We start from the raw sequence: 57,671 nt of genomic DNA, 5'->3' as shown, positions 1-57,671 counted from the left end.
ACGGACAGGTGTGCGCGGTCCGGCTTAGCGATGATTTGAAGCAGGCGCAGGGTGATCCTGTCCTGCTGTTCAGCGCTTCGGAAGCTCCCTGGACGACACCGCTTGCGTCCGACAAGGTACTGGTGGGCGACAATTATGTGACAGATGGCCCGTACCTGTTCAAAGGCGAAGACGGCAGGCTCATTATGCTGTGGGCGAGCTTTATCCATCGCAGCTACGCGCTCGGGATCGCCGTTTCGGCTTCCGGCAAGGTGACAGGACCATGGATGAACGAACCGGAGCCTCTCTACAGCAATGACGGCGGACACGGCATGCTTTTCCGCACCTTCGAAGGCAAGCTGATGCTGACGATCCATACCCCGAACAAAACGCCTCTTGAGAGGCCGATTTTCATCGAGGTTGAAGAGAGTAATGGCAAGCTCAGGGTAATAGGCAGCTAGCGTTAAGCACCTTCGGCTCCCCACATCAATAGTGGTTCTGAAGGTGCTCTATTTGTTTTTCGGGATCCCATTGATTGCCTCATTCTTTGGACCCCTTTTTAGGATGGGAAAGACATATCATTCCAGCGTGTGACTTCATCTACTGACAATCGAATCGATGGAATTCCTTCTTTCGCAGCTTTCCCGATCGCAATCAGCAAGACAGAAACGTAACGCTCGCCAATTCCGAAAGCTTCTTTGAATTTATCCAGATCATAACCAGCCATTGGCACAGTATCGTAGCCCCTCGCTTTGGCAGCAAGCATTAATTGCATGGATACGAGGCCTCCGTCAATATAGGCATATTTGCTTTTGAGTTCGTAAGAAAACCCCTCATACATGTTTAATGTATTTCTGACCTTCCTTTCTTTTGCGCTCTCCGTCATATATCCGGCTTGAACCGTACGATCATAAATCGTATCCGTGTATTTAAAGTTCTCCAGATCACCCAGTACGGCAATGACAGCGGCAGCTTCGACAACCTGTTTCTGATTTAAGGCAATCGGAAGCAGCTTCTCTTTCAACGGTTGTGAGTCGATGACCAGAAAACGCCAGGATTGCAAATTAGTACCGGATGGAGCTTGAATGGCTTCTCCTAATAGTTCCTTGATCTCATCCCTTGAAATTTTGATTGTCGGGTCAAAAGTTCGGACGGCACGTCGTTCGCGCATTACCGTAGACAAAGGAATACTTTGCGAAGCAGATGTTGTTGACATTTAAAATTGATGCCTCCCTTTATGCAAGTGATTAATTCTGTAACGTTCACTAAATATATAGGACGCAGAATGAAATGTCAAACATTCATCCAAGCAAAATATTTCCAAGCTCGTTTCAGCCCGCCACTGCGTTCATCATTAATCGCAAATGAGGGACATTAGCCGCAATAAGTCAAGATACATCCGCCAAAGAAAGCAAATAAGGCCAGCCATGGTTACTGGCTGACCTTATTTATTGTAATTGGGCTTCAATGTAATCGTCCCATGCTTGGCATTCGTCCCGTTTAAGATGGCCAAAGACGTAGCGCATTTGCTGTAATTCTCTGCAATTTTTCATGGCTTGCCCCGGCACCGGCCTGAACGGCCATTCCCTGGAATACTGTTGCATAGAAGCTGGCCAGTTCCTCAGCGTCAACTTCGACTGGGATTTCACCATTCTTTTTCGCCTGTTCAAAGCGCTCGCGAAGCGCATTTTCGCCGCCCGCACGGCGAGCGTTTAATTCCTGCCGGACCGCGTCGCCAGTCTCTCCAGAGGAAAGCGCACCCTGTACGGTTAAGCAGCCCAGAGGTGTAGCAGGGTTCGTAGTTGCTTTTGCGGCTCCATACAGCAGACTTTCCACAACCTGGCGTGCTGTCGGCTGTTCGAAAGCTTCACGCATATAAGCTGCCGGGCCTTCGGCATACCGGTCAAGAATTTTAAGAAACAATTCCTCTTTGTTGCCAAAAGCAGCATATAAGCTTGGGGTGTTAATCCCCATAGCTTCTGTCAAATCTGCTACAGACGTTCCTTCATACCCTTTTTGCCAAAACAAATGAAGTGCACAATCCAGAGCAGTTTCGGTATCGAAGGAACGGGGACGTCCTCTTGCCATAGATGTTCCCCTCCGTTTCTTTTTCTTATCGGTATAGTACCAAAAATCATTCCAAGAGTTCATTCTCTATATTGAATGGTTAGGCCACAGGAGTCAAGAATGTATAATTCGTACCCGTTATGCTCAACCTAACTTTTAAATCCTCCCCCTTGTGAGTGGATATATTTCCAGTTTGACAAAACCAAACCTCATGCTATATATTTAGCGAGCACTACAAAATTAGATTGAGGGAGTGGTTATGGATGTCAAACAAACTTACGGGTAAAGTTGCTATCGTTACAGGGGGTACTCGCGGTATTGGAGCAGCAGCAGCTCGGGCGCTGGCTGATCAAGGCGCAGATGTGGCAATCAGCTACGGTAAATCAGCTGAACAAGCTGAAGCTGTTGTACGTGAACTGCAAGCGAAAGGGGTTCGGGCGGCCGCGTTTAAAGCGGATCAAGCTGATCCATCTTCTGCTGAAGAGCTAGTGAAGGCAGTTGTCGAAAGATTCGGCAGACTCGATATCCTTGTCAACAACGCCGGGGTTACCGTATTCGCTCCGATCGATAATCCGGAGAATAATGTGGCGGACTTCGATCGTCAATTGAACATTAACTTCAACAGTCCAGTTGCCGCAATCCGCGCCGCGATTAAAGTGATGGGTGAAGGCGGCCGTATTATCAGCATGGGTTCAGGCGTCGGTACACGTACAGGTTTCTCCGGTCTTGCCGACTACACGGCCACGAAATCCGCAATTGCCGGTTACAGCCGAGGCGCTGCCCGCGACTTGGCAGCGAAAGGCATTACAATAAATATTCTGCAGGCCGGTTTTGTCGATACGGAGATGAATCCTGCCGACGGCCCGTTTGCTTCCCATTTCAATGCGACTACAGCTCTTGGCCGTTTTGCACGGCCGGAAGAAATCGCGGCCGGCATTGTATTCCTGGCTAGCCCGGAAGCTTCTTACGTTACGGGTACGGTATTGAACATCGATGGCGGTTACGGAGCGTAATCTGCAGGAAATGCCAGTCTATTAATCACAACAAAGCCAACCGGTTAACACCCGGGTGGCTTTGTTATGTTTATCCAAAATTCAATTGTCTATTCATGAAAAGTTTAAGCAGAAGTCATTTCAGGCTGCCAATGCGCCTGATCAAAAGACGCGTTTGTCCTTTGCGGCTATCATAAGACGTTTCCGCATGAGCTGCCCGATTTTTTTCACCGGACATTTAGCATGTGAATGATTAACCTTATTTAAGACCTTTATCCGCCAGAAACGTTTCCCACTGTTTATCGGTTTCCTGATCGATTTTTTCCTGGCCCGATGCTTTCAGCTTATTGATATATTCCGGCACTTCCTTGGCCGGGTCGACCGCTCCGGTTTCGATGGCGACCTGGTATTCGTTATTGACCGCGACCGTATTGGCAACCTCTGATTTGATGGCATCTTCATTGCGGGAGAATCCGTAGGAGGCAGGCACCAGCGCGCTTTCGTTCAGAGCGATTGTTTTCTCCCACACGTCCGGAGCCTGGGGCGCTTTAAGGTAAGCGTTGAATTGATTGCCGAACACCCAATCGACATTGGGCGCATAGCCGGAGTCCTTAATCGGCTCAATGTAAGCATCGTCCTTCTTGGTATAGTGCGTGCCCTCGATACCGTTGCAGATCAGATTATAGAGATATTTATCGGTATTAAGCAAATTGATCAGCATCAAGGCGCGTTCCGGATTTTTGGAGGTTTTGCTGACAATATGCATGGCGCTGGCCACTCCCGTAAAGTAGGATTCGGAGAGCGGGACGCGGATGACCTCATTGCCGCCGTTATTGTTCATCTCATCGACTTCCCCGCCGGGCTTCGTCACGAAATCGAGAACAGCCGCAACATTGCCTTTTTTCTTCAAATCATTGATATTCCCGAGAATCGGGGCATCCTCGTTGATGTAGCCGGCCTGGTACCAGGCGTGCATGGTCGCATAGAAATCTTTCTTGTCCTCAATGGATTGCAGCGTCGGAATTGCTTTATAGGTCGCATCGTCTTTTGCGTACATGACTCCCAGACCATCGCTGAACACAACATTGGGATCCACGTACAGGCCCCATGAGTTTTGAGCCATGCCCATCGGGATGACATCCGGCTCATTTTCCTTCACGGCCTTGAAGAAGGGCTCGAAATCCTTGTAGGAATGAATGGTGTTTACATCAAGGTCCAGATATTTATCGGCGTAATGCTTCTGGATGACGAGACTTTTTTGCTTAGCGGCAATTTGGTAGATGGGAAATCCATATACCTTGCCGTCATTCGCCTTCAGATCCGGCCAGAATTTATCCGGGATGTTGGCGCGGGCTTCCGGTGCATATTTGGAGATCATGTCATCGGTCAGCTCCAGGAAGGCACCTTTATCAATATTCGGCTGGTAATTCAGGAGCCAGCCTCTTGCGCTCCAGGCAATATCGAATTCTTCGCCCGCTGCCATGATGGCGTTGAGCTTGGGCTCGTATTCGTCAAAAGTGAGCGGTTTCAACTCGACGGTCGCGTTGATTTTCTCTTTGAGATATTTGTTGATTTCATCGTTGACCAGCTTCTGGTCCTTGCCCGGGGCGCTGGATACCGGATAGTAGAAGGTCAGCTTGGCTTCATCAAGCGCAGGGGCCGCGGGTTCTTCATCCTTCTCCGCTGTCGTGCCCGCGTTATTGGGAGTATTGGCGCTGTTCTTTGGCGTATCCGGCGTATTGGCACCATTTGTCCCGCCGGAATTGTTGTTATTTCCGCATGCGGCCAGAACGGTGAAGCATAGAAGCAATGCGACGAGCTGCGCAGTCATTGATCTTTTTTTATTTTTCATGTATTAACCCTCCATTTGTTATCGTTCGCCTATAGGAAAGAGTGCTTTTTCCCGCTTTCTCTATAGCTCCGGGGGGAGCGTTTCTCCTTGGAGCATAGCAGAAAGCAACCGCTTGCTGCTACAGAAATATTACCTGCCATTGCTTGCCCCGATCACCCCCTTCAAGTACCGGATTCACCGCGCCGACAGCGGTATTGTCCTTATCTCGCGCCGCTTGCAGCTCCCGGCGTGCGGTGTGGCGCTGCTGACGACTGTACGAGCCACATTCGGCATTCTGTGTCCTAACCCTTAAGCGAACCGACCGCAATTCCTTTCACAAAATACTTCTGGAAGAACGGGAAGATTACCAGCATCGGCCCGCCTGCGAGAATCGCCATCGCCATCCTCACGGACAAGGTCGGGAAGTTGGCATACTGCAGCTTGCTGGCCGCCTCCGCGAGCGGGGAATTTGCCAGAAACTCGATCTGCGACAGGATGCGGACGAGCAGCAGCTGCAGCGGGATATACGTATCGTTGTCGATGAACAGCAGGGCGTAATACCAGTCATTCCAATAAGCAAAAGCAATGAATAGGCCCAGGGTGGCAAGCGCCGGCGTCGACAGCGGAAGGATGATCCGGAAGAAAATCCGGTATTCGCCGGCGCCGTCCACCTTGGCCGATTCGATGATCTCCTTGGAGATCTTATCCAGGAAGCCCTTCATAATGAGAATGTTGAAGGGATTCAGCAGCAGGGGAATAATCAGGGAACCCAGTGTATTCTTGAGATGGAGATACTGGGTAATCAGGATGTAGTACGGAATGAGTCCGCCGCTGAATAGCATGGTGAAGAAGATGTAGAAGGTCATCGGACGGTTGTAGCGGAAATCGCGGCGTGACATGGGATAGGCGGTCATGGCGGTCATCAGGAGCGATAATACCGTACCCACAACGGTTACCAGAATGGTCACGCCGTAGCCCTTGATCAGAACCTCCGGCTGCTCGAAGGAAATCCGGAAGGCTTCCAGGCTGAGCTGCCTGGGAATAAATTGATAGCCATGCTGGATAAGGCTTTGCTCGGAGGTGATCGATACGGCCACGACCAGAGCGAACGGCACCGCAATGAGGAAGCAGACCACGATGAAAAAGCTGTTGATGACGACGTTGGGCAGGTTAATGGTTTTTGAATTTGTCATATCGGTCGATGCTCCTTCTAAAACAACGCATTGTCTTTATCGATGCGGCGGACAAAATAATTGGCGGTTACGACCGTAATAAGTCCCACCACCGATTGCAGGAAGCCGACGGCCGCCCCGGAGTTGATATCCCCCAGCTTGGTGAGCGCCCGGTAGACATAGGTGTCAATGACATCCGTGGTCGGAAAATTGGGTCCGGCGTTATTGGGCACGAAATAATGCAATCCGAAGTCGCCCCGGAAAATATTGCCCAGCCCCAAAATAAACAAAATAATAATGAGCGGCTTCAGCAGCGGCAGCGTAATGCGCAGCATCATCTGAACGCGGGATGCGCCATCCAGCCGGGCAGCCTCGTAATAGTCGGTGTTGATGCCGGTAATGCCCGCATAATACACCAGTGTCGAGAAGCCGACGCCCTTCCAGACGGCGACCAGCGGCAGGATGAAGATCCACGGCGTGGTTTCAAGGTACCAGTTATGCGTGGACAGTCCCAGGGATTCGAGTACCGTATTGAGGTAGCCATTCTTCGAATCCAGGAAGGCGTTGGCGATATAGCCCACCAGAACCATGGAGATGAAGAAGGGCAGGAACATCGTCGTCTGGTAAATCTTGATCATCCGCCCCGACAATTCATTAAGCAGCAGGGCGAAAAGGAGGGCGACCACCGTTCCCAGTATGATGTATGAAATGTTGTAGAGCAGAGTATTGCGGATAATCCTCCAGGCGTCCTGGGCTTTGAAGAGAAATTCGAAGTTTTTGAGCCCCACCCATTTGCTGCCGAATATCCCCTGGTCATACCTGTAAAATTTGAAGGCCAGAATCAGTCCGATCATGGGAATGTAAGCAATGACGAATTTGAACAAAATGCCAGGCAGCGCCAGCAGCAGGAGCTCCCGGTTCTTCTTCAGATGCTTCCACTCGTTTGTGAACCATCGCCATCTGGCGGGCGGCGTCTTCTCCATCGTAAATCTCCTCCATCTGTCGTTTAAGCTGTCGCTCATGCCGTTCATGCTCCCATCATGGCATGGCCGGGTATGGCGGATATATAATAAGATCTTCGAAAAGCTATACGGCGGCAGTGTACAATATTCGAATTCATGGATTTTCCTTGAAAATCAAGCTTTGGCCGAACTGCGGGTGCTCCGCGACCGGCAGTCCCCCTGAATAAATAAAGCCCTCTGCCTGCTGGAAGCGCAGGACAAGAGGGCGTTGGATTTAGGATAGTGAATCAGGAGATTGATTTTTTCATCCGGTATTCTTTGGGGGTACTGCCAAACTTCCCTTTGAACAAACGGAAGAAGTAGCTCTGGTTGGCGTAGCCGCATTTCTCCATCACTTCCGCGATTGTAAAGCTGTCGTTCTGCAGCAGTATCTGGGCATGCCGCAGCCGCACCTCATTCATGTATTCCGTGATGGATATTTTGAAGCTGTCCTTGAACAGCTTGCCGATATAGGCTGAGGTCAGCTTGACCGTGGAGGCGATGGACTGCTGGCTCAAATTGATATCGGCGTATTTCTGCTCGATTAATTCCTTGATGGTCTCAAGCACCATCTCATTTCGTTCCATATTAGAGGGCTTTTGGCCCTCGCATATTTTGGCGCATATGGACAGGAGGGAGATGTACATTTCCTCCAGTGTTTCACTCTCCTGCGGAATTTGTTGAATATAGTCCATATCCACATGAATCGCGGCAACGCGATTATTCATAATATCCGTAGTCGCATTCTTGATAATCCAGCCGAGATTGGACACAGCCCGGAGCATATCGTCATACGGGAAGGCCGCAATCAGAGAGAAGGCCTTCTCCAGCTCGTTGCCGACCGCGGTCATCTGTCCTTTCTTCAAGGCTTCGGACAGCTTCTTCTCGATCGTATCCGGCAGCGACCTCTGCGTTCCGGCAAGATTCTCGCGGACATCCCCGGAGGTGATGATGGAGCCGCTCCCCTTTACAATGCTGTATGAACTCAGCTGCAGCGCCTGGTTGTAAGCCGCCGAGATAAATGGGAACTGCGAGATAACTTCACTGATCCCGCAGGATAAGGAGAGATTATAGTACTGCTTGATCGTCTGCTGAATATCGCGGAGCAGCGGCGTGACGCGCTCGAAGATGGCTACAATCTCACTTTCGCTTCTGGACACGATCAGGACTACATGATCTCCCCGCACCTCCACGGCTTCGCAAGGATAAACCCCGGACATGATTTCCTGCGCAATGTTGACCATGGCGAAGCTGTAAAGCTTCTTGGATTCCCCTTTTGTATTCCGGTCATAAGCGGCGTACCGGTCAATTCTCAGCACGCAGACGAGGAGCTCATCCTTCAACGAGATATTCAGCTCATGCTTCTCGATCAGATGCTGCATATCGTTATGGGAGAACATCTGGGAGTCGGTCAGAAATTTGCGGATATAATATTTGCTCACAATCTGCTCGGAGCTGATCTCCTGAAGCTTCTCGGAAAGACGCAAATAATGGTCGCTCATCAAGTGGAATTCATCCCGGGAGCGGTGCTTGGACTGCCGCCCGGACGTGGTGTGAAGATGAATCCGCTGGAGCATATTCTCGATAGGATGATACAGCTTATAGGACAGCCAAATTGACAAGCCAATGGACAGGAGGAGAAAAATTCCGGCTATGACCAGCGATTTGACCCGGGTGCTCGTGACCTCCTCCATCAATTTGCCGTATGACTGCACATAGAGAATGGTCCAGCCGCGGATGCTGTCATCCAGATAGGTAACCATGCTCTTGCTCCCGCCGATATCTCCGATAACGAAACCGGACGATTGCCTGGAGATTTCCATGTCCCGGCTGAGCAGCTGTCCGATTTGCGTCTGATTCTCACCGGGGGAGGAGGTTTCGTTATGATTCGACGAATACAAGCGGCCATCCTGAGCCTTGATATAAATCTGGCCCTGCTCGCGGCTGCTCACGATGCTCATTTTCTTCAGACTATCGAATACCCAGTCGGATTTGATAAACAGGATAATCGCGGACTGGGAGCTTGCGAAGGGCTTCAGGGAATCGGTCACTATGAAGGCGAAGGTATCGATCTGGCCGTTCTCCGTCTCGAGGCTCATGGGAATCAACCGGGAGGTCGGGAGCGTATGGCTGGTATCGAGCAGCCAATTGCGGATTTTGGCTTTCATGATCCCGCCATCCAGCAGGAAGGTGCTTGTCGTGCCGTACAGCTCCGATTGCGAGTGGTTATAGACGACCATGGAATGCAGGAAGGAGGAGCTCTCCAGAATATTGGTCATCTGCCGGTAGCTGCGGATCATGTCCATCTTGGGCAGGCCATCGTTGAACATGAGGGAGATCAGCAGATTGTCGCGGTAAACAAAATTGGACAGATGGGTAATGATCTCATTCATATACGATAAATTATATTGGATTTGCGAGAGCACCTTCAGATTGGACTCCTCCTGGATGTTCTTCACCGATCGCTCCAGGATATACGTATTGGTCACGGACAGGGCCGTCAGTACGATCACCATCGAGATCATAATGGAGAACATGACCCGCTGAAGGTATTTTTTGGATCTGTAAAATTCAAATATCTTCATTAATTATCAGCCCCCTTACCGTACGAAATATATTGTAACCGCTTTCCAGCCGACTGTCATCGGAAGGATCAACAATATCGCGGGAAGACGGAAAATATGCAGGGATTCGAATATTGTACATGGGAATTGTACATCTTTTCGAAGATCGTATTCTATGATTGAACCGCTAAAACATGTCATGATGGCAGCAGCATGCATATATTCGGACGGTTGATGATAACGTGGAGCATGAGGGAGTCTGACTGGCAGCCAGGCGGCTTGCGGTGAAACCCGTTATGCAGTCCGCGTAAGGGAGAGGGGAGCAGCGATGACTGACGGAGCTAACGAGTTATATGTATCCGTACTTCATGGAGACGACGGCAATGCCGGCACGAAGGATAAGCCATTCCACAGCATTGAACGGGCCCGCGACGAGCTTCGTTCAAGAGCACAGGCTGGCAGCATAACGGGAAATGCCGTCGTGTGGATCGGCGGAGGCGATTACGAGCTTATACGCCCTCTTCATATTGATGAGCGGGATTCCGGCAGCGGCGGCAGCACCATTACTTACCGCAATGTTATTGGAGAGCATCCGGTTCTGGTCGGGGGCCGGATTTTAGCGGAAGGGTGGTCACGCTACAGGGAAGGAATCTACCGCATCCATCTGGGAACCGGACATTCCTTTCATACCTTGTTCGAGAACGGAGTCCGATCGCATAAGGCCCGAAGTCCCAAAACCGGCTATTATGCTGCAGCAGGCAATGGCAGGGGCAAGGGTGGAGGCGATTTCTCGTTTCACCCGGAGGATCTGCCTGAACGGATCGATTGCAGCAGCGCGCAGGTGCATATCTGGCCGGGAGAAGGGGAATGGAACTGGTTCACGGAGACGAAGTCCGTGGCGGCGGTGGACTGGGATGATGCCGTTATTTCACTGAAGGAGCCGGCGCCCTGGGGGATCGACCGCGGCTCCCGCTACCTGCTCCAGGGTGCGCTTGAGCTGCTGACCGAGCCGGGCGAATTCCACTTCGATGAACAGGCGGGGGAGCTATATTATTATCCCAGGAAGCTGCCGATTGAAGATCAGCGGATTGTTGTTCCATCGGTGAAGCGGGTCCTGGAGATTAAGGGAAGCTCCTGTCAAGCCCCTGCAAGGAACCTGATATTCGAAGGCTTGACGATTGAAGGGTCGGATTTTACGGATGAGTATCGTATGCCCCATAACAATTGCGAGCATCCGGAAGCGAGGGAAGGGCTTGTTTATATGGAAAATGCCGAGCATATCGCCGTTCTCGGCTGCCGTCTGCGGCATTCCGGCTTCAGCGGGGTTATGCTGAACGGAAGCTGCCGGAACAACCGCATCGAGGGGAATCTGATCGGGCATATCGGACATAATGGCATTTATCTGATTGGAGCCGAGCCGGGCGGCGGGCCGTTCAAGAATGCCGGAGAGTCGTACACGAACAAGCTTAACAGCATCCGGAACAACTGGATACGCAGCTGCGGAGAACTGGTCGGACACGGCTCGGGCATCCAGCTGTACCAGAGCGGAGACAACATTATTGTCCATAACCGCATCCATGACATGCCCCGCTACGGCATATCGGTCAAAGGGCTCCGTTATCAATTGATGGAGGGCAGTTACTACAACGAGGCAGTTACGTGGGACAATCATTGGGATTTCCTCCATGCCCGGAATAATCTCATTGCCTGGAACGACATCTCGGATGTGATGAAGGACAGCCAGGATGGCGGCATGCTCGAGTCATGGGGGGCCGGCAGAGGCAACCGGATAATCGGGAATCGGTTCCACCACAGCGGGATTTATTTTTCGTTCGGATTTTGCATCTATCTGGACGACGCCTCGGATGATTATTTGATCGCTCATAATGTCATACATGATCTCTTCAGCGCGGGCAGCGGCGTGCTGTGGTTTGTGATATTCGCCAAAGGCATCGGCAGCCGCATCGAGAATAACCTGCTTGTCCGCAACGATGCCAGGGCGGCGTTCGGCACTCAGGAGATGGCGGGGGAAGCGAACCGGGATATTGCCATAGTGCGCAACATCGCCTGTGATTCCGGGGAGCAGCTGTATCATTTTGTGAATTGGGACGACAGCCGCCTGCTGGAGGCGGATTATAATATCTTTTACAGGGGCGGTCAGGAGCCGACAGTTACGGGGATCTACGGCGACGACAAGATGGGCCGTTCACCGGTGCCCTGGGAGGCATGGCGGAAGGTGATGGGAGGCAAATTCGATGCCCATACGTTGGAAGCCGATCCTCAGCTGCTTGAAAGCGAAGACGGAATGGAATTCCGATTGTCTGCGGATTCGCCGGCCTATGCTCTGGGCTGGGAGACGATAGATATAACCCGTATCGGGCTCACGGATGAATTTCCATTCGAGGAGAAATAGCGGAGTCGTGGCGAATGACAGCATTCTCCGCATGCGGGCAGCTAAAAAAGATGAAAAACCTGAACCACCTGAAAACAGGTGGTTTTTAAAATGCAATTTAGTGTAAAGGAGACTTTACATTAGGTAAAGTTTGTTTTACAATAGGTAAAGCAAACTTAACTCGAAGAAAGGAGATGAGACTGGAAATGGGGGAACAAAGCCGGCAATTAACCAACCGGATTGCCGTTTTAAGATCCGAACGCAAAATGACCCAAAAAGATTTAGCTGAAAAGGCAGGGGTAAGCAGGCAGACCATCATATCGATTGAGAATAAAAAATATACCCCGTCCTTGACATTGGCTTTTGAAATCGCAAATGCGCTTGAGGCGGAAATAACCGATGTGTTCCAATATGCAAACTATAATGGAGGAGATTCATGATGGATACAATAATAACGCTGACCAACGGTTTGGCTGGAATTGCTTTTTTTGTATTTGTAGGGCTTATTATTTTAGTTGCCAGAGAGGGAAAGGATGAGCGTGCAGCACTTTTAGGATATAAGCTTTACAGCTTCTTATTTGTTTTCCTGCTTGGCGGTCTGTCCCTCATCATTTTGTATACAGGCTGGAGAACGTTGGATTATGAGATGCTGCGGGTTTGCATGACAACGTTAATGTCTTTAACGATCGTTGTTGGTTTTGTTTATTGGCTGATACTCCGCAGAAAATATTAACGGGACAGGAGAACGCAATAATTTTACTGCCGGGAGCATATAGCTTTAGCAGCTATCCGCCAATATAAAAGCTGAAGGGCTGCCACTTGGCAGCCCTCCGCGATTTGTCAGCAGCGCTTGCAGGCGCCAAACAACATCAGTATTTAAAATCTTCCTTTAACAGCCCCATGATAACGGTATCGTAGTATTTCCCATCAATATAGGCATCATTACGCAAACGCCCCTCGACAACAAAACCGCATTTTTCATAGGAGCGGATTGCACGCATATTTCCACTCCACGTATCGAGCTGCACACGATTGAGATTCATGGTCTGGAACAAATAGCGGATGAGCGCCTTCAAGGCATCCGATCCGTAGCCGTTGTTCCAATATTCTTTATCGCCTATTCCGATACCTATCGTACAGCGCCGGGAGATAATGTTCAATTCCCTGTAAACAATCAAGCCGATATGCTTCGGATGCTCCCCGCGTGTATAGATGCTGAATTTCCCCTCTTCGCGCTTGTCCAGATTTAGTATTGCTTTCTCATAAGAGCTTTCCAATTGCTCGGAGGGAATATGGCTAAAGCGAAACAGGCTGGTTCCTGACTCTAATTTCGCGGTTTCCTCGTCGTTGCGCCATTCGTATGTTCGTTTAAAGTCTTCCAGCGACACAGGTCGCAATTCAACTTTCGTTCCCGTAATCAAAGGGTGGGACACCGTCCTTCTATCTGTTTTGTTGAGTATTATAGCTTCATGCAATGCCGCCAGTCAATTTGAGCCAGTCCATAATCCGGTATTGGGAGATGCGTGGATAAAAATTCCTTTATCTCCGGATGATAACAGGAATTAACAAAATAAAAGCGAATGTATATTCGTATATTTACTGGTTATGACGATTAGGGCGATAAGCCATATTTTGACGGGCAGGGGGGCGGGAAATGAGAAAACCGGAATGGGTGCGCAGGGACGGGTTTCATTTGGTCGGGATTGAACGTTATACGAGTGCAGGTCCACAAGCGATTCGCTTGGCATGGGATGAATTCCTCGAACGGATAGGGGAAATTCGGCATGCCGCCGAGCCGCTGGTCTTGTACGGGTATGAAGATTATACAAGAGACTTCAAGATGATTCCGGAGTCGTTTCCGCAATATTATTATTTGGCGGGGCTGGAGGTGGGGAGGGCCGAAGATATTCCCGAAGGTATGGCAAGCAGGTACGTGCCTCCCGCGACGTATGCGCTGTTCCGTCACGAAGGTCCGCTTTCGGAGGTGGCAGGCGTGTTTCATTATATTTACCAGGAATGGCTGCCATCGTCCGGATTTGAAATGGATCCACGGGTGATGGGCGATTTCGAGCGTTACCCGATTCCTGTGACGGATCGGGAACAGGCGGTCGTGGACATTCATATTCCCGTCATTCCGGCTTCCTCGGAGGATAGCCGGCGGGTCGAGATCGTCGAGCAGCCGGAGCTGAGAGCGGCGGTCATTCGCTCGGAGTGTAGCGGGCACGGTGCGCGCCTGGCATGGGCAAAGCTCCGGGAGCTACTCGGGGATCATCCCGCATTGGAAGAAGCCGGGGAAGGAATCGTGTTCATACCCGAGTGGCAGCTGGCAACAGGAGTCCGGGAATTGTGGACGGGCGTAAAGGTCGATTCGTTCGACGGACTGCCCGGCAGCCTGGAGAGATTGGAGCTGCCGGCCCGCTTGTATGCGCGGATTGCCGTGAAGGGCGGGCGCAGCGATATGGATGACGCATACAGCCATTTGAACGATTGGTTCAACGTATCCGGCTATAAGCGGGATACGGCAGAGGGTATTTACGGCTTCGAGGCAAACCGTCTTGCGCCTGTCAATCCGTTCGACATTCCGGCCGATTCCATCCAATGGTTCGATTACGATATCTATGCGCCGATCGCAAGCCCGGGCATCGACGCGCTGCAGGATCCAGGGCGTCGAGAAGGTTGAAATTGAGGCGGCAGCCTCCTCACGCTTTTGCCGATAGGAGACCTTTTGGACTTGGACAATTACTCGGATGCGGCATCGTTCTGCTTAATCATGTACAATGGAAGATCGATGGAAGGCTGCCGCAAGGGGACGTCATGCATCACAATCTAATGGTTGAAGGGACAGGTTTGCAGTTTATGACTCAAGATGTGGAAGAGAACTGGGCAGCAGAAATCGCGGATCATCTTAAGAACCAGTTTGGACTATCGGTGAGGGAAGCGGCGCCGATCGATAAGGGCTGGCTCAACGTCAAGTGGAAGATGATGACGGACCAAGGACCGGTATTTGTCAAGTATTATCATCCGGAGCGCTACAAGCTGCATGCGCGTCCCGAGAGAAGAAGCGCAATCGAGAAGACGCTCCAGCTGCAGAACGGGCTGAGCGCCACCGGAATACCATGTCCAGGGGTTTACCTTTTCAACGGGCAGTTCATACAGGAAACGCCTTCGGGCTTGTTTTATACGGTACTGGATTGGGTGGACGGGTACACGGCTCAAGCCGGGTGCCTGAATGCCGCTCAAATGTTTGAATTAGGCGCGGCGGCCGGGCGAATGCATAAGTGGCTGCGGTCCGTACCGCCGTTGGACAAGCCTGCCTGGAAGCCGGACAAGGACGCCTATCAAAGAGAATGGCAGGACAACTGGGAAAAGGCGCTGGCGGCGGAAGATAAGATTGTGATGGAGTGGCTCAGGCGGTCACAGGCCATTGTATGGTCAATGGATTTTCGTATGTTTGAATCAAGCACGACGGGATGGCTGCATTGGGATTTGTGGGTGGATAACATGGTGCTGAATGAGCAGGGATTGGCCGGCATTGTCGATTTTGACCGCATGTCGATGGCGTACCAGGAAATCGATGTGGCCCGTGCAGTCCTGTCGGGGGCTTTGCTGGACGGCCGGATGCGGATGGAGGCAGCCCGGGCGTTTATGGACGGGTACCGTGAACAACTGGAAGTGCCGCAAGGCACGCTCACCCGGGGGATGCGCATGCTTTACCTGATCGAATCCCTCTGGTGGCTCCGTACGGAGGTTCGCGCGGAAAGCGAGCTGCGCGGGCTGCTTGGCCGGTTTATCGATGAAATACATTGGATCGAGAATAATTGGACATCGCTTTCGGAGCAATTGGATACGGTGTGAATAATGACAAAGTTTTTTATTAATCAAATCAGTCCCAGGAAGGAGGAAAACGGGCTGGAGAAACGTATAATTAGGGATGGGGAAAAAGTGAGCTGTAAATAACCATATGTGGAAAAATTCACAAGATCCCTGGATGAGTTTCCAATACATTTTAGGATATGAATGAAAGAGGAGGTTAATAAGTTTGGATACACAACAGAAAAGCGCTGCCGCGCCGAGTCTTCTCGGCAATCGTTTCCTGCAGACGATTCTATTATCCAATGTGCTGCTGCAGCTCGGCATTTGGGTGCGTAATTTCGCGATTCTCCTGTACGTTGCGGATAGAACGAACAACGATCCGTACGCGATATCGCTGATCAGCATAGCGGAGTTCGCGCCTATTTTCGTATTTTCGTTCATCGGAGGCACGTTCGCCGACCGCTGGAAGCCGAAGCTGACCATGATCTGGTGCGACACGTTGTCCGCGGTATCGGTGTTCGTCGTGCTGCTGACCATTCATTTCGGATCCTGGCAGTCCGTTTACCTGGTCGCATTTATCTCGGCCATTCTCTCGCAGTTCTCGCAGCCTTCAGGCATGCGGCTGTTCAAGCAGCATGTGCCGGAAGAGCAGCTGCAGCAAGGGATGGCATTGTTCCAGTCGCTGATGGCAATCTTCATGGTGCTTGGGCCGATGATTGGTACCTTTACTTACAGTACGTTTGGACTGGAAACGTCAATAGCGGTTATGGGCGTGGTCTTTTTGCTTTCCGCTCTCGTCCTGTTCCGCCTGCCCCAGGATAAGTCGGAGCCGCGGGCAGTGGCCGTAAAAGGTCAGTTCCGCAAAGAATTCGTCGAGGGCTTCCGTTATGTCTGGCAGAGTCAGGTGCTTCGGATGCTCGGACTGGCGTTCGTTCTGGCCGGTCTCGCCGTGGGCATTGCCCAGGCGCTCAATCTGTTCATCGTCACGGAGCGGCTCGGCAGGGATGAGGAATTTCTGCAATACCTGCTGATGGTCAATGGTGTCGCCATGCTGATCGGCGGCGGGATCGTAGCTGTCTTCGCGAAGCGTGTCGCACCGCAGCTCCTGCTTGCCATCGGGATGCTGGTTGGCGCCGTCTGCACGGTCGTTGTCGGGTATTCGACGAGCGTGCCAATCACGCTTGCCGTGCAGTTTCTGAACGGGCTCGTATTCCCATGCATTCATATCGGGATCAGCACGATGATCCTGAAATGGTCGCACGCCTCCATTGTCGGCAGGGTGAACGGGGTGCTGAATCCTATGTTCGTCGGCATGATGGTCGTCTCCATGTCATTTGCCGGCGTGTTGAAGGATGCGTTCTCGCTGGTATCGATCTATACCGGCTCAGGACTGCTGTTCCTTCTCGGCGCATTGGTCATGATGCCGATCATGAACCAGAAAGCACCGGAGCACGCGCAGGCGGGCCCGCCGGTCAAAGCCGAAATGGACATGGGAGCCGGTTGAGCAGTATATGGTGCATGTATGGAATGGAGGGGCTGCTTCGGAGCAGCTCCTCTTTTTTTATGTTCTGTTAAGGTTGCTTTAAGTTAGGGGTTGGATAATAAAGGAAAAGCAATCGGAGGACTTTATGACAATCCGCTTGAGGTTGACTTTATTATATTCATGCATCCTGGCTTCCACTTTGCTCCTGTTTGGCGTTGCTTTATACAGCTTCTTGCAGCTCTATATCTTTAACGATCTGAAGTCGTCGCTTAAGGCTCAAACCAATGCTTTTCAGGAAAATGTGAAATATATGGTGGAGGTTGACCCTTCAGGCTGGGACCTATCCATCCGATTGGACAAATTCGATACAGTACAGACAGGTATGTATATCCAGGCGGTCAATCTGATCAATGGCGCTCAAGAAAGGTCAATAAACCTGGGAACGGTCGAGCTGCCCTTTTCCCATAAGACGCTTGACGAGAAGAAGCAGGGCTATTATGTCACTACAAAAGTCCAGCATTCGCTCTTCCTTATATATAATGATCCATTGATGCTTGACGATCACGTAGTTGGGGTCATACAGTCGGCCTATAATATAGGCGTTATAAGCAAATTTTTATCGATTTTGCGGTTTCTTCTCGTTTCCCTCTCGCTCCTGGTTGTAATCCTGGCTTCGTACATCGGGTGGCTGTCAGCCAGGCGGTCCCTGAAACCCATCTACACTTTAATAGAAGAGACGCAGCAAATCCAAAGCAGCGAAGATTTGGGCAAAAGAGTGCAATTTCAGAACGCCGCAGATGAGGTCAGTCTGTTAAGCAAAACGATTAACGGAATGCTTGAACGCATTCAGACGAATTACGCCGAATTGGACAGATTATATGTGAATCAGCGCCGCTTTGTGGCAGATGCCTCCCATGAATTGAGAACTCCGCTCACGACGATTAGCGGAAATGCCGAGTTTCTTCAGAAAATATGGACGGCTTGCAATGGAACGCCAAACCGCCTGACGGACAAAAATGAGATGGAGCTGTCTGTGGAGGCGCTTAATGACATCGTAGATGAAGCCAACCGGATGAGGAGATTGGTTAATGATCTTCTGCTCCTTGCAAGAGCGGATGCGGGGCAGCAAATACAAAAAAACAGCTTTGAAGTCAAGCCAATTGTAGAAGCCGTCGTAAGAAAAGCGCAATTAATCCCCAAATCGGTTCATTTCAGGGTAGAAAACCTGGAGGTGCCGGAGGGTCTTTATCTTGCAGGCGATAAGGATTATCTTCAACAATTGCTGTTCCTGTTTCTTGACAATGCATTCAAATTCACCCTGAAAGGCTGGGTTGAGCTCCAATCCTCCGCGACAGCGGACCATATTGTCTTCACGATCAGCGATAGCGGCATCGGCATGGCAGCTCACGAGATTCCCCATGTATTCGAACGGTTTTATCGTGCCGATACCTCAAGAGGGGTTACGCCCGGTACGGGTCTTGGATTATCCATAGCCAAATGGATTCTCGATGAGCACGAAGGCAGCGTCGAGGTGCTGAGCAATCCCGGCAAAGGCACCTCCTTCGTTATCCGTCTGCCGATTCTCCAAGGGCAGGCGGATTAAAATAAAGCAAGGCCGCGGCGTTATGTCGCGGCCTTGCTTTTATTGGCGGCAGCATCGGCATCGGCGCTGCCGGGGATAACCGGCTTGAAGGAGAATGTTCGGTTCCTGACCAGTACGGCAATGACCAGCATGCAGGTGCCATTGATTAGAAAAACGGCAGGAATGGAGATCAAATTGGCTAATAATCCGCCGGTCACCGGACCTAGCATCAACCCCATCTGGGTAGCCGATTGATTCAGGCTGAAGGCGCGGCCGCGAAAGCCGGAATCCGTCGCACGGACGATGGATGCGCTGATCGCCGGGTAGACGGCGGCGAAAAAGAAGCCGTAGACGAAGCGTAAAACCCCGAAGCTGACCAGGTCATGAAACGCGATTTGCAGCAAATTGCCGATGCCTCCACCCGCCAATCCGATGAGGAGAACCTTCCCGTAGCCGATCCTTCCCCCGATTTTGCCCCATATCGGAGCGGCGATTAACGTCGCGATACCGACCGATGAGAAAATAATGCCTGAGCTGAGCGTGGCCGACCCTTCGGAGGCCCCCAGCTTCAGCACATACGCCGTCAACAGCGGCTCGATGATCATCACGGACGTGGAGACAGCCAGCGTGATGCCCAAAAGGACCATCAGTCCGCGGTTCGACGCGCCTTCCTTCAAGTCTGCGGATATTTTCCGCCGCGTGGTGGACGGCGTTATTTTAACCTCCTTCACCCAGATGATCGCGATGAAGAAGGCAATGAAGACAAGCCCGGACGAGACAATGAAAGCTTCGCGATTGCCGATCCACTGGCTGACCAGACCGCCGGCAAGAGGACCGATAATGCCTCCCGCAGCGGTAGAGGTGGACAAAATACCGAGCGCGTAGCCCGCATGATTTTCCGGCGTGTTGGTTGCGACCAGGGCGACGGTAGCCGGAATATATCCCGCCAACAGACCTTCCAGAATACGCACGGCGATCAGCTCGTAGGGATTCTGCACGAGAAAATAGAGCAGATAGGTGGCGGTCAGGCAGATGCCCGCACGGATCATCATCGGCTTCCGCCCATAGCGGTCGGCAAGCGATCCCCAGAAAGGGGCAATTAGCGCGGCGGCGAGAAAGGTGATGGCAAAGGTAATGCCGGTCCAGGTTTCAAGGTGATCCTGCACGCCCAACTGATCGTGCAGGAAAATGGGAAGGAAGGGGATCGAAACGGAGTAAGCGGTGCTGACGAAGAAGGAACCGACCCATAAGACCAACAGATTGCGCTTCCAGGAGAACGTCATGAGTGAACACTTCCGATCTGTAGCATTACTGTTATCTTATCATGTTAATACCCCGCGGCTGATAAAGTTCTGTTATCAAGGTGATCGAATTTTATTATGAATCAGCATTTTCGGGCTTGAAAATGGAATATATCCGGTGTTAGTCAGCCCAACTGCTGAGGGTGCGATAGCTGACCGCCAGGCTTTCGAAAGGGTCTCCCGGACATTTATCCTGTTCTACGACATACCACTCTACGCCCGTCTCCCGGCATGCCTCGATAACGGCTGGCCAGTCCATATTTCCTTGGCCAATCTCTGCAAACACCTGCGTGTCGTCCACGATCGCCATATCCTTCAAATGAACGACCTTCATCCGCCCCTCAACCTTGCGGACCCATTTCACGGGATCGGCTCCTCCTGCTTGAACCCAATACGTATCCAGCTCAAATCCGACATGCGCGGCATCCGATGCATCCAGCAGCCACTCCAGACCAGGCTTGCCTTCAAATTTCTCAAATTCGAACTTATGATTATGATAAATAAGCTTAAGTCCCGCCTCGGACAGCTTCGCGCCGATACCGGACAGAGTACGGGCCATTTCCTGATAGCCTGCCAGGCCGGTTCTGAATTCGGAAGGCATCGATCCAATTCCGACGTAGCGGCAGCCCCAGGATTGGTGAACCTTCATAACGGACTCCAGATCATGAAGCAGCCAGTCAAATGGAACATGCGTTGCGCAAATCGTCAAACCGTGCCGCTGGCACATTTCCCGGACAGCCTCCGGCTCAATGGGGCCAATACCGGATACCTGCACCGCCTCATACCCGATCTCCTTGATCTTTTTGAGGGAAGCATCCAGATCCTCGGCAGTTTTCGTGAAATTACGCACTGTATATAATTGGGCGGCTATTTGGCTTTTTTTCATAATGGAAAACACTCCTCGGTTTCAATTTGTCCATCGGGGCGGAAAGGAGCAGCACAATTAAACGACGATAGATGGTTAAACGTACCGCTAAAGACCGGCAGGCTTGTCTGCTGTCTCCGGGCTTGTCTGCTTCTGGAAGCTGGACCTCGCGATACGCTTATTCAGCTCGGACTCATGCAGATTCTCGTCAAATGGCAGATCGACCCAGCCGTCCAGCCAGGTGGACAGATGCATGGCATTGGAAATCGTCAGCCCGTCAATTCCTTCCTCGCCGGGGGCAACCAGCTGCGCTCCATGCAGCACCGCATCCGTGAAATTCTGGAGGATGCCGGCATGCTCCGGGCTCGGACCTTGAGCGGGGATTTCGAACTTCCAGACCTCCGGCGAACCGAAGGAGCTGGTATTGCGTTTATTGAATTCGGTCTCCGATTCACGAAGCCGCCAGAAGGTCATTTTTCCATCCTCGATGACGATTTTGCCGCGGTCGCCCGACACCTCCAGCCGATTGGTCCCCGGAGCCTCCGACGTTGAAGTAATAAAGACGCCTGTAGCGCCGTTCTCATATTCCGCGTAGGCGGTCACATCATTCTCCACCTCGATGTCGCGGTGCTTGCCCATCTGGCAGAATGCGCGAATCCTTGTCGGCATCATGCCGATGGTCCACTGCCACAGATCAAGCTGATGCGGGCATTGATTGATCAGAACGCCGCCGCCCTCGCCGCCCCAGGTCGCACGCCAGGTTCCGGAATCGTAATAAGCCTGCGAGCGGTACCAGTTCGTAATGATCCAGTTGGTCCGGCGGATTTCCCCGAGCTCTCCGGAGGAGATCAATTCGCGGAGCTTCTGATAGAGCGGATTCATCCGCTGGTTGTAGACGATACCGAACTTGGTGCCGCTCTTCGCGGCAGTTTCATTCATTTCGCGCACCTGCTTGACATAGACGCCTGCAGGCTTCTCGATCAGAACATGCATGCCTTTGCCAAAAGCCTTGATCGCTTCCGAAGGATGATCGTAATGCGGAGTGGCCACGATAACCGCATCCACGAGTCCGGAAGCGATCATCGCGGTAGAATTTTCAAACACTTTCACATCCGGCAGATGCTTTCGGGCCAATTCGCGTTTGGACTCGAACAAGTCGCATACGGCTGTCAGTATGGCGCCTTTAATTTTACCGGCCAGCAGCAGTTTGATATGACCGGATCCCATGTTGCCGATCCCGATAATTCCATAACGAAGCTTGCTCATCTCATTTCCTCCCTCTATCATTTCCTTGGAACCGTTACTTGCGGGGAGCCAGAAAAACAACGCCGACCTTGGCGGTCGTGATATCCGGCCGGTCCGGACCCGGAATGATTTCGCTTATGCGGACGTCGTACTTGTCGTCCAGGCGTTTCAACCCGTCGTAGGCGACAAGGGCTTCGCCCCGGATGGTGCCGTATAGAATCAGCTCTACGCCAAGCGGATCGTGAACCTTCTCGTTCTTATCCTTGATGGTGCCGCCCATATAGGCCTCATATTCGCCTGTGCATCCGCAATACGGGCATTCGTCGACATACGGATGGAACTTCTTGGGACGGTCAACCTCATAGTGAACGCTGGCAGCCACTTGATAATAGCGGCCCTCAGCAGTCTCGACCGGATTTCCGGCGTAAAGCGGGGAGTAATAAAACCGCAGATGCACGCAGTGATCGTGGCTTCTTGCGCCGTCCGGACCCAGATGAACGGGCTGAAGGCCCCGTCTGCGGGCAAACGCGTCGCAGCCTTCGCCTGTATGCGCATAGCCGAAATCATTATACATGTCGGTGCATTCTTCAAGCAGCTGCATAACCAGAGTAATCGCGGCCCTGTAATTGGCTGCCAGCGACTCATGCACCAGAACCCAGATGTTGGGGTAGCGCGGAGCGGAGCTGGGGAATATCGTTCCCGGCGGGAGCTCGTATTTGGATAAAATCGCATGATTGGTAGGGGTCATCATCGTTGTCGCATCTCCTTTTAATTGTTTTGTCAGGTACCCGGCCATCCATGCCCGGACGGCCAGGTAGACTCCGCAAAATCAATGACATCAAGCAGCGCCGATTTCTCGTTGCTGCGGGCAAGCACATGCGCGGCGGCGGCCTTGACGACGGGATTGGCGTTCGCAACGGCAAACCCGTTGCGGACCGATCCGATCATCTCCAGGTCGTTCAGATTATCTCCGACAGCGGCGAAGCCGTCCGCTTCCGCTCCGACCAGACGAATCATCGCCGACAAGGCAATGCTCTTGTTGATCCCGGAAGGCAGCACCTCAAGCAGCTGCCGCTCGGATTGAACGGTATTAAGGGGGATTGCGGATGCGGCTTTTTGAAAGCTGATAATTTCGGCTTCTGGCCCAAGCAGCATAAGCTTGGTGACTTTGCCGGAGATGGACTCCATCCACAGCGGCGATGCCTTCTCGATGACGACGCCGTCCTTGCGCATCTGCTGCTTTACCTGCTCCGATATAGCTGTAGTGAATATACCCTCCTGGTGAAACAGGAGCAGATCGAGGTGACCGGCGGTACCGGCCTCCTCGTACATGCGCATAACATGGCGGACTGCGGCCGGTTCCAGATAGTGCTCCGTCAGATAGGTGCCCGAGACCGGATCATAGATGCGGGCGCCGTTGAACAAAATAACGGGTGATGTCACCTGAAGCAACGAGATAAACGGCATGGCCGCGCTCAAGGTTCTTCCTGTAGCGAAAGTGAAGCGTCCGCCCGATTGGGTGAAGCGGGCGATGCGCCGGACAAGCTCGGGAGGAATCTGCTGTCTGGAATCAAGCAGCGTACCGTCCAGATCGGAGACGATCCAGCGGATCGGGATGCTTTGCCCGGTTTGTTGATTAGAGGGAATAGGCTGCTTGTTTAACAAAAGGCATGTCTCCCGTTTCACTTATTTTCGGCTGTCCGCCCGCGGCGGGCAGCCTGAGGTTCTCGCCCGATTCCCGGTCGAACAGGTAGTAATCGGCGTCCAGCCGAATGGCGATTTCCTGATGCTCATCAAGAGATTCGGCCATATCGGCATACACCTTTATGGCTGTATCGCCAATCCGGATATGAACGAGGCGCTCTCTTCCGGTAAATTCAACCGAAGCGACTCTGCCTCTTAAATCGGTTTCCCTGAATTGGTCGGTTGCCGTGATCAGCGAGACCTGATGGGGACGGAAGGCAAGCCGCATCTGTTGACCCTGATGCAGAGCGCTGAGCCCGGAGCCGCCATTGACGGGAATAGTCTGGCCTGTATCTGCTATCTGCAGGCAGCCGTCGGCGCTCCAGCTGCACATCAATTCATTCATTGCGGGCATGCCGAGAAAATTGGCGACGAACCAGTTTGCAGGAGCGTTGTACAGCTGAAGCGGAGTGCCGATCTGCTGCAGTTCCCCGGCGTTCATCACGGCAATTTTGTCGGACATGGAGAGAGCCTCCTCCTGATCATGCGTGACCATAATGGTTGTAATGCCCAGCTCCTTCTGCAGCCGCCTGATTTCTTCGCGCATATTTCCCCGCAGATTTGCGTCCAGGCTGGACAAGGGCTCATCGAGCAGCAGCAGCCCCGGCCGTTTCACAACCGCCCGGGCAATGGCAACCCGCTGGCGCTGTCCGCCGGAGAGCTGGCCCGGCTTGCGCCGCAAATAATCGCTCATCTGCACCATCCGCGCCGCCTCTTCGGAGCGCTGCACTCTTTCTCTGCGGGCAACGCCCATATTTTTCAGCGGGAATTCGATATTTTTCAGAACATTCATATTCGGATACAGGGCGGAATTCTGAAAAACCATGCCGATTCTCCGATCCTTCGGCAGCACGTTGTTCACCCGGTGCCCGTCGAACAGGATATCTCCCTGCGTAGGCGGGAAGATACCCGCAATCATCAGCAGCGTGGTGGACTTGCCGCAGCCGCTGGGGCCCAGAATCGTCATCAGCTCGCCGTCCTGCACCGACAGGCTCAGGTCCTTGACGGACGGCGCTTCCGCTTCGTAGCGTTTGGAAACATGCTGCAGTTCAATGCGCATGACGAAGCCTCCTTTACATTTTCATTCTCATCAGCGCGCGCTGGGAGAAGAAATACAGAATCAGGCATGGCAGCATATAGAAGCTGCCCACTGCCATCACGACGCCATAGCTTGCCGTGGACGTCTCCGAGAACAGACTCCGGACGATCAGCGAAAGCGTGTTGATATTGTCGTCAAACAAGAAAACCGAAACCATGATATATTCGCCCCAGCCGCTCAGAAAAGCGAACAGGGAGACCGCCACGATCCCCGGCCAGACGAGCGGCAGATAGACCGCCACGAACGTCTTGATCCGGCTGCTGCCGTCTACGCTGGAGGCCCATTCGAGCTCCTTGGGCACATCGTCGAAGAAGCCCTTGATAATCCAGGTCGACATGCCGAGTCCGGCAAAGCCCTTCAGCAGAATGATGCCGCCGAGCGTATTGATCAGCCCCAGCTCGTTGAGAATATAGAAGGAAGCGATCAGCGACGTCACGGCAGGGAAGGCATGAGTAAGCATCGTGGAGTGCAGCAGTCCGTTCTTCCCCGGGAAATTGGCGCGGGAAATGACATAGCCCGCCATCAGGCCGGCGGACACCTCCAGCACGGAGGAGCCGACGGCAATGATCAGCGTATTGGCAAAAATGCCCCAGATGCTCGGATAGACCATGCCGTCCACCTTAAGCTCCGACCAGAGGAAGCTCCAGTTCTGAAAGGTAAAGCCATGCGGCATGATGCCGTTGACCATCTCGCCGCCGAATGAAATCAGAATAAGCCATACATAAATAAACAGCAGCGGTACCGTCACAATGGTCAACAGGACGATCGATAATAGATTGGGCAGTCCCCTGATGCGTCCGATCCGGACCGGCGGCGTAAAGCTCTCCGATCGAACCGGACGAACCGGCAGTGTACCGGCTTCAACCGTTTTGCCTGGCATGATGTATAAAGCCTCCTTTCGTCGCCCGTCAGCGGGCGCCTCCCATTAATTTGCGGAAGCCGAACAACCGGTACGACACCACCATGGCAATGACAATGATGGGCAGTATGAACAGCGAGATTGCCGAGCCATAGCCAAAATCCAATGTGAAGAACGCCGTATGGAATGCGTAGAGCGCCCAGGTTTCCGAACGGTTGGCGGGCCCGCCGTCGGTCAGCAGCAGGATGGATTCGTAGCTGGTGAGCAGGCCGAGCCCCTGCCATACCGCAAGAAAGGTAAGCGGCCACCGGAGAAAAGGAACGATCAGCTTCCATAGAATGCTCCATTCGGTGGCTCCATCCACGCGGGCTACATAGAAATAGGATTTGTCCACGGCCTGCAGCGCAGAAGAGAATACGATCATGGACAGCGTAGATCCCATGACTCCCGACAGCAGAATATTGATCAGCATCGGGTATTTATCCAGCCAGGCTACAGGCTCCCAGCCGTACCAGGCATTCATGATCGTATTCAGCACACCGTACTTGCTGGGACTTAGAATCCATGTCCAGAGCAGCGCCTCGACCACGCCCGGCGATACGCGGGGAAGCAGCCAGATCGTTCTGAACAGGGAACCGACCGTCTGATTGCGCACATAATGGGTGGTCGTTACCGCAATGACAAATCCCCAGGCGATCTGTATGACCAGCGTCGATATGACGAAGAGGACCGTATTGGCGATAATGAGCCCGACCTTGGGGTCGATCAGCGCTTTGCGGAAATTCGTCAGCCCGCTGAAATCGAAGCGCAGCGCCGAGTCCATCGAGGTGAAGGCGATCAGGATGACGATGACAGCCGTCGCGGCAAACAGGACGAATTGATTAAACAAAAACGGACTCAGCATCATTCCCGAGATGCCGTATTCCCGCAGCTTGCCCCGCAATCCCCCAGCTTCCTGCTGGGGGAATTGCGGTTTGGTATCGTTATGCATAGCGTTCATGCCGACCACATCACTTTACCGTAAATTTGTCAAGATTCAGCTTCATTTGCTCTTCCATCCATTTCACCGTTTCTTCGGGGCTTTTGCCTGAAGTGATGTTTTTGATGGCATCCGTATAAATTTTTGCGAATTTGGGCTGGTCGGGATCATTCGGAATAAATTTCGAATAGTTGATCAAATAGCTGTTGGCATTCAGCCATACATTGTCCTTGATCTGCTCCTGACCCTCCTTCGTGAACGGAAGATGCGAGCTTTGCTCATCATGCTCCTTCTGCAGCTCCGGCGCGCTGACATAGGTCAGCAGGCGTTTGGCCAGCTCCGGGTACTTCGTTTGCTTGCTGACGACGTATGTCCACGGTCCGGATACGGTGACGGGCTTGCCGCCTTTCTCCGTAGGAGGCATCAGCATGACGCCGATATTTTGCATAATGAAGTCCGTCGAAACGTTCCCCTGCGTTTTCTCCATGCCGCGCGTTCTCCATTTCGCTTCATCCCAGACGCCGGCGACCATGAACATCGTTTCTCCGTTGATCATTGCCTTCAGGTTGTCGTCCTTGGGAGCTGCGAGTGCAGCTGCAGGCAGCACCTTGGAATCGAGCAGCTGTTTGATCCACTGCAGCGTATCGGTCATATGGGCTTTATCCAGCACATATTCAGCCTTCTCCTGATCATACATCTCCACATTGTGACTGTAGAAGAGGAGAGCCAGGTCGCTCTGGCCGGTAGTCGGCACAAACCCGTTCTGGACAATCTTCTGGTCGACGGCGTCCTTGGCGATCTTGTCCATGTCGTCCATCGTGAATTCGCCCTTCTCGACCTTGCCCGGCAGCTCCGTGATCTCTTCATCCGTCCAGCCAAGCTTCTTCAGCGCAGGCTTCCAGAAATAGACCGGGCGGGCTTCCGTATCCTGAATGACGCCCCAGACGCTCTTATCCCAGGTCACCGCATCCCAGTAGCCGGCAATCTGGTTTTTGAAGACGTCTTCTTTCTCAATTCCGTCGAGATTCAGCAGATAATCCCCGTCCGCCATCCAGCCGATATTGGAAAAGGTGGTCGCATAGATATCGGAGGCATTGCCCGATTTGGAGGCAAAGATGAAATTTTGCTTGAAATCCTCGTCCGCCAGCGGCTTAACGACGGCGTTGACCTTGACCCGCTGCTTGGCGTTTTCCTTTTCCAGCTGGGCATTGAGCATATCGGCAGCTTTAATGAAATTGTTCGCCCGGGCCGGAGCGGAGGAGTCGGGTGTCATGACTTCGATCGGCACGATTTCCACATCTCCGGTCGTCTGAACGATGTTCTCCTTCGTGCCGCCTGTATCGATATCCGAGGCCGTATTGGGGTTCTGGCCGCTTTCCACCTGTTTCGTATTGTTGGCTGTTTCCTGAACGGCCTGTCCGCATCCGGAAAGCAGCAGAGTCAGTACGGCAATAATTGCGGCAGTGTACTTCCAGTGAAGCATGGGCTGGATTTTCACGTAGCATTCTCCTCGACAAATGAATTTTGGACAATCGGATGCTCAGGCGATGAAATCGCGAAGCCGAATCTCAGGTGCGCCTGACAAAAAAACGGATCATATCGTTGCGCATAAAATCGTACGAGAGAAAGACCGGCGCCCCCTTGGCATCGTAATGCACCTGAATGAATTTCAGCAGGGGGGAATTGCTCATCTTCAGACGATACGGGAGCATGTCCTCGTCCGTCACGGCGCATATTTCCATCAGCGCCTCCGAGATCGTAATGCCATACTTCTGACTGAGGCATTTGGTCAATGAGCCGGGCTCGAACTTCTCCGGAAAATCGGCTCCCACAATACTTTGGGGAAGGATGTTTTTGGAATAGACCACCGGCTCGCGGTTGGCCGTTCGAATCCGGTCGATGACAAATACAACGTCCTGGCTGTTCAGATCCAGCAGTTGAATCTCCTGCGCATCGGGCTTGCGTTTGAAAATCTGAACCTCCAGATCGCCCTCGGTCAAATTCGCGTTTCGAATCAGCTCGGTGATGCTGGAAAAGCGGTTGATGGTGCTTTTCATATGCTGGCCCTGACGCCGCACATAATAACCCGACCCCTGGATGCCGTGAATCCGCCCAAGCTCGATCAATTGCTTGAGTGATCTGCGGATCGTTTCCCGGCTTACCTCGAACCGGCTGCACAGCTCCTTCTCCGTCGGCAGTCTCTCGCCTTCATTGAAGAGTCCCTGATCAATTTCCCGGATGAGAGTAGCGCAGATATCTGAATAACGATTTGTCATAATGGACTCCATTCACTCCTTGCCATGGCCACAACTTAGGATGATCACCTGTATTCAGCATAAGTGCCGAATGTTAGTAGGGAATAAAGAAAAGTGCGACGAATGCTAACTGCATGTAAAGCTTCGGTTAATTTGTCTATATAAATTTTTCCTTTTCTCCGGATGAAGTGCCTGTTTTCAAGGGAAATGGGGGTTTTGGTGAGCGTATGGGGGAATCTGGATCATAATTTGTCTAGAACAATTTTTGAGAAGAAGGTTTGATGCCGAAAGGGCTGCAGCATGACTTGATCAGCGCGGTGCAAGCCCGCATAACGCTCACGCCTGATTTCAACCCCCGCTTCACAGGCCGGAAATGAATGCTCCGCAAAAGAAATTGAATACGATGCGCCTTCAAAAGCCTCATCCCTCCGAGGAACGCCCAAAATGCCCCGGAAATGAATATCGACCTGAACCGGAACCGTCCTTACGATGAAGAAGGGCAATGTCCGTGCCATAAACATATTCCCGCGGACAATGCAAACTGCAGTGTAAGGACCGGTGAGACGATGAATTTTCAATTGGATGACTTTGCTTTCGATTTGCGGGCGAGCCTCGCACCAGCCAATCATATCTGGGTGGGAAGCGGCAGAGGCACGGTCGCTCCCCTTGCCAACACGGCGGCAGGCGTGAAAGGCTTGTTCTCCCCGCCGTTCGCGGCGCGCGACGTTCAGCTGCTGCTGGATATCGAGGCCGACGGGCATGCGGTTAGCGATACCGGGAATTTGGGGAAGGGGGACTGCGGGCTGCTGTACGCAGGGGGCGAGTGGCGGCCGGACCGGATTACGCGCCGAGGCACGTATCACTATATGCACGAAGGCCGGCTCATCTCCTTATCCTTCCGGAGCAGTCTCGTACCGCTGGCGGACAACGCCGGGTTTGTGCTGAGCGCGGCAATCGTCAACCGCACGGACCGGAGCATGCAGGTTGGCGTTAAGCCTCGTCTGACGCCGGGGCGCCTCCGCTTCCAGCCGCTGGAGGACTGGGATTATGGGCACCCTGAGCCGGGAGAACCGGCGCAGATGATCGCCCCCGGTATTTGGGAGAATGGTGAAGTGCGGCTGACGCTGCTTCAGGACGACGTGCAGCCATCCCTGCTGGCGCCGGGCGAGGAAGCGGTATACCGCTTGTCCGTTGTGCTGACGCGCTGCGGCGAGGAATGTCCGCCCGGAAGCTTGGCGGATTGGGAGAAACGGACGGAAGATGTCTGGCGGGAGCGTATTGAACGGATGTGCGGGTTCGTGCCCCGTCTGGAAAGCGATATTTCCGGGCTGGACGAATATTATAACCGTTCCCTTGCCAGCGGATTGGTCTGCCTGTGGGAGCATCCGGATTTCGCCATGTCGCCTTTCCCGGTTGTGTCCGGCATGGAGGGTGCGGGAGTTTGCTGCTATCCGTGGGATACGGGCGGCTACGCGGGAAGAATGCTGGCCATGATGATCGGCAGCGGCAAAATGATTGAGCTGGCGACGCTTATGGCCAATAGCGGCATCGAGAGCCATTCAAGATTTTCGCCAAGCGGCGCTGGCAAGGACGTGCCCTATTCCTACAATATGTGGTCGTTCTTTAATCTGGTGTGGAGCAATATGCAGCAGAACGGCGAAGGACGCCAGCTGTACGGGACGATGCACAGGCTGCTGCTGAGCGAGGAGGAGAGGTTTCCAGCCCGCTGGGAGCTGCTCGATTACGGCAGCCAGCATAATTTGCTGGAAATGAGAAGCGCCGCGCATGAGCATATCGTCGCAAGTCCCAACGCCGAGCGGGCCTGGTGCTATGAACTGCTGGCGGACCTGGCCGAACACCCGGATGTTCGGGATAGCGGCGAAAATGCCCGTCCAGGCCGGAAAGCCGGGCAGATGGAAGCCGGGCAGATGGAAGCCGGGGAGGAAGAGGCTCAAGGGAACGCGCCGACCGGACAAGCCGCGGTCGAACAAGCGGCGTTATGGCGGGGCAAGGCTGAGCGGATCCGGCAGTCGATCCGGGATCATCTGTGGGATGAAGAGGCGGGGTGGTTCAATTGCGTCTACCCGGACGGGCATCAGGAACGTGTGTACACGATCCAGGCATACGATGCCCTGCGGATGGGCGTGTGCACCGAATCGATGAAGGAGGCGCTGTTGTCGCATCTGCGGGAAGGCGCGTTTCTCGCTCCTTATGGAGTGAGCAGCATTTCGGCGGAAGATCCGCTGCATTATGAGTTGAACGATCCGGATTGGTCGGGCGGAGGCTGCTATACGGGAGAAGCGGCCATGCTTGCCCTTATCTTATGGGAAACCGGCGAATCCGCGAAGGCTTGGGATGTATTAAGGAGATTGCTATGGATGGGGCGGCATTTGCCGTATTTTCCCCAGGAGCATTACTGCGACCGTCCGGCGGTGCCGGCTCATAAACGGGCTAACGTCATCGCCGGCCTGTCCGGCGCCGAAGCCATTTTGTTCGGAATGGCAGGTCTGCAGCCCGCTCCGGACGGATCGCTTAAGGTTTTTCCGCAGCCGCCCTCCGAGGGACGGGTTTCCATCACGGGATATATGCACAGGGGACGCCGCATCGACATCCATATGAAGCCGGCTCATTGCGAGATCGTCTGCGACGGGACAACTGTCTATGAAGGCATGCCCGCATTAATCGTCATCCCATGCGGGACTGAATAGAAGATGATAAGCAAGTGGCAGAAAATGAATATTCTTGCCCGTTATTTACCGCTTTTGCCTTTCATGCGGGCAACTGGGAACATAATGATTATCGACGGAAACGGAAGCACGGCATTACGATGGGGATGTCAACGTTTTCAGGGAAAGGTGGGTTCAAGATGAGAAGGGCAGCGGCTTCAAAGCCGGGGAACCGGGCGGACGGCAGCATAACCTGGCCGCAACCGTCCGAACGGGGATATTTCAGGCAGCTGTTGCTGGATATTGGCAAGGAGAAACTGCTGTATGCCATGCTGCTTCCCGGCCTCTTATTTTTTGTGTTGTTCAAGTATCTGCCGATGCTTGGCGTCGTTATTGCATTTCAGGACTATCAGCCGTTTGCGGGCATTCTGCACAGCCAATGGGTCGGCTTGAAGCATTTCCAGCGCTTCTTCGCCGATCCGGCCTTCTGGATGCTGTTCCGCAATACACTGGTGCTGGCGGTGTACAATCTGCTCTTCTTCTTCCCGCTGCCTATTATATTGGCGCTTATGCTGAACGAGGTGCGGAAGCAGGCATACAAGCGGATTGTGCAGACGGTCATTTACGTTCCGCATTTTATTTCATGGGTCGTCGTGGCCGGGTTGACCTACACGATGCTGACTACGGAAGGAGGGATCGTCAACGAAGCGCTCGCTTCCATCGGCGGGGACAAAATCAACTTCCTGCTGAGCCCGGACTGGTTCCGCACGATGATCACCTCGCAGGTCATCTGGAAGGAAATGGGCTGGGGGACGGTTATTTTTCTGGCAGCGCTGGCTGGCGTCGACCTGCAGCAGTACGAAGCCGCACGCATTGACGGCGCCAACCGCTGGCAGCAATTATGGCATATCACGCTGCCCGCGCTCAAGACGACGATCGTGATTCTCCTTATTCTGCGGCTGGGCAGCTTTCTCGATTCGGGCTTCGAGCAAATTTTCCTGATGCTGAATTCCGGAAACCGCGACGTGGCGGAAGTGTTCGATACGTATGCCTATACATCCGGCCTGCTCAATGCGCAGTTCAGCTACAGCACCACAGTCGGACTGTTCAAATCGGTCGTCAGCCTCATTCTCGTTCTGTCAGCCAATACGCTGGTGAAGAAATTCGGCGAGGAAGGGGTGTATTAGCTTGGGGAATCGCACATGGGGCGGCAGAGCGTTCGACGCGGCCAATTATACGCTGCTGGCGGTTATCGGCCTTATTACCGTCCTGCCGTTTCTGTTTGTCATATCCGGTTCGCTGGTCAGCTCGGAGGAGCTGCTCGTCAAAAAAATCGTGTTTATTCCGACGAATATTTCATGGGATGCGTACCGGTTTATTTTTGCCACAAAAGTTATTTACCAAAGCTTGCTGAACACCGTGCTCATCACCGTCGTCGGAACCTTCATCAACCTCCTGATGACGACGCTGATGGCCTATCCGCTCTCCAAAAAAACGCTGCGCGGGCGGAGCAAGATCATGCTGCTTGTCGTATTTACGATGCTCTTCAACGGGGGCATCATTCCGACGTACCTCGTCGTCAAAAGCTTCAGCATGCTGGATACGTACTGGTCGCTCTGGATTCCGTCCGCGATCAGCGCGTTCAATCTGATCCTGCTGCGCAACTTCTTCCAGCAGCTTCCCGAAGGGCTGGAGGAATCGGCCAAAATCGACGGCTGCAACGAGCTGCGCATTCTATTCTCTATCGTGCTGCCGCTGTCGCTGCCGGCGATGGCGACCTTCGCGCTGTTTTATGCCGTAGGGCACTGGAATTCATTCTTCAGCGCGGTCATTTATATCAACGATTCGAATATGTGGCCGATTCAGGTGTGGCTGCGCCAGATTGTCATGCTGTCGGCGGGCGGCTTCGGCGACGCCGGGGCGTTGTCGGAGGTCGTCGTTCCGCCGGAGAGCATCAAATATTCGGTTATCGTGGTGGCGGCGCTGCCGGTCCTTCTGCTTTATCCGCTGCTGCAGAAGCATTTTGCCAAGGGCGTACTGCTCGGCTCGGTAAAAGGATAACCGGCCTCTGAGCATATACGGGCTGTCTTATATGCAGCGGGGAGAAACGAACTGCACCGCCGGTCGGCGGCAGCCGGTTCTTCTTCCCTTATCGGATCTGCAAGTTTCAGGTCTATAAATTTCTATAAGGTTTCAGGAAGAAACCAGCTGCACCGCCGCCGGTGTCGGCGGCAGCCGTTTCTTCTTATATAATTACAATAACGGAGGGTGTTCAATGAGAAAGACGAGAAGGTTGAAAATGAAAATGGCAGGCGCCGGCGTAGCCGCGATTGCGGCTCTGTCCCTGCTTAGCGCTTGCGGTGGAGAAGCGGGAAACAGCGGCAACAACGCTGCCGCACCAACCGGAGAGGCAGCTCCGCAGACGGTCGGGATCAGCATGATGTCGCCGTTCTATTCCGCTCAGCCGCCGACGACGGACGATTCCAACGCCGCCTTCAAGGCGCTGCAGGAGAAACTGGGCGTTAAGCTGGATGTGACGTTCATTCCCGGAACGACGTATAACGACAAGTTGAATGTGATGCTCGCTTCCGGCAATCTCCCGCAGGTGATGGTTGTACTGGACAACAAGAATGCAGCCATCATTAATGCGGTCCGCTCCGGGGCCTTCTGGGAGATCGGCCCGTATATCAAGGATTATCCGAATTTGCAGAAATACTGGAACGACCAGATCGCCAACAATATTTCCGTCGACGGCAAAATTTACGGCATCTACCGCGACCGCCCGCTGGCGCGCAAAGGAGTTATTTTCCGTCAGGACTGGCTCGACAATCTGGGACTCCAGCAGCCGGAGAAGGTCGACGACTTGTATACGATTGCCAAGGCTTTTACTCTGGACGATCCGGACAAGAACGGCAAGAATGACACGTTCGGCCTGTCGCTGTCGGACGACAACCTGATGACGGATACGACCGTCGTGATCGAGACGGCGATGGGCGGCTTCAACCAGTGGGGCGTCAAGGACGGCAAGGTTACGCCGGACTTTATGACGGACGAATATATGGAAGCGCTTAAGCTGCTCAGAAAAATGTACGAGGAGAAGCTGCTCAACCAGGATTTTGGCGCGGTCAAGGGGACGAAGCTTCAGGACAACATCAATCAGGGCAAAGCGGGGTTGTATATTTCCAGCATCGACGACGCGAACGCCAAGCATTCGGATCTGTTCAAGCTGAATCCGGAGGCCAAGATCGATTTCGTGCTCGGGCTCGAGGGGCCAAGCGGCGACAAGCTGCCTGCGAACTCCGGCTATTCCGGCGTATTCATGTTCCCGAAATCCAGCGTCAAGACGGAAGAGGATCTGAAGCAGATCCTGACGTATTTCGACAAAAACATGGATCCGGAAGTCTTGAAGCTGTTTGCATTCGGGGTGGAAGGCGTACATTATAAAACGGAGAACGGAAATCCGGTGTTTACGAACGAACAGCTGTGGAAGGATCAGGTCGATACGCTGAGCCAGCTCCGCATCGCGCCTTCGGACCTGACGTTTCCGACCGAATCGGACGTAATGAAGAAAGTGAAGCAGCTGTATAAGGACAATGTGCCGAATGCAGTGCCAAGCGTGATCGAGCCGTTTATCTCCCCGACTAATTCGGAGATCGGCGCAGAGCTGGTCAAGGTGATCAACGATGCCCGCGTCAAATTCATCATGGGCGATATCGATGAAGCCGGCTTCGCCAAAGCGACGGAAGAATGGCGCAAACAAGGCGGCGACAAGATCATCGACGAATTTACCCAGGCCTACAATAGCGTGCAAAAATAATAACGTCGCGGCTTTCCGCCAAGGCGCCTCCTGCATCGGACCCGTCCGGTCGGGAGGCGCCGCATGTGCCGACATTCCCGCGGTATTGCGGCCTTGCAGGCAAGAATGCTCGGGAAAGACCGTCAGACATGAGCGGCGGAGGCTTCATTTATGAAATTGTATGCATCTTCTTTTTTATCCAAGCTCTTATGGTTCAGCTTGCTGCTAGGGACGTTCCCGGTCATTGTACTGGGGGCTTTTTCCTATTTCAAAGCGTCTGAAACCGTGCAGACGAAAGTATACGAGAGCAATCAGCAGCAGCTGCAGCAGACAGAATCGCAGATCGAGCAGATGCTCCGTCTCGTCGATTATTCGGCCATCCAGTTTATGAATCAAACGGTCGTGACGTCCGCCCTGCGGGGAGAGCTGCACAGTAATAGCAGCGGGGTGCGCACGGTGAAGGAACTGCTTGAGTCGATGAGCAAGCAGCAAAGCAATGAGCTCGGCATGATGAGCATGCAGCTGATCAGTCTGGCGAGCGGCTGGTCGGTCGACGGCACGGGGCTGTCCGGGATGTCCGCGGAGGAGCTGAAGGGTTACGGGAGCTGGGTCCGCGATCCGAGAACCTCCTTCTGGATAGCCGGTCCGACGACCGTCAAGCTGATCAAAAAGATTCCCGCTTATTCCGCGGATCCTACGGGACTGCTTATATTCTCCGTTCCGGCTTACGAGGTCAACAAGCTGATCAGCAGCGATACGAAGCTCGGCAAGGTGCTGGTGATGGACGAAGAGCGTCATGTTATTTCCGGCATTGACGGCGGTCTGCCGGACAATCAGCTGGAGGAGCCGCCCCTCGATGGGGAACCGGATGAGCCGGGAGCGGAGTACGGGTTCTATAAGTCCCGCATCGGACAGGAGCGGGTAGGGGTAAGCTACCGCAAATCGTCCTATAACGGCTGGGTATATACGTCTATCGTTTCGATCGACGAGCTCAACAAAGAGGCACGGGATATCGGCTGGTTCACCTTGTACCTGTGTCTGGGCATATTGGCCGCCGCTCTGCTCATTTCGTATCTCGGCTCCAGAAAAATGTACCGGCCGATCCGGAACCTGTACGAAATTGTGCGGAATTTGCCGGAGACAGACAGGACAACTGCGACAAGTGATGAATTCGTCCTGATCAATGAACGGTTTCGCGGACTGCTGCAGCAGGAATCCCGCCTGCTGCAGGAGGTACAGGGACAATCCCGCAATGTGAAGGAATATTTTGTATTCAAGCTGTTTCAGAGCGATATGACCAAGACGGAAATCCGCGACAGGCTGCTGCTGTTCGGCGATCCTTTGAACTGGAGCGGCATGTGCGTGATGGCGGTCCAGATCGATACGCTGTCGGATACGCGTTTCCGCGAGCAGGACCGGGACCTGCTGCTGTTCGCTGTCAACAACATCGTAGCCGAGCTGGTTGCGGCGGAGCGGAGACTGCCCCCCGTGGTGATGGGAGAATCCCAGATTACGCTGCTGGGCGGTACGGAATCCGACCCTCAGCGGTTCAAGGATCAGCTCGACTCGCTGGCGCAGCAAATCATGAAGACGATCGACAGCTTCCTGAGGCTGAAGATCAGCATCGGTTTCAGCCGGGTCTTTGCCGATATCAAGCAAATCCGGCATGCTTACGGGGAAGCTCTTACTGCGCTCAAATACCGGATGAAGCTGGGCGCGGAGTCCATTCTGTTCATCGGCGACGTGCAGCCGGAACAGGGCTTGCCGCAGCATTATCCCGATGCCCTCGAACGCGAGCTGCTTGACTCGCTGAAGCTTGCGGACCGGGAACAGGCTTTCGGGCTGCTGCCCCGATTGATCGAGGCAATCGCCGTCGATGACCGGACGCATGAGGAATATTTCATGTCATTTGTACGTCTGCTGCTTCAGATGCTGCAGGCTTTCAAGGAAGCCGGGGTGCATCCGGGCCGGTTGAACATGACGGAGCAGTCCCTGTTCATTCATCTGTTTCAATTGAGGACGGTCAAGGAGGTGGAGCTGTGGTTCCGGCATGAGGTGATGGGGCCGCTGCTTCAGCACCTCGAGCAGCGGCGCGAAGAGCAGTATCAGAGCATTTCCAGCGGAATCGTCCACATTATCGAAACCGGCTTCGACACCGATCTAACGCTGGAGGTTTGCGCCAAGCGGATGAACTACAGCCCGAATTATTTGAGCAAGGTATTCCGCAAGGAAACGGGCGTTAATTTCAGCGATTATTTGGCGGAATACCGCATGAGGATGGCGCAGCAGTGGCTGACCGAAACGGATATGAAGATAACGGAAATCGCCGAAAAGCTGAAATACAACACACCAGCCAACTTTATTCGCTATTTCCGCAAACTGGAGGGCATAACCCCGGGCCAATACCGGGAAAAGCATTTGAATAAAACAACAAGCGGCTGCCGGCACCAGTAAAACCGCTGAGGTACGATATTCCATGGTATATGAACGAATATGATCGTTGAACTTCCAAAGGGCTTGCCGCAGGGCAGGCCCTTCCCTTGGCTTACCTGAGGGGCAGAAATGCTGCATTTCAAACGGAAACCAAAAAGGCCGGGAAACGATTTTACCCGTTTCCCGGCCATAGTTAATTTACAGGTTCTGATGGCGTAATCAAGCATTTCTTCTAGCCAGGAAAGCGTTTAGAATAATCTTCTGGCCGTGACAAAACGTTTCTTCCACTTTTCATCGAAATCCTCGAAGTGAACGCCCTGCTCTTTTGAATAAGTATGAAGAACACGGCCGTCTCCCGCATAGATCCCCACATGCCCGATATCGAGCCCGCGGGCACTGAAGAACAGAAGATCGCCTTTGCGCAGCTCGTCAATCCCGACCTTGTTTCCCTCTAAGGCCTGGTCGTAGGAGACTCGCGGCAGATCGATGGATAATGCTTCGCTGAAAACATACCGGACGAAAGAGGAGCAATCGAACGTGTCGGTCTGGCCGGAGGCGGCTCCGAACTCGTAAGGGGTCCCCAGAAATTTGGATCCGAAGGCGAGCAGCTCATCCGCTTGCTTATCGGCTAGCGCCGGGCTCGTATAATCGGTATACAGCGGTTTGGCCGAGATGAAACCGACTGTATTATCCTGGGCCTGCACTTCCAGCCAATCGGCGTCTATTTCCCGGATGACGTGGATTCTCTCGTTTTTTGAAAGCATTCGGATGAGGGGGGAATCCGTATCTTTTCCGGGAGAGACGCGCAGGTTGACGCCGTATTCGATCGTGGTTTCATAATCATGCACGGATGAAATCGTAATCGAGCGGGAATATTCATGCCATTTTACGAGATTCCCCAGCGTTTCGCTAATAAATCGAAGGGGAACCATGGTAGATCCGTCGATAATTTTGCCGGATACGGGCAGCTCCAGCCTTACTTGATTTTTATAAGCGGTTTTTTCTCCAATTTTGTATGTAAGGATGGCTCCGTCTTTAACCGCAGTAATCGTTTGCGTACCCGCATCCCAGGAAATTTTTGCGCCTTCAGCCTCGAAAATTGAGCGCATGGGAACGAAACTGTAGCCCCCTTCAATAACCGGCGCAGTCTGAAAGGACAGCGGATGCCCATCCAGAAATACAGAAGGCGGCGGATTCGTCTCGGCATGGACCGGCGCTGCATGGACCAGCATCATACTCATAAGCGCTGATGCAGCGCCTGTAAGGAAGCAATTTCTAATCTTCATGTTCAGACTCCTCTTCCAGAGTTTTCTTTTGCAATGTATAAACGCAGCCGCAGGACGTTTGTTTCTATCCAATTATTGGAATAAAGAAAAAAAGCCGGGCAACGATTTTAATCGCTGCCGGCCTGGGTTGAAATAAATGAGTAAAAACGGCTTAATAAAGCGTTTCTTCCGTGATGTTGTAATAGCCGGTAAGGTTATTGGAAGTGGTCAGAACGATTTTTGCGCTTGCGTATCTTGCATAGGTATTTTTTGTAAAACGAATTTGTGTCCCGTTATTGATGATCTCCGCTTTAAAATCCCCCGCAGAGCCGATTGTCGGGATCACCGTTACCGAAGTTATATTTTGCTGGAAGTTAACAGGAAGAATTCTTGATTCCGGGGAAACAAGCAGCCTGACGTCACCGAGATGAAACTGAATGTTAATGGGCACATGCGGAATCGTCAGGATCGGGCCAGCTCCTCCTCCTCTTAAGGCAGACGACGAATCAGCTGCGGCACTTGCGGCTGCCGGAATGCTCAACATTGCGACAGCGGCCAAAGCAATTCCGGACTTTTTGATTGTTTTACGTAGATTTCTCACGATTAATATTCCTCCATGATTCCGTTTATTTGGTGTGGACCTCTTCCTCACAAGATTGAATAATAACGGTTCCAAGTGAAGTCGGATATACTCAAAAATCCAAGTATATACATGACAGAGACAGGAATGGTCCTAATTTATGGGAATTACCGCAACTTTTCTACATCAAAATCGTCTCAAGTGCTGGACTACTCCAAGGGCCATTTGCCCGTTCAGATCGCATTATTAATTCTTCTTTCTTTTGCTTACTCTTTTATGGAATCAAATGTGATTTACTATGTTAATAAGCTAATTCAGAATTCGGGAAGAAAAAATAAGTTTTGCATATATCCCTGAAGGCGGTGACTTATATATGCAAAGACAATTCAAAATCGAGTTGAAGACACTGTTTGCTTCGCTGTTCCTGGCTATTTTGTTATTTTTTTTGGTCGATCTTTTTACCTTTACATATAAAGGAGACGGCGTTTCAGGCAATGGTAATTTGGGATTGATCTTTGTTTATCCTGCTGTCCCCGTTTACTTATTCATGTTGGTTTTCATTTATAAAGTCAGTCAATCCTGTTGTCGTGATCGAAAAAACATGGTTGTCTGGCCCGTGGCTTTACTCCTGTTGATCTGCATATGCATCTATGGGGAATATCGTTTGGCCCAAGCACTCATTCAGAATTTAGGGGGAGGACCCGAAAGTCCTGATTCTGTGATTTACAGGTGGGGCTGGTTAAATCAATATACAAATGTCCTGTTTTTTAACTTCTTCACGTTTACTACTGGAGTGCTGCTGACCTTATTGATCAGCTCCTGTGTTGTCATAGTTAGAAGAAGCCGCTCAACCAGTAATCATATATAGTCATATATTCGACGGGCAGATTAACCAAACAAGTTACTATCATGATTCGCCGCGGCAGCAGCTTATTCAATGAGATTAAGTTCTTATGGCATTTATCATACAAGTATTCGCTTCATGATGATCATAAAAATGGAAGCTGTTCCATTTCTTACGCAACTTTTACCTGACAGCAAGCGTTAAACATGTCATGGAAGCTTGCTGGTGTCTTTTGCCCAGGTGGATCCGTAATTCAGAGAATTGAAGGAGATAAAAAATGAAAACGTTTAAATCAATAAGGTGGCTGCTTATTTTATCTTTCCTGATCATGCCGTTTGCGAACATCTCCCATTCAACCGTGACGGCTGCAGGAGAAATGTCGGATACGGTTATCCTTCAAATGAACAGCAAGGTTATGGTTCATAATGGCGTCACCATGAATTCGGCCCAGCCGGTCACAGTGCAAAATGGCACAACATTCATCACACTGAGCTCGATCTCTGCGCTTTACGGTTACAAGGTCTCCTATAACGCGGCCACCAAAGAAATTACGGCTGCTAACGATTATCACGATCTTATCTTCAAAATCGGCAGCACGATTGTCTACGGAGACGGCCTGCCTGTCAAGATTGCGATTGCTCCCTATATCCTGAACGGTTCCCTGATGGTTCCGGTCCGGACATGGTCGAATCTGGCTGAGAGCACATTGGTCTTAAGCGGCAAGCAAATTACGCTTTCCTGGAATGTGCTCAAGCAGCCAACGGCGGATTTTGCCGTCGAGCCGGGTGAAATCATCGCAGGGGAGACGACAGTGAACTATATCGACAAGTCCACGAACCCAAGCGGCCAGCCCTACGTGCAGGACTTTTACACCGGAAGAATGGATGTTTTCCCTGCTGCCGGTTCCTATACGATTACAAGGCAGGTTCAGGATGTGAATGGCTTGTGGAGCGAGCCGTACTCGGTCACGATTGAGGTTCAGCCGCAGAATATGCCTCCGGTCGCAAGCTTCACGACGGATAAGCAGGAGTATCGGCTTGGCGAGAAGATCAACTATACGGATCTAAGCACAGATGACAGCAATGAAATCGTCCGTAGAACCTGGACCGGCGATGATGACGTGTTTTTCGAGCCCGGGCTTAAGACCGTCACGTTGGAAGTGCAGGATGCCAAGGGACTGACCCATTCTGTTACACAGACGATCAATGTCACGGATGAAGTGCTCTATACGCAGGATGAATACTATAAGCTGTTTGCGGAGCCAGGCGTTAAGTTTCCCATGGAGAGCAAAAACGTTCTGGATTACCCTTCGCTGCCTTACAAAATTCAGGATGAGGGATCCCAGTTTGTCCGCAGCAACAGCCCCGAAGTTCTTTCGGGAGAAGGAATAGCCTATGTATCGCAGTTGACGGGGCAGGTTCGCTTCATGTTTCATAACGTTAACAAAATCGGTTATCCGGCAAAGATTTATCTTGTCGCGACCAATAATAACAGCTCGTCGGTTACCGTTAGCACAGGATCGGTTGGTATAGGCGGACCGGATCCCTATGTGGATAAATCCGGCAAGATGGCGGTTCTGCGCTATATGAATTCACTGGTTGCCCGGCCGGCGCCGACAACTACAACGATCAAGCCGGGGCAATCCGTCACCCTGCTTCCGGAAATATCCAAGATTGCCTTGAAGCAGAGCGATGTCTTCACCGCTTACGCAGACCTGTATGCGGACAAAGAGCTGACCTACCGCGTGGTGGTCGTGGCATCCTCCAAGGACCCGATTCAAGAGATACCGAACTTGAGTATTCTGGAGCGCAACGATCATCATGTTCGCGGTACGTTCAACAAAGCAAACCGGGCTATCGAGATGTCCGATACATTGGGCGAAGAGCCGGAGCGCATTATGCTCGGCGACCGTACGATGGACTCCTATACGGATGGAATTGACGAAATTACGGGCCAGCTTGAGCTGAATACCGGCAACTTTGGCGTCCTGTACAAGATGCGGCTGCAGCATGTGGCTCCCCATACCCTGATTGCGCTTAACCCCCGGGGCGGCATATATACCGGAGCCTTTATCGTCAACGGCCAGGTCGTCCAGGCGGCTAACGATGGCGCGCTGAAGGACAGCGGTCAAGCCGTTGCTCTGTACCGGACGGGCGATTCCGAGGAATCGGTTGAAATCGTGTTTACGATTGCAGCAGGAAGCTATACGCCGATCGCCATGCTGTTCCTGCCGATGCCAGCCAAACGCTTGTAGGTTATCGAGCCGCTGCTGAGATTCATTCAAATACAGGAGGGATGACCATGAAAGCCGTTAAACTTCGTCCATTCATTCCATCAGGCCAGGATTATACGCTTGCGCAGCGATTTTTTGAGGATCTTGGATTTGAGAAAGTGTACTCCGATGACGGATTGAGCATCTTCCGGATGGGGGAACAGGAATTTTTTCTGCAGAATTTCCATAATCAGGAGTTCCAGGAGAATTTCATGGTAGAGCTGATTGTCGAGGATCTTGATGGCTGGTGGACGCATATACAAGCAGTTGTCCGCGAGAACAATTATCCTGTTAAAATAAAAGAGCCGACAGTCTATCCCTGGGGAAAGCGTGAAATCAACTTAATTGATCTATCCGGTGTTTGCTGGCATATTTCGGAGGCAACCAAATAGAATTCACCCAGGCGGTGAGTTAAGGCGAGGAGTCCAGGAATTCTTGGGCTCCTTTTTGTTTTGCACCGTATCCCCGTGGGCTATGAAGATATTCAATATTCCAGGAAATCTTTAAATCGATCAAGGGGGTTGCGCCAATGCAGTACCGGGGGAAATGAACTAGATTACAAATAATGGAAGATGCAGTTTGCTGCTGCGGAACTGGACTTAGGTCTGGTCTACTTTCCATCCGCAAGCGGATGCTCACAGCTGGCTCTCGGGGCTACAATGGAAGCAACGAAACGAGAAAGCGTGGTTATGACAATGAAAAAGCAAAGCGCCGTCAAGGCTTGGAAAATGCTCGTCATGGCACTCCCGAAAGGAATTGCGGCATTTGTAGTCGCAATTGTCGGTCTGTCAGTGGGCCTGCCGCTATTGGTCATTTTGATTGGCCTGCCGCTATTGTCGGCGACGCTGGTCCTGTGCCGCCGCTTCATGAAAGAGGAAGCCAGCTACACGAAAGCCTGGCTCAACAAGGCCGATCATCATTCCGCTCCCGCTGTGACGGAGCCTGTTTCCGGGCAGAAGGGCTGGCTGGCACTGCTGTCTCCATTCAGAGAGGGACAATCTTATCGGGGCATCGTCTACAGCATCCTTCAGCTCCCTATCGGCATAGCGGCGTTCACGACCGCAATCGTGCTGCCTGTAACGGCATTCGCAGTTATGCTGTCCCCGCTCGCTTATGAGGTGAGCATCCGATTGTTCGATTTCAATTTATTCCCCGATGCATGGATGATGGACCGCTTGAACATTGAGTTGTCGTCGGCTCAGCGCTCATGGATTGCCGGGGGCGTTGGCCTGATATTCGTGCTGCTGCAGCCCATGATACTGAGGATGTTGGGCCGCTGGTATGCCTCATGGGTTCAGAATGTGGCCGGACCGGAAGCCTGGCAGCGCCAGAATCTGGGTGAGTATGCCAGCGATGAGATGACGCTAATGGCAGATGAGGCACGGGAAATCCGCTTGCATGCTTGAATTAAAGAACAGCGGCAGTTTTGGACTCGATTATGTCCGAAGCTGCCGCTGTTTTTTTGCTGAAACCGCCCCAATGTTTCTTCACAGCGGCAAAAGAGACCGCATTTTGCCAACTCTCCAATCGAAATTCAAATCGATGTCGCGTGTGGCGTGGGACGACGAGCACCCGTGTGAGCGTGTACCACCTGACTACGATTAGCGCAGTGATTTGAACCCTGCACGGAGTTCTGCAGCGAAAAGCTGTGGCTGCTCCCACGCAGCGAAGTGTCCGCCCTTGTCGAGCCTGTTGAAATACATGAGCTTGGGATACGCCCTCTCCGTCCAAGTCAGCGGGGCCTGATAGAGCTCGTAAGGAAAGACGCTCACGGCAACCGGGATGCAGACGCCCTTGACGGCGAAGAAGGAGAACTTGTTTTCCCAATAGAGACGAGCCGAAGAAATCGCCGTATTCGTCAGCCAGTAGAGCGTGATGTTGTCGAGGACATCGTCTCGCGTAAGACCTCCGGGGTGTCCGGCAAAGGCCTGAGAGATCAGCTCCAGACTATGCGCGTCATGGTCAAGCATAAAGGCTGCCAAACCGACGGGCGAATCCGCAAGTCCAGTCAGTGTCTGAGGGCGCGTCCCCATCATCTTGGCGTAGCCGATGTGCTTGTATACGAAGTCCAGCTGCCGGGACGCACGCCTCTCGTCGTCTGAGAGACCGGGGGGCAGCGGGCTGCCGCACTGGAGCTCCTTATCAAGGTCGGGCGGAACTACGCCAGGCATGTTGGAGTGAATGCCGAGCAGTCCCGGAGGCGCCTGTACACCCATCAAATCCGTGATAATCGCACCCCAGTCGCCGCCCTGTGCCACATACTTCGTGTACCCCAGGCGCTTCATCAGCTCTGCCCAGGCTTGTGCGATGCGGACGGGGCCCCAGCCGGTTGTGGTCGGCTTGCCTGAAAACCCGTAGCCGGGCATCGACGGAATCACCAGATGGAAAGCGTCCGATGCCTTCGCGCCATATGCCGTGGGATTGGTAAGCGGTTCGACAATCTTCAGCATCTCGATGATCGAGCCTGGCCATCCATGCGTGATGATGAGCGGCAAAGCATCTTTATGCTTCGAACGAACGTGAATGAAATGAATGTCCAGCCCATCGATCTCGGTGATGAACTGCGGCAGGGCGTTCAGCTTCGCCTCGCACTTGCGCCAATCGTAATCCGACGCCCAATAGCGCGCGAGTGCCTGAATCGTCGCGAGCTGCACGCCTTGCGATGCATCCGCGACTGTTTCCCGATCAGGCCATTTTGTCGCATATATGCGCCTGCGCAATTCGATAAGTTCCGCTTCCGGAACATTCACATGAAACGGACCCCGAATGGCGTTCTTATCTGTAGGCAAGGATAGTTTTGTCGGCATACTCAATCGCCAATGCGCCATTGGTTGCTCCGGATATACGTGGCGGGATAATCCTGCGTAAGGTATGGCTGGCTGCCCAAGAGACATGGGGTAAGATATTTTCATATAAGGCTGGCGGAAAAAGAATTGATTATAGAAGTGGCTTCCTAATCCTCCCTGCCCAAAATTTCCGTAGCCTCCATGGATACCCATATTTGTTGTCCTCCATTTATGTGGTAATAGACATTTGACCATGTATTGTATGGGCTTCTGTCCTAATCAGTTCGTATTCAGCTGTTAATTGGGCTTTTCGGATTCAAACTAAGACTTGCCTGAAACAGCGAACGGGCATCCATCTGGAAGGGAGACTCATCACAAGGCGCAGCTCCAGCAGCAAGAATGTATAAAATGGTGACATGGAGCAAAAGATTAGCAGAGCATACGTTTACGAAAATATTAATAAAGGAGTTAATTATGACTCATATATCAATGAATAATCGCGTTGTTACCCTGATCAATGTGTTCACAGTTGATCCCGAAAATCAGGAACGTCTGGTCGAGTTACTTACCCGTGCAACAGAAGTCTCCGTACGACACGCTGCCGGATTTATTTCTTGCAGTCTCCATCGAAGCACAGATGGGAATAAGGTTACAATGTATGCTCAATGGAGAAGTGCGGAAGATTACCAAGCTATGCGAAATGACCCTAAACCACTTCCGTATCTTCAGGAAGCATTAACTATAGCTTCGTTTGATCCGGGCATGTATGAAGTCGTCAAAACATTTGAACCCTTCAATGAATAGGGAGCCCGCCAGTGTTATAGCGAAATTATAAGCACCGCCATGTGAAAAAACACATGGCGGTTTTCATTTATGAACTTATTAATTTCTTTCTGTAACTCCTGCATCCGGTTAGTCCGTTAAGCAAAACGGATACGATTATTATTCGTTCCATGGCAGCAAGCTGTCGACAATGCTTCCCGGTGAAATTCGTAAGGGATGGCCAGAAATTCAACAGCCCGCCCATCATTGATGGACGGGCTGGTTTATTCCAATCCTCTAGGGGATTCTAAAGCGAGGCCTCTTCCACAAGCTCTGGATGATGATAAGCCCGGTGATGATGAATCTCGATTCTCATAATCCGGTTCTTTACCTTCTCCCGGATGATGAAGCTCAGCTCGTCGAAACGCCACTCCACATTCTCTTTGAGCTCCGGCTGCCTGCTGTACAACCAGCCGCCAATGGAATCGACATCGTCATGCTCAAGATCGGTTCCGAGCAGCTGGTTGATCTCGGTTATGAGCACCACACCCTCTACCAAGAAGCGGTTCTCTCCCAGAGTTTCAATTTCCTTCTTCTCGTCGCTGTCGAATTCATCGCGGATTTCGCCCACGATCTCTTCAATGATATCTTCAATTGTAATCAATCCCGAGGTGCCTCCGTATTCATCCACCAGCATGGCGATATGGACGCGCTCTTTTTGCATTTTCTTAAGCAGGGTATCCACGGGCATGACCTCGGGAATCGACATGACGGGTTGAAGCAGCGTGCTGAAATCAAAGGATGGATTATTGTCATATTTCAGGAAAAACTGCTTGGTGTTGATGGTTCCGATAATATGATCCTTATTGTCCATGGCAACGGGAAAACGGGTATATTGTTCTTTCTTGATAATTGCGAGATTCTCGGAAAGCGTCTTGTTGGCATATAAGCAGACCATGTCGGTGCGCGGTATCATAATTTCCCGGGCCAGCAGCTCGTCGAAGGCGAAAATCCGGTTCACATAACCGAATTCCGCTTTGTTGATTTTACCGCTCTGATAGCTGTCCGAGAGAATGATGCGGATTTCTTCTTCCGAATGGGCTTCTTCATGCTCACTGGCCGGCTTCATGCCGAATAAGCGGACCAATCCGTTAGCTGAGCCGTTCAGCAGCCAAATGAAAGGATACATGATTTTATGGAAAAAAATGATAAGCGGCGCCACGATAACCGTGATCTGCTCCGCTTTTTGAATCGCGAGTGTCTTGGGCGCAAGTTCGCCGATAACGACATGCAGATAGGTCATAACCGCAAGCGCAATAATCATGGAGAATACGTGGCTGAGGCCGTCTCCGATAGCCAGACGATCGAAAAAGGGATGGAGCAGCTCCTCCACAGTAGGCTCGCCGAGCCATCCAAGACCCAGAGCGGTAATGGTAATCCCGAGCTGACAGGCGGACAGGTAGGCGTCCAGGTGGCTTGTTACTTTTTGCACGGCAAGAGCGTTCTTCTTACCCTCAAGCACCATCTGATCGACCCGGCTTCCGCGCAGCTTAATGATCGCGAATTCGGTAGCCACGAAGAATGCGGTGAGAATAATCAATAAAGCGATCAACAAGAAATTCAGAGCCATAACAACCTTCCTTCGTTTTGAACAATTCATATTAGTAGTTCTTATGAACTTATTTTACAGGGTTTCCGTACAAACTACAAAGTCATGAATGGCTCATATCTGCTGATATGGGTCAGATAACCTCCGGGATTGTCATATAACAAGGGTCATTCCTCCATTAATTCACTTTGACACAACCGTACGCGAGTTTTATGATGAGCTTTAGAAGAACGATTCGAATGGTTGAGGTGTTAGTATGGAAACATTATCTTTTACCCGCAAGGAGATGGCTGAGCTTCTTCTTTCTATAAATAAACAATCTGCGCGTTCGCCGCTGACTATTCTACAGGAGACATGGATTGCCCATTATCAGAGGGAGAAGGCCCAGGGGATCTCCATGACGGCTTTCGTCTCCACAACGCTTCCTCCCGTAATCGAGCGGATGATCAAGTCGGATATGAACCCGGCTCTGTCTCTTCATGATATCGTATCCCTGGGATCGCAAATTGAGTACACCCATTTTTCCGTCACATCGGTACAGAACTGGGTGAAGCGGGATTTTAAGGACTTTATTGGTTTGGCTGAGGAGGGGAAGAAATACTCCCTGCAGCAGGCTTCCCTGTTTTTTATTATCGAGGATTTGAGATCTGCCCTGGATTACGAAGCGATCCGCAAGCTGTTCGAGATTGTGTTCCCTGTTCAGGGGGATAATGAACATAATCCGCATCTGATTGCTCCGTTGGATTTCTATGCCGCTTATGCCGAGCTGTTCGAGGAGCTGGACGAGCGTTACCGGACATATGAAGGCGGGCGGAACGATATGGTGTACAAATGGGACCAAATGATCCATGAACTCTCCCGGGAATTCGTATCCCGCAAGGAGCCTTTCACCGATGCACAGAAGGAAGCCTTGCAAAATGCGCTCCATGTCGCGCTGATCTCCGTGCATACGTCCTGCTTCCATTCGCTTGCGCGGCGCTATTTGAACGGTATGGTATTTATGAACGGATTGAACGAGATGAAGCCATGAAAGAGCGTGAATCATGAAGAAGAAGCTGATTTATGAAGTGGTATATGACGAGATTAAACGGCGGATTGAAGAGGGAATATGGAAGCCGGGCGAGCGCATTCCCACATTGGAGGATATTTCGGAGGAACTTCAGGTGGGGATTTCCTCTGTCCGCGAGGCGGTGCGGATACTCGGCAAGCAGAAGATTCTGACCGTCGAACAGGGAAGAGGAACCTTCATCAGCGGGCAGATTCCCGGCAATCCGAACCGCTATCTGGCGGCGATGGAACGGGCCTCGTGGATGCAGCTGACGGAAGCGCGTCTGGTTATCGAACCGGAGCTCGCAGCTCTTGCGGCAGAGAAAGCCGCTCCGGAGGACAGGGATGCCATCTTGAAAAGCGCCGAAGCGATGCAGCGCAAGGTGAAGGCCGGCAAGCCTTTTCTCAAGGAGGATATTGAGTTCCATGATCTCATTGCCAAAGCTTCGCGTAATGAAATTCTGATCAATATGATTCATATGGTCGGGGATGTGCTGCTGGACAGCCGGCGCCATACGATGCGGATTCCCGGCATGCATGAGAAAGCCTCGTCCTACCATTACCTGATCGCGCAGGCGATCGTGCAGCACAATCCCCAGCAGGCCAGGGAGCTGATGAAGCTGCATCTGGTTGATATGCGGGATCAATGGGATCCCGAGACTGATGTTGAATAGTGCAGGCTAAGGCTCACTTCCCGTAGGGAAGAAGAGAGGAAGGGAGAAGCGGATTCTCCGTGGCTGACATGGTAGAAAGCCATTCGGCACCAAATAATCGCCTTGTCCTTGATGGAAGGACAGGGCGATTTATTGGAGCGCGGCCGCAAAGCTCTTCTTTTCGGGTGGGTGACAATTACCATTTTTGTTTTTCCAATAAACTTGTTTCTTCTTCAATCTGACTAACGTCAATACGCTGGAACAATAACTTCAGGTTTTGGATTTTTCGGTTGGCTGGAATTGATGTCAGTCTCCAAACCGGTTGTTCCAGTGTCAGGAACTTTCTTATTTCTTCACAAGAGAAGGGAATGAACGGGTGCAGCAGATTGGACAGATTCACTATAATTTGCACGCATATATTCAGTGTATAACCACACGCTTTCCGGTTTTCCTTAATCTGTGCCCATGGCTTTTGTTCATCAAAGAATTTGTTTGCCCGGCGAACGCAAGTAAAAATCAGATCAATGGCTTCCTTTAGACGGCCTTCTTCGATTAAGGCCCCGGACTCAAGATACAACTCCTCCATTATATTCTTCCATTCTTCATTAAGATTACCTTCTGGAACGCGTCCTTCAAAGGACTTGTCGATAAAAGCCAATGTACGATTAACAAGGTTTCCAAATGCGCCAAGCAATTCCCCGTTATGGCTGTGGATGAACTCCCTCCAGGAAAAATCAGTATCCCGGTTCTCCGGACCGTTTGCGATCAAAAAATAACGAATGGAATCTGGTTGATAGCGACGCATGATATCCGGTACCCATACCGCCCAATTACTGCTTGTCGAAAACTTTTTCCCTTCCAGGGTCATGTACTCACATGATATAATCCGATCCGGCAAATGGAGACCCCCTACTCCAAGGAGCAGTGCCGGCCAGACCACGGTATGGAAAGGTATATTATCTTTCCCATGTACATAATAAGCGGTTATATTCTCCTTCCCTTCCTTCCAGAATGATTCCCAGCTGCCGCCTGTCTCTGCAGCCCACTGCTTGCTTGCCGATAAGTAGCCGCTGACCGCCTCGATCCAAACGTAGATTTTTTTTTCTTCGAACCCGTCAACCGGAACATCAACACCCCAAGTCAAGTCACGGGTTACAGCACGATCTTGAAGACCTTCTTTTAAGTATCGTCCAGTTAACTGTACAGCATTTTCCTTCCATCCTTGAGCTTGTTGTGCATACTTGCCCAATTCAGCCTGGAACCGTGAGAGCGCAAGGTAATAATGCTCTGTCGGGCGCTCAATAGGGGGGTTCCCACAAATCTTGCAAGTCTTGTCTGACAGGTCTGCAGGATCTAACAAAGTCGAACAATAATCACATTGATCACCTCTGGCGCGGTTCCCGCAAACGGGGCAGGTACCCTCAACGTATCGATCCGGCAGGAAGCGTTGGTCGGTTTCACAATAAGTCTGCTGTAATGTCTTTTTGTATAAATATCCATTTTTCAATAGTTGCAAGAACATTTCTTGAACCACTTGATGGTGAAAAACCTGGTCAGTACGTGTGTACAAATCATAAGTGAACCCCAGCTGCTTAAAGCACTCGGCAAACTCCTGGTGAAATCGATCCGCAATATCTCCTGGGGAGACACCCTCTTGAATGGCCTGAACGGCGACCGGTGTGCCATGGCAGTCGCTGCCCGAAACATACAGCACGTTTTCTCCCTTCGAACGAAAATAACGTGCCAGTACATCTCCTGGCAGTAAGCTTGCCAACCGTCCCAGATGCAATGAACCGTTCGCATACGGCCATGCTCCGCCAATAAAAATATTTGTCATTAAGACTCCTCCTTTTTTGACAAACAAAAAAACCCTCATCCCGAAGGGACGAGAGCTGTGCTCACGTGGTTCCACCCAATTTTATCAATGCCTTGCGGCATTAACCTCTTCAAGTACGACGCGTTTGCGTTTATACCCTAGCACAGTAACGGGTGCGGGTTCCGGCGCAACCTACAACCACATGAGGCTTCGATGCGCAGCTCCGAGACCATATTCCCAAGGTTATTCTTTACCCCTTTTCAGCAACCGGGGCTCTCTGCAAAAGACATCACCAGGGTACTCTTTCTCTTCTTAGCTTTTTTCAGAATATTCAAGTTATTTGTAATAATACTTTTTATAATTTTCAAAGTCAAGGTTATTATACGGCTTGCCGCTGCAGGTGTTTTAGTGCATCACAACTGAGTTATTATGCCCAAAATCATCCTATTCATTAACGGGGGATAGTTTCCTTTCTCTCTTGGGACAACAACACAGCGGATAGTCTGTACTTCGCTGCAAAAATTACGGCTACAATAGAAACCGGAACGACACTCAAAGCGACAACCACCGGTGCAGCAGGCAGCATAAACATCACATAGACCAGCCAGCATACCGGTACATACAGCAGCAATATTCCTGCGCCGAGTACAGTCGATGCGATCATCCGGCCAACCGGATAGCGATCCAAAACTGCGACAATCAACATCACCAGCGTCGGTAACGTAAACAGGTAACTGATTTCATAGAACAAGACCGTTGTCCCGACGATCAGCAGCACTTGAATCGGCAGCACACTTGCGATCCCTTCGGCAAGCGATCGTTTTTGCATCCGGAAGAACCATATTGCGAGAGCGCCCAAGCCATGCGCCAAGGCTATGCAAAGATAAACCGCATCATTGTTTGTTGATTCGCCGAGCCGCATCGTTTGGGTTAATAATGAGACGATCCCCCAGCTCAGCAAGCCCATCGCGACCATCGTACCGAGCAGCCAGCCCGTGCCGCCGGCGATTTGGAGAAGCGTAACCTTGCCAAGCCGAATCTGAATAATCAGCCAAGCTAATGAAGCCAACGCCGCACATACCGACAGGATATAGGCAGCAATGTCGCTCATGACCACGAGATTGCCGGTCAGCAGTGTGAAAAACACGCTATCCCGGTTAGAGCCGCTGTCCTGGAATTGCGCTTGCCCGCTATAGTCGGCCATTTCCAAGGCGGTCTGCAGAAAGTTATAAGCCGTTCCGCGATGCAAATTCTCAAAGGTGTCCGACGGCTGATGGTAATGCTCTACGCCCTCCGCCACGGCAAAATTAAGTCCCGGATATCCCGCCTCCAGGAAACGGGTCAAATCGGTGCCGTTCGGCATTTTGCGGTACAACCCGGTTGTGAACGAAAAAGCCAGGGGGCGTGAACTCGCCGATTGAAAATGCCGCAACAAATCATAGTTGGACGCAGACGTTTCAAACATGAGCAGTCCGCCGCGATTCCCGCGCGCATCGAAGTTAAGGACAAGATCGATCTTGCTTTGAAGCTCGGGATGCGACTTCACAAATGCTTTCGCGCCTAGCGCGCTTTCTTCCTCCCCATCCGTAAACAAAACATAGAGATCGTTTTTCAAATCGGGCCTACTCGATTGCTCGCGCAATGCTTCAAGCATTGCGCTTACGGAAACCATATCGTCAGCCGTGCCGGGGGAGTTGACCTCGCTGTCGTAATGGGCGAGCATCAATATGCCGCGATCCGTGCCGGGCGCATCCAGTTTGACCCATATGTTGCTTAAAACCAATCCGTCCTTTTCTGAAGAGGCTCTTTTATGATTGTCACCTTCTAAAGCACCTGAAGGCGGTGTCTTACGCATGCTTCGTTCTCCCATCGGCGGGCCGTCTTGGGCGAGACGTTCGGCTTCCATATCCGCGGATGTATATATTTCCGGATCGACAGTCGCTTCCAGCCCCATATCGCGGATTTGCGCCAATAGATAGGTCCGTACTTCGTCAAGCTCCTTGGAACCGGATGGATGCGGTGCGACTGTCATGGCTTGCAAATGGGCAAGCATTCGTTGATAAGCCAAATAATCGGCATTGGATTCAGATGGCGGTGATGGCGGCCGCAATTGTGCAAAGCCTGTCCAGATTCCTATTGCAAATACGATAAGCATTAGCAGAATCGAACTTTTTTTTACCATTTTTCTTTTGTACCCCTCCTGTGAAATAAAGTATGCTCTCACTATAATTCAAGGAAGGTTAACTCAGGGTTAAGAAGACAGCCCGCCGAGAAAATCAGCGGTCCGCTTTATTTTGAGGCTTCGGCAGCCGGATTACGATAGCCGTGGACACATCGGCCACGCTGTGCACCTGGATTTCACCTCCGTGCTTTTCGATGACCATCCTCACGATGGAAAGCCCCAAGCCACTGCCTCCAAGCTCTCTCGAGCGCGATTTGTCTACGCAGTAGAACGGATCGAAAATTTTATCGAGCTGATCCTCCGGTATGCCGATCCCCGTATCAAGGATCGTAATTTGGGTGTTGACCGCGTTATCCGCCGCAGCGATAATAATGACTCCATTAGGCTTGTTATATTTGACTGCGTTATGAATCATATTGTAAAAAGCTCTGTACAAGAGAGGCTTATCGCCGTGCAGCAGCACGTCGGCGGTACGGTTTTCGATGCGAAGATTTTTACTTTGAATAGGCTGCAGGAGCTCGTCAATAATATTGCCGAACATGTCCTTAGCTTCGATTCTCTCGCTTTCCGCGATATTCTGTCCGGCGTTCAGCTTCAGCAGGTCATTTACCAAACCGCTGAGACGCTGGGCGTTTTTAAGCGTGTCCTCAAGCGTTTCCTTATATTCGTCGACCGTAGGATGATCGTCAAGCTGCAGCACCTCGATGTTTGCGATCATGGCGGCGAGCGGCGTTTTGAGTTCATGCGCGGCATTGGCCGAGAAATTTTTGTGCGCAACAAACACTTTCTCCAATTTATGGATCATCCGGTTAAAGGACCGGCTCAGCTTGGAAACCTCGTCATTGGACGAAGGCACCCCGACCTGCCGGAACAAGTTGTTTTCGTCGATTTCCCCGATCTCCTTGCTTAAATCCGTTACAGGCTTCAAGGCTCTTCCCGCAATCAGATAGGTTAAGCCGCTTCCTATAACAATGACCATTACAGCGCTAATAATGCCGACGGCTGTAAAGTCGTTATTCCTCTCTATCACTGCTTTTTTTGGCAATGCGAATGGCCGTGCAACCGGAGATCTCTGTATAAACTCCGATGCATTTACTTTGTATTTGGGAAAGTCAGCGTTATAAATCTTTCGTGCGGCATAGATCGAAGTCATCATCAGCACGATGGAAGCAATAATCAATATCAACGCCATTAATAGGGTCAGCCGCAGCCGCAGCGGAAGATGGTTAAACCGGGCCATACTGCACCTCCACGATGAAATAGCCGAGCCCTCTTGCGTTTTTGACGATTTCCTGTTTCTCAAGGTGGACGGCAAGCTTCTTCTTGAGCGAATTGATGTGTACCTTGAAGGAATTGGAAAATAAATCGGTTTGACTGTCCCACACGTGTTCAATTATCTCTTCCGCGCCTACGATTTTATCCTTGTGCATCATCAGATACTCAAGGATGCCGTATTCTTTTTTGGTTAAGTCAATCAACTGATTTCGAACATATACCTGCTTTAACGCGGTATCGATTTGTAAATCTCCATGTGCGATTCGCGTATCCGTCAGGATGAATTTTCGGCGAAGCAACGCGCGAAGCCTCGCTTCAAGCTCCTTGAAGTGAAACGGCTTCGCCATATAATCGTTGGCGCCGGTGTCGAGCCCCGCGATCTTGTCCTCCACCTCGGAACGCGCGGACAGGATGAGCACCTTGATTTCCTGGTTGTTCTTACGAATTACCGTCAGAACATCAATGCCATCTAATTTCGGCAGATTCAAATCAAGCACGATCGCATCGTATTCATTGACCTGGACGAGCTGCAGGGCTTTTTCTCCGTCCGGTGCGGCATCGACCGCGTATCCGAATTTTCTCAGCCCCGTGCAGATTGCTTTTTGCATCGATAAGTCATCCTCGACAACCAATACTTTCAGTTCCATCATCCCCCGCATTTCAATTTGATCATGATAGCTCAAGCTTGGTTAAATTACGGTTAATTTTTTGCCTTTCTGTTAAAGTAATAACCATTAGACTGAGAATTATCAAGACCTAAACTTAAAGAAATATCAAATAAAATAAAGGGTTCTACATATTAGGCATGACTTATGTGGAATCCTTACTTTTCAAGCCGAGTACCTAATTTAAAATATTACCTTGACACTCATAGTAATATGTCGTACTATACAAATGCGGGGTGATGAAATGAGCGAGAACAAAATTACATCCGACCTGCTGCGCGGGCATACCGATACGATGATTTTACGGCTCTTATCCGAAGCGGACCGCTACGGTACGAGATTGTCAAATTGATTGCCGAGCGTTCAGGCGGCGAGTATGAATTAAAGGAAGCCACGATGTACTCCAGCGTCAAGCGGCTGGAGGTGGACGGTGATATCGAGTGGTATTGGGGCGATGAATCCCAGGGTGGACGCCGTAAATATTTTCGGATTACCGACAAGGGCAAGGCTGCTTACAATCGCAACAAAAGCAACTGGGAATACGCGAAGCGCGTGCTAGAAAACTTATTATAAAGGAGACTGGATATAATGAATGAGAAATTGACGAACTATTTGAACGGCGTGTTTGCACCCTACGATGAGGTAAAAAGCGTCACCGAATTAAAGACGGACCTGCTCTCCGATTTGCAGGAGCGGTTCCGGGAGCTCAAAGCCGAGGGCAAGGATGATGAAACCGCTTTTGAAATGACCATTGAAAGCATCGGCGACATTGAGCAAACGGTACTGGAAGTCGCTAACCTCTCCCGCTCGCTGGAGCGGCAGGTGGTGACCAACTTTAACGGAAGCAACCTGGCGAAAAGCGACTTTGCAGGCGTGACCGCCCATAAAGGAGAGTTTAAAGGCAGCGCGCTGCACGGATCCGACTTTGCGGGCGCAGACTTGAGAGGCAGCTCGTTTAAGGGCAGCGACGTGCGTGAAGCCAATTTCGACGGCGCGAATCTGACGGACTGCAGCCTATCCGCCCTTGACCTGACGAATGCAAGCTTCGATCAATCGATCCTTGTACGCACGAACTTCAGCTCGTTGGGACTGGACGGAGCCGCATTCACAGGTGTAAAACTGACTGACGTCACGTTCTCTTCGACGGACCTTAAAAAAACCATCTTTGAAAACTGTATCTTTGACGGCGTGGAGTTCAAAACTTCCGATCTGGGCGGGCTGCGATTTGACGGGCAAACCTTTATCGGCGTCAAGTTTGACAAGTCGGCACTGAACGACGTTTCGTTTAAGGGCGCGACACTCAAGAACGTGTCGTTTCCGACGTCTTCCTGGTCTAAAAGATATTACCGTGTTATCAAAACCGTCTGCTTTGACGGGGCAGTCATGGATAAGCTGACCTATGCCGCCCTTAAAGGCATGGATGCCGATTTGTCCAAGGTTACCGTTCGATAAGGAGGGGAACATATGCCAACCACATCCATTCAAGTTAAAGGACTGCAAAAATCCTACAAGCAGCTTCAGGTCTTAAAGGGCGTCGATTTCGAGGTGGAAAAGGGCTGTATTTTCGCCCTGCTCGGCTCCAACGGGGCGGGCAAGACCACGGTTGTCAAAATCCTCACCACGCTGCTCAAGCCAGACAGCGGAACCGCGACCGTAAACGGATTCGATGTTGCGGCAAAACCCGAGAATGTGCGGCAGGCAATCAGTCTGACCGGGCAATTTGCCGCCGTGGACGAAATGTTGACCGGACGGGAAAATCTGATCATGATTGCCAAGCTGCGCTACCTCAAAAATCCGC

Annotated in this window: 47 protein-coding genes, 2 pseudogenes and 1 other annotated feature (1 of these 50 running past the window's edge); of the genes and pseudogenes, 23 read left to right on the top strand and 26 right to left on the bottom strand. The window is 51.8% G+C overall.

Annotated features, from left to right (window positions below; genetic code table 11):
• Positions 1-440: the final stretch of a glycoside hydrolase family 43 protein gene (locus tag AC0YOB_RS32395; protein ID WP_475796297.1), read on the top strand. Its footprint begins 451 nt before the window's first position; the window shows 440 of its 891 coding nt (coding positions 452-891); the start codon falls outside the window, past its left edge; its stop codon occupies positions 438-440.
• 98 nt (positions 441-538) lie between these two features.
• On the opposite strand, the gene AC0YOB_RS32390 is transcribed toward AC0YOB_RS32395, so the two are convergent.
• Together AC0YOB_RS32390 and AC0YOB_RS32385 are read right to left on the bottom strand one after the other, a co-directional pair.
• Entirely contained in the window at positions 539-1,195 is a 657-nt protein-coding gene (locus tag AC0YOB_RS32390) for a nitroreductase family protein (RefSeq protein ID WP_475796296.1), read from the bottom strand.
• Between the two features lie 284 nt (positions 1,196-1,479).
• Positions 1,480-2,067 carry a TetR/AcrR family transcriptional regulator gene (locus AC0YOB_RS32385; RefSeq protein ID WP_475796295.1) on the bottom strand — a complete coding sequence of 196 codons (588 nt, stop codon included), beginning with the start codon at positions 2,065-2,067 and terminating at the stop codon, positions 1,480-1,482.
• A gap of 242 nt (positions 2,068-2,309) precedes the next feature.
• Here AC0YOB_RS32385 and AC0YOB_RS32380 point away from each other — a divergent pair, with 242 nt between their 5' ends.
• The gene (locus AC0YOB_RS32380) at positions 2,310-3,059 is read left to right on the top strand and encodes an SDR family NAD(P)-dependent oxidoreductase (protein ID WP_210045791.1); all 750 of its coding nucleotides are present in this window, start codon (positions 2,310-2,312) and stop codon (positions 3,057-3,059) included.
• Between the two features lie 238 nt (positions 3,060-3,297).
• Here the strand turns inward: AC0YOB_RS32380 and AC0YOB_RS32375 are convergent, their stop codons facing one another.
• The 4 genes from AC0YOB_RS32375 to AC0YOB_RS32360 all read right to left on the bottom strand — a co-directional run bounded on the left by AC0YOB_RS32375 (position 3,298) and on the right by AC0YOB_RS32360 (position 9,627).
• Positions 3,298-4,890, bottom strand: a complete 1,593-nt coding sequence (locus tag AC0YOB_RS32375; protein ID WP_475796294.1) for an ABC transporter substrate-binding protein — start codon at positions 4,888-4,890, stop codon at positions 3,298-3,300.
• A gap of 281 nt (positions 4,891-5,171) precedes the next feature.
• Entirely contained in the window at positions 5,172-6,062 is an 891-nt protein-coding gene (locus AC0YOB_RS32370; protein WP_210045788.1) for a carbohydrate ABC transporter permease, read from the bottom strand.
• Between the two features lie 17 nt (positions 6,063-6,079).
• Entirely contained in the window at positions 6,080-7,063 is a 984-nt protein-coding gene (locus AC0YOB_RS32365) for an ABC transporter permease subunit (protein ID WP_475796293.1), read from the bottom strand.
• Positions 7,064-7,290: 227 nt separating this feature from the next.
• Positions 7,291-9,627, bottom strand: coding sequence for a helix-turn-helix domain-containing protein (locus AC0YOB_RS32360; RefSeq protein ID WP_475796292.1), 2,337 nt, complete (start codon positions 9,625-9,627; stop codon positions 7,291-7,293).
• Positions 9,628-9,934: 307 nt separating this feature from the next.
• Here AC0YOB_RS32360 and AC0YOB_RS32355 point away from each other — a divergent pair, with 307 nt between their 5' ends.
• The 3 genes from AC0YOB_RS32355 to AC0YOB_RS32345 all read left to right on the top strand — a co-directional run bounded on the left by AC0YOB_RS32355 (position 9,935) and on the right by AC0YOB_RS32345 (position 12,731).
• Complete coding sequence (locus AC0YOB_RS32355; RefSeq protein WP_475796291.1) at positions 9,935-12,019, top strand: right-handed parallel beta-helix repeat-containing protein; 2,085 nt, start codon at positions 9,935-9,937, stop codon at positions 12,017-12,019.
• A 185-nt stretch (positions 12,020-12,204) separates the two neighbouring features.
• Positions 12,205-12,438 carry a helix-turn-helix transcriptional regulator gene (locus AC0YOB_RS32350; protein ID WP_475796290.1) on the top strand — a complete coding sequence of 78 codons (234 nt, stop codon included), beginning with the start codon at positions 12,205-12,207 and terminating at the stop codon, positions 12,436-12,438.
• Positions 12,435-12,731: a hypothetical protein gene (locus tag AC0YOB_RS32345; protein WP_475796289.1), complete on the top strand. Its 297-nt coding sequence runs from the start codon at positions 12,435-12,437 to the stop codon at positions 12,729-12,731. Before AC0YOB_RS32350 ends, AC0YOB_RS32345 begins: the two co-directional genes overlap by 4 nt.
• A 136-nt stretch (positions 12,732-12,867) precedes the next feature.
• Here the strand turns inward: AC0YOB_RS32345 and AC0YOB_RS32340 are convergent, their stop codons facing one another.
• On the bottom strand, positions 12,868-13,419 hold the full coding sequence (locus AC0YOB_RS32340; RefSeq protein WP_475796288.1) for a GNAT family N-acetyltransferase: 552 nt from the start codon (positions 13,417-13,419) through the stop codon (positions 12,868-12,870).
• A 233-nt stretch (positions 13,420-13,652) separates the two neighbouring features.
• Between AC0YOB_RS32340 and AC0YOB_RS32335 the strand changes: the two genes are divergently transcribed.
• The 4 genes from AC0YOB_RS32335 (at position 13,653) to AC0YOB_RS32320 (ending at position 18,897) form a co-directional block, all read left to right on the top strand.
• Entirely contained in the window at positions 13,653-14,678 is a 1,026-nt protein-coding gene (locus AC0YOB_RS32335) for a GyrI-like domain-containing protein (protein WP_475796287.1), read from the top strand.
• A 2-nt stretch (positions 14,679-14,680) separates the two neighbouring features.
• On the top strand, positions 14,681-15,853 hold the full coding sequence (locus AC0YOB_RS32330; RefSeq protein WP_475796286.1) for a phosphotransferase enzyme family protein: 1,173 nt from the start codon (positions 14,681-14,683) through the stop codon (positions 15,851-15,853).
• Between the two features lie 184 nt (positions 15,854-16,037).
• The gene (locus AC0YOB_RS32325) at positions 16,038-17,315 is read left to right on the top strand and encodes an MFS transporter (protein WP_475796285.1); all 1,278 of its coding nucleotides are present in this window, start codon (positions 16,038-16,040) and stop codon (positions 17,313-17,315) included.
• A 124-nt stretch (positions 17,316-17,439) separates the two neighbouring features.
• Positions 17,440-18,897: a sensor histidine kinase gene (locus tag AC0YOB_RS32320; protein ID WP_475796284.1), complete on the top strand. Its 1,458-nt coding sequence runs from the start codon at positions 17,440-17,442 to the stop codon at positions 18,895-18,897.
• A gap of 20 nt (positions 18,898-18,917) precedes the next feature.
• Here AC0YOB_RS32320 and AC0YOB_RS32315 read toward each other — a convergent pair.
• From AC0YOB_RS32315 to AC0YOB_RS32265, 11 genes and pseudogenes are all read right to left on the bottom strand, one after another.
• Positions 18,918-20,168 (bottom strand): annotated as a pseudogene (locus AC0YOB_RS32315) (MFS transporter); the annotation flags it as partial.
• A 130-nt stretch (positions 20,169-20,298) separates the two neighbouring features.
• Complete coding sequence (locus AC0YOB_RS32310) at positions 20,299-21,063, bottom strand: sugar phosphate isomerase/epimerase family protein (protein ID WP_475796283.1); 765 nt, start codon at positions 21,061-21,063, stop codon at positions 20,299-20,301.
• A gap of 87 nt (positions 21,064-21,150) precedes the next feature.
• Positions 21,151-22,308 (bottom strand): Gfo/Idh/MocA family protein, encoded by a 1,158-nt coding sequence (locus AC0YOB_RS32305; protein WP_475796282.1) that lies wholly within the window; start codon positions 22,306-22,308, stop codon positions 21,151-21,153.
• A 34-nt stretch (positions 22,309-22,342) separates the two neighbouring features.
• Positions 22,343-23,038, bottom strand: coding sequence for a hypothetical protein (locus AC0YOB_RS32300; protein WP_475796281.1), 696 nt, complete (start codon positions 23,036-23,038; stop codon positions 22,343-22,345).
• 29 nt (positions 23,039-23,067) lie between these two features.
• Complete coding sequence (locus tag AC0YOB_RS32295) at positions 23,068-23,952, bottom strand: HAD family hydrolase (RefSeq protein ID WP_475796280.1); 885 nt, start codon at positions 23,950-23,952, stop codon at positions 23,068-23,070.
• Positions 23,924-25,090, bottom strand: a complete 1,167-nt coding sequence (locus tag AC0YOB_RS32290; protein WP_475796279.1) for an ABC transporter ATP-binding protein — start codon at positions 25,088-25,090, stop codon at positions 23,924-23,926. Before AC0YOB_RS32290 ends, AC0YOB_RS32295 begins: the two co-directional genes overlap by 29 nt.
• Before the next feature lie 13 nt (positions 25,091-25,103).
• Positions 25,104-26,009 carry a carbohydrate ABC transporter permease gene (locus tag AC0YOB_RS32285; protein ID WP_210045771.1) on the bottom strand — a complete coding sequence of 302 codons (906 nt, stop codon included), beginning with the start codon at positions 26,007-26,009 and terminating at the stop codon, positions 25,104-25,106.
• 28 nt (positions 26,010-26,037) lie between these two features.
• On the bottom strand, positions 26,038-26,988 hold the full coding sequence (locus AC0YOB_RS32280) for a carbohydrate ABC transporter permease (RefSeq protein ID WP_210045770.1): 951 nt from the start codon (positions 26,986-26,988) through the stop codon (positions 26,038-26,040).
• A gap of 10 nt (positions 26,989-26,998) precedes the next feature.
• Positions 26,999-28,465, bottom strand: coding sequence for an ABC transporter substrate-binding protein (locus tag AC0YOB_RS32275; RefSeq protein ID WP_475796278.1), 1,467 nt, complete (start codon positions 28,463-28,465; stop codon positions 26,999-27,001).
• Between the two features lie 70 nt (positions 28,466-28,535).
• Positions 28,536-29,243, bottom strand: a complete 708-nt coding sequence (locus AC0YOB_RS32270; protein WP_475772316.1) for a GntR family transcriptional regulator — start codon at positions 29,241-29,243, stop codon at positions 28,536-28,538.
• A 221-nt stretch (positions 29,244-29,464) separates the two neighbouring features.
• Positions 29,465-29,737 (bottom strand): hypothetical protein, encoded by a 273-nt coding sequence (locus tag AC0YOB_RS32265; RefSeq protein WP_475796277.1) that lies wholly within the window; start codon positions 29,735-29,737, stop codon positions 29,465-29,467.
• A gap of 51 nt (positions 29,738-29,788) precedes the next feature.
• Here AC0YOB_RS32265 and AC0YOB_RS32260 point away from each other — a divergent pair, with 51 nt between their 5' ends.
• From AC0YOB_RS32260 to AC0YOB_RS32240, 5 genes are all read left to right on the top strand, one after another.
• Entirely contained in the window at positions 29,789-31,930 is a 2,142-nt protein-coding gene (locus AC0YOB_RS32260; RefSeq protein WP_475796276.1) for an MGH1-like glycoside hydrolase domain-containing protein, read from the top strand.
• A gap of 158 nt (positions 31,931-32,088) precedes the next feature.
• Positions 32,089-33,075: an ABC transporter permease gene (locus AC0YOB_RS32255; RefSeq protein WP_475796275.1), complete on the top strand. Its 987-nt coding sequence runs from the start codon at positions 32,089-32,091 to the stop codon at positions 33,073-33,075.
• Positions 33,071-33,949 carry a carbohydrate ABC transporter permease gene (locus AC0YOB_RS32250; RefSeq protein WP_475772380.1) on the top strand — a complete coding sequence of 293 codons (879 nt, stop codon included), beginning with the start codon at positions 33,071-33,073 and terminating at the stop codon, positions 33,947-33,949. Before AC0YOB_RS32255 ends, AC0YOB_RS32250 begins: the two co-directional genes overlap by 5 nt.
• A gap of 214 nt (positions 33,950-34,163) precedes the next feature.
• Positions 34,164-35,705, top strand: coding sequence for an extracellular solute-binding protein (locus AC0YOB_RS32245; RefSeq protein WP_475796274.1), 1,542 nt, complete (start codon positions 34,164-34,166; stop codon positions 35,703-35,705).
• A 150-nt stretch (positions 35,706-35,855) separates the two neighbouring features.
• Positions 35,856-38,138: a helix-turn-helix domain-containing protein gene (locus AC0YOB_RS32240; protein ID WP_475796273.1), complete on the top strand. Its 2,283-nt coding sequence runs from the start codon at positions 35,856-35,858 to the stop codon at positions 38,136-38,138.
• A 227-nt stretch (positions 38,139-38,365) separates the two neighbouring features.
• Here AC0YOB_RS32240 and AC0YOB_RS32235 read toward each other — a convergent pair whose 3' ends face one another.
• The gene (locus AC0YOB_RS32235; RefSeq protein WP_475796272.1) at positions 38,366-39,403 is read right to left on the bottom strand and encodes a stalk domain-containing protein; all 1,038 of its coding nucleotides are present in this window, start codon (positions 39,401-39,403) and stop codon (positions 38,366-38,368) included.
• A 151-nt stretch (positions 39,404-39,554) separates the two neighbouring features.
• Positions 39,555-39,983 carry a hypothetical protein gene (locus AC0YOB_RS32230; protein ID WP_475796271.1) on the bottom strand — a complete coding sequence of 143 codons (429 nt, stop codon included), beginning with the start codon at positions 39,981-39,983 and terminating at the stop codon, positions 39,555-39,557.
• Between the two features lie 1,100 nt (positions 39,984-41,083).
• On the opposite strand from AC0YOB_RS32230, the gene AC0YOB_RS32225 reads away from it, so the two are divergent.
• From AC0YOB_RS32225 to AC0YOB_RS32215, 3 genes are all read left to right on the top strand, one after another.
• Entirely contained in the window at positions 41,084-43,060 is a 1,977-nt protein-coding gene (locus AC0YOB_RS32225) for a stalk domain-containing protein (RefSeq protein WP_475796270.1), read from the top strand.
• 47 nt (positions 43,061-43,107) lie between these two features.
• Entirely contained in the window at positions 43,108-43,470 is a 363-nt protein-coding gene (locus AC0YOB_RS32220) for a VOC family protein (RefSeq protein ID WP_475786705.1), read from the top strand.
• Positions 43,471-43,767: 297 nt separating this feature from the next.
• Positions 43,768-44,484, top strand: coding sequence for a sensor domain-containing protein (locus AC0YOB_RS32215; RefSeq protein WP_475796269.1), 717 nt, complete (start codon positions 43,768-43,770; stop codon positions 44,482-44,484).
• Between the two features lie 195 nt (positions 44,485-44,679).
• On the opposite strand, the gene AC0YOB_RS32210 is transcribed toward AC0YOB_RS32215, so the two are convergent.
• Positions 44,680-45,885, bottom strand: coding sequence for an epoxide hydrolase family protein (locus AC0YOB_RS32210; protein WP_475796268.1), 1,206 nt, complete (start codon positions 45,883-45,885; stop codon positions 44,680-44,682).
• A gap of 453 nt (positions 45,886-46,338) precedes the next feature.
• Between AC0YOB_RS32210 and AC0YOB_RS32205 the strand changes: the two genes are divergently transcribed.
• Positions 46,339-46,668, top strand: a complete 330-nt coding sequence (locus AC0YOB_RS32205; protein ID WP_475796267.1) for an antibiotic biosynthesis monooxygenase family protein — start codon at positions 46,339-46,341, stop codon at positions 46,666-46,668.
• A gap of 265 nt (positions 46,669-46,933) precedes the next feature.
• Here the strand turns inward: AC0YOB_RS32205 and AC0YOB_RS32200 are convergent, their stop codons facing one another.
• A complete protein-coding gene (locus AC0YOB_RS32200; RefSeq protein ID WP_475796266.1) occupies positions 46,934-48,256 on the bottom strand; it encodes a hemolysin family protein in 1,323 nt (440 codons plus the stop codon).
• A gap of 235 nt (positions 48,257-48,491) precedes the next feature.
• Here AC0YOB_RS32200 and AC0YOB_RS32195 point away from each other — a divergent pair, with 235 nt between their 5' ends.
• Both AC0YOB_RS32195 and AC0YOB_RS32190 read left to right on the top strand, forming a co-directional pair.
• Positions 48,492-49,265 carry a DUF1836 domain-containing protein gene (locus AC0YOB_RS32195; protein WP_475796265.1) on the top strand — a complete coding sequence of 258 codons (774 nt, stop codon included), beginning with the start codon at positions 48,492-48,494 and terminating at the stop codon, positions 49,263-49,265.
• Between the two features lie 13 nt (positions 49,266-49,278).
• The gene (locus AC0YOB_RS32190; RefSeq protein WP_475796264.1) at positions 49,279-49,956 is read left to right on the top strand and encodes a FadR/GntR family transcriptional regulator; all 678 of its coding nucleotides are present in this window, start codon (positions 49,279-49,281) and stop codon (positions 49,954-49,956) included.
• 175 nt (positions 49,957-50,131) lie between these two features.
• On the opposite strand, the gene metG is transcribed toward AC0YOB_RS32190, so the two are convergent.
• The 4 genes from metG to AC0YOB_RS32170 form a co-directional block, all read right to left on the bottom strand.
• On the bottom strand, positions 50,132-51,772 hold the full coding sequence (metG, locus tag AC0YOB_RS32185; RefSeq protein ID WP_475796263.1) for a methionine--tRNA ligase: 1,641 nt from the start codon (positions 51,770-51,772) through the stop codon (positions 50,132-50,134).
• Positions 51,773-51,813: 41 nt separating this feature from the next.
• Positions 51,814-52,074 (bottom strand) — a binding site (T-box leader).
• Positions 52,075-52,202: 128 nt separating this feature from the next.
• Entirely contained in the window at positions 52,203-53,933 is a 1,731-nt protein-coding gene (locus tag AC0YOB_RS32180) for a M20/M25/M40 family metallo-hydrolase (protein ID WP_475796262.1), read from the bottom strand.
• Positions 53,934-54,027: 94 nt separating this feature from the next.
• Positions 54,028-55,173 (bottom strand): sensor histidine kinase, encoded by a 1,146-nt coding sequence (locus AC0YOB_RS32175; RefSeq protein WP_475796261.1) that lies wholly within the window; start codon positions 55,171-55,173, stop codon positions 54,028-54,030.
• Positions 55,160-55,858 carry a response regulator transcription factor gene (locus tag AC0YOB_RS32170; protein ID WP_475796260.1) on the bottom strand — a complete coding sequence of 233 codons (699 nt, stop codon included), beginning with the start codon at positions 55,856-55,858 and terminating at the stop codon, positions 55,160-55,162. Before AC0YOB_RS32170 ends, AC0YOB_RS32175 begins: the two co-directional genes overlap by 14 nt.
• A gap of 259 nt (positions 55,859-56,117) precedes the next feature.
• On the opposite strand from AC0YOB_RS32170, the pseudogene AC0YOB_RS32165 reads away from it, so the two are divergent.
• The 3 genes and pseudogenes from AC0YOB_RS32165 to AC0YOB_RS32155 form a co-directional block, all read left to right on the top strand.
• Positions 56,118-56,446, top strand: a pseudogene (locus AC0YOB_RS32165) (PadR family transcriptional regulator).
• Positions 56,447-56,461: 15 nt separating this feature from the next.
• The gene (locus AC0YOB_RS32160) at positions 56,462-57,325 is read left to right on the top strand and encodes a pentapeptide repeat-containing protein (RefSeq protein WP_475796259.1); all 864 of its coding nucleotides are present in this window, start codon (positions 56,462-56,464) and stop codon (positions 57,323-57,325) included.
• 12 nt (positions 57,326-57,337) lie between these two features.
• On the top strand, positions 57,338-57,671 hold a 334-nt coding region (locus AC0YOB_RS32155; protein WP_475796258.1), incomplete at its 3' end, for an ATP-binding cassette domain-containing protein.

It is taken from the genome of Paenibacillus sp. JT31N17, from assembly GCF_056269255.1.
The sequence above is the reverse complement of the archived record's forward strand: the minus strand, read 5'-3'. Positions and strand labels throughout refer to the sequence as shown.

Excerpts from the sequence above, each read along its gene's own strand:
- AC0YOB_RS32285 (WP_210045771.1), bottom strand. The coding sequence starts at position 26,009 with ATGCCAGGCAAAACGGTTGAAGCCGGTACACTGCCGGTTCGTCCGGTT.
- AC0YOB_RS32390 (WP_475796296.1), bottom strand. The coding sequence starts at position 1,195 with ATGTCAACAACATCTGCTTCGCAAAGTATTCCTTTGTCTACGGTAATG.
- AC0YOB_RS32320 (WP_475796284.1), top strand. The coding sequence starts at position 17,440 with ATGACAATCCGCTTGAGGTTGACTTTATTATATTCATGCATCCTGGCT.
- AC0YOB_RS32365 (WP_475796293.1), bottom strand. The coding sequence starts at position 7,063 with ATGAGCGACAGCTTAAACGACAGATGGAGGAGATTTACGATGGAGAAG.
- AC0YOB_RS32225 (WP_475796270.1), top strand. The coding sequence starts at position 41,084 with ATGAAAACGTTTAAATCAATAAGGTGGCTGCTTATTTTATCTTTCCTG.
- AC0YOB_RS32385 (WP_475796295.1), bottom strand. The coding sequence starts at position 2,067 with ATGGCAAGAGGACGTCCCCGTTCCTTCGATACCGAAACTGCTCTGGAT.
- AC0YOB_RS32175 (WP_475796261.1), bottom strand. The coding sequence starts at position 55,173 with ATGGCCCGGTTTAACCATCTTCCGCTGCGGCTGCGGCTGACCCTATTA.
- AC0YOB_RS32380 (WP_210045791.1), top strand. The coding sequence starts at position 2,310 with ATGTCAAACAAACTTACGGGTAAAGTTGCTATCGTTACAGGGGGTACT.
- AC0YOB_RS32345 (WP_475796289.1), top strand. The coding sequence starts at position 12,435 with ATGATGGATACAATAATAACGCTGACCAACGGTTTGGCTGGAATTGCT.
- AC0YOB_RS32235 (WP_475796272.1), bottom strand. The coding sequence starts at position 39,403 with ATGAAGATTAGAAATTGCTTCCTTACAGGCGCTGCATCAGCGCTTATG.
- AC0YOB_RS32270 (WP_475772316.1), bottom strand. The coding sequence starts at position 29,243 with ATGACAAATCGTTATTCAGATATCTGCGCTACTCTCATCCGGGAAATT.
- metG (WP_475796263.1), bottom strand. The coding sequence starts at position 51,772 with ATGACAAATATTTTTATTGGCGGAGCATGGCCGTATGCGAACGGTTCA.
- AC0YOB_RS32290 (WP_475796279.1), bottom strand. The coding sequence starts at position 25,090 with ATGCGCATTGAACTGCAGCATGTTTCCAAACGCTACGAAGCGGAAGCG.
- AC0YOB_RS32310 (WP_475796283.1), bottom strand. The coding sequence starts at position 21,063 with ATGAAAAAAAGCCAAATAGCCGCCCAATTATATACAGTGCGTAATTTC.
- AC0YOB_RS32195 (WP_475796265.1), top strand. The coding sequence starts at position 48,492 with ATGGAAACATTATCTTTTACCCGCAAGGAGATGGCTGAGCTTCTTCTT.
- AC0YOB_RS32170 (WP_475796260.1), bottom strand. The coding sequence starts at position 55,858 with ATGATGGAACTGAAAGTATTGGTTGTCGAGGATGACTTATCGATGCAA.
- AC0YOB_RS32200 (WP_475796266.1), bottom strand. The coding sequence starts at position 48,256 with ATGGCTCTGAATTTCTTGTTGATCGCTTTATTGATTATTCTCACCGCA.
- AC0YOB_RS32160 (WP_475796259.1), top strand. The coding sequence starts at position 56,462 with ATGAATGAGAAATTGACGAACTATTTGAACGGCGTGTTTGCACCCTAC.
- AC0YOB_RS32205 (WP_475796267.1), top strand. The coding sequence starts at position 46,339 with ATGACTCATATATCAATGAATAATCGCGTTGTTACCCTGATCAATGTG.
- AC0YOB_RS32260 (WP_475796276.1), top strand. The coding sequence starts at position 29,789 with ATGAATTTTCAATTGGATGACTTTGCTTTCGATTTGCGGGCGAGCCTC.
- AC0YOB_RS32350 (WP_475796290.1), top strand. The coding sequence starts at position 12,205 with ATGGGGGAACAAAGCCGGCAATTAACCAACCGGATTGCCGTTTTAAGA.
- AC0YOB_RS32190 (WP_475796264.1), top strand. The coding sequence starts at position 49,279 with ATGAAGAAGAAGCTGATTTATGAAGTGGTATATGACGAGATTAAACGG.
- AC0YOB_RS32245 (WP_475796274.1), top strand. The coding sequence starts at position 34,164 with ATGAGAAAGACGAGAAGGTTGAAAATGAAAATGGCAGGCGCCGGCGTA.
- AC0YOB_RS32210 (WP_475796268.1), bottom strand. The coding sequence starts at position 45,885 with ATGCCGACAAAACTATCCTTGCCTACAGATAAGAACGCCATTCGGGGT.
- AC0YOB_RS32255 (WP_475796275.1), top strand. The coding sequence starts at position 32,089 with ATGAGAAGGGCAGCGGCTTCAAAGCCGGGGAACCGGGCGGACGGCAGC.
- AC0YOB_RS32370 (WP_210045788.1), bottom strand. The coding sequence starts at position 6,062 with ATGACAAATTCAAAAACCATTAACCTGCCCAACGTCGTCATCAACAGC.
- AC0YOB_RS32375 (WP_475796294.1), bottom strand. The coding sequence starts at position 4,890 with ATGAAAAATAAAAAAAGATCAATGACTGCGCAGCTCGTCGCATTGCTT.
- AC0YOB_RS32215 (WP_475796269.1), top strand. The coding sequence starts at position 43,768 with ATGACAATGAAAAAGCAAAGCGCCGTCAAGGCTTGGAAAATGCTCGTC.
- AC0YOB_RS32305 (WP_475796282.1), bottom strand. The coding sequence starts at position 22,308 with ATGAGCAAGCTTCGTTATGGAATTATCGGGATCGGCAACATGGGATCC.
- AC0YOB_RS32240 (WP_475796273.1), top strand. The coding sequence starts at position 35,856 with ATGAAATTGTATGCATCTTCTTTTTTATCCAAGCTCTTATGGTTCAGC.
- AC0YOB_RS32355 (WP_475796291.1), top strand. The coding sequence starts at position 9,935 with ATGACTGACGGAGCTAACGAGTTATATGTATCCGTACTTCATGGAGAC.
- AC0YOB_RS32280 (WP_210045770.1), bottom strand. The coding sequence starts at position 26,988 with ATGAACGCTATGCATAACGATACCAAACCGCAATTCCCCCAGCAGGAA.
- AC0YOB_RS32300 (WP_475796281.1), bottom strand. The coding sequence starts at position 23,038 with ATGATGACCCCTACCAATCATGCGATTTTATCCAAATACGAGCTCCCG.
- AC0YOB_RS32180 (WP_475796262.1), bottom strand. The coding sequence starts at position 53,933 with ATGGTAAAAAAAAGTTCGATTCTGCTAATGCTTATCGTATTTGCAATA.
- AC0YOB_RS32220 (WP_475786705.1), top strand. The coding sequence starts at position 43,108 with ATGAAAGCCGTTAAACTTCGTCCATTCATTCCATCAGGCCAGGATTAT.
- AC0YOB_RS32265 (WP_475796277.1), bottom strand. The coding sequence starts at position 29,737 with ATGGCACGGACATTGCCCTTCTTCATCGTAAGGACGGTTCCGGTTCAG.
- AC0YOB_RS32360 (WP_475796292.1), bottom strand. The coding sequence starts at position 9,627 with ATGAAGATATTTGAATTTTACAGATCCAAAAAATACCTTCAGCGGGTC.
- AC0YOB_RS32335 (WP_475796287.1), top strand. The coding sequence starts at position 13,653 with ATGAGAAAACCGGAATGGGTGCGCAGGGACGGGTTTCATTTGGTCGGG.